General features: G+C 46.7%; 56 protein-coding genes (2 of these 56 cut by a window edge). 45 read left to right on the top strand and 11 right to left on the bottom strand.

All coding sequences use genetic code 11. From position 1 onward, the window contains the following. From ACP4IT_RS05525 to ACP4IT_RS05480, 10 genes are all read left to right on the top strand, one after another. Window positions 1-892 carry the 3' portion of a dihydrolipoyl dehydrogenase family protein gene (locus ACP4IT_RS05525; protein ID WP_172757591.1) on the top strand. 443 nt of this gene lie to the left of the window's left edge, so only the last 892 of its 1,335 coding nucleotides appear in the window; its start codon lies beyond the left edge, outside the window; the stop codon is at window positions 890-892. A gap of 240 nt (window positions 893-1,132) precedes the next feature. Next, window positions 1,133-1,414 (top strand): membrane protein, encoded by a 282-nt coding sequence (locus tag ACP4IT_RS05520; RefSeq protein WP_035464000.1) that lies wholly within the window; start codon window positions 1,133-1,135, stop codon window positions 1,412-1,414. Window positions 1,415-1,898: 484 nt separating this feature from the next. After that, window positions 1,899-3,080: a cation:proton antiporter gene (locus tag ACP4IT_RS05515; RefSeq protein WP_011667221.1), complete on the top strand. Its 1,182-nt coding sequence runs from the start codon at window positions 1,899-1,901 to the stop codon at window positions 3,078-3,080. Window positions 3,081-3,339: 259 nt separating this feature from the next. Further along, window positions 3,340-3,597, top strand: a complete 258-nt coding sequence (locus ACP4IT_RS05510) for a hypothetical protein (protein ID WP_021740885.1) — start codon at window positions 3,340-3,342, stop codon at window positions 3,595-3,597. Window positions 3,598-3,609: 12 nt separating this feature from the next. Beyond that, window positions 3,610-4,359: a sugar phosphate isomerase/epimerase family protein gene (locus ACP4IT_RS05505; protein ID WP_011667223.1), complete on the top strand. Its 750-nt coding sequence runs from the start codon at window positions 3,610-3,612 to the stop codon at window positions 4,357-4,359. Window position 4,360: 1 nt separating this feature from the next. Further along, window positions 4,361-5,650 (top strand): SLC13 family permease, encoded by a 1,290-nt coding sequence (locus ACP4IT_RS05500; RefSeq protein ID WP_041815151.1) that lies wholly within the window; start codon window positions 4,361-4,363, stop codon window positions 5,648-5,650. A 26-nt stretch (window positions 5,651-5,676) separates the two neighbouring features. Next, the gene (locus ACP4IT_RS05495; protein ID WP_041815154.1) at window positions 5,677-6,639 is read left to right on the top strand and encodes a sugar kinase; all 963 of its coding nucleotides are present in this window, start codon (window positions 5,677-5,679) and stop codon (window positions 6,637-6,639) included. Next, entirely contained in the window at window positions 6,639-7,262 is a 624-nt protein-coding gene (locus tag ACP4IT_RS05490; protein ID WP_015473291.1) for an orotidine 5'-phosphate decarboxylase / HUMPS family protein, read from the top strand. The genes ACP4IT_RS05495 and ACP4IT_RS05490 overlap by 1 nt, the downstream gene beginning before the upstream one ends. Beyond that, on the top strand, window positions 7,259-7,801 hold the full coding sequence (hxlB, locus tag ACP4IT_RS05485) for a 6-phospho-3-hexuloisomerase (RefSeq protein ID WP_015473292.1): 543 nt from the start codon (window positions 7,259-7,261) through the stop codon (window positions 7,799-7,801). Before ACP4IT_RS05490 ends, hxlB begins: the two co-directional genes overlap by 4 nt. Before the next feature lie 148 nt (window positions 7,802-7,949). Next, window positions 7,950-8,936, top strand: coding sequence for a LacI family DNA-binding transcriptional regulator (locus ACP4IT_RS05480; protein ID WP_015473293.1), 987 nt, complete (start codon window positions 7,950-7,952; stop codon window positions 8,934-8,936). Between the two features lie 54 nt (window positions 8,937-8,990). On the opposite strand, the gene ACP4IT_RS05475 is transcribed toward ACP4IT_RS05480, so the two are convergent. Then, window positions 8,991-9,314, bottom strand: a complete 324-nt coding sequence (locus tag ACP4IT_RS05475; RefSeq protein WP_011667229.1) for a hypothetical protein — start codon at window positions 9,312-9,314, stop codon at window positions 8,991-8,993. Between the two features lie 116 nt (window positions 9,315-9,430). Here ACP4IT_RS05475 and ACP4IT_RS05470 point away from each other — a divergent pair, with 116 nt between their 5' ends. Further along, window positions 9,431-9,892: a hypothetical protein gene (locus ACP4IT_RS05470; protein WP_011667230.1), complete on the top strand. Its 462-nt coding sequence runs from the start codon at window positions 9,431-9,433 to the stop codon at window positions 9,890-9,892. Between the two features lie 106 nt (window positions 9,893-9,998). Here the strand turns inward: ACP4IT_RS05470 and helD are convergent, their stop codons facing one another. After that, window positions 9,999-12,305, bottom strand: a complete 2,307-nt coding sequence (gene helD, locus ACP4IT_RS05465) for an RNA polymerase recycling motor HelD (protein WP_011667231.1) — start codon at window positions 12,303-12,305, stop codon at window positions 9,999-10,001. 820 nt (window positions 12,306-13,125) lie between these two features. Here helD and trpS point away from each other — a divergent pair. From trpS to ACP4IT_RS05395, 14 genes are all read left to right on the top strand, one after another. Continuing rightward, window positions 13,126-14,142, top strand: a complete 1,017-nt coding sequence (gene trpS / locus ACP4IT_RS05460; RefSeq protein WP_011667232.1) for a tryptophan--tRNA ligase — start codon at window positions 13,126-13,128, stop codon at window positions 14,140-14,142. A 20-nt stretch (window positions 14,143-14,162) separates the two neighbouring features. After that, window positions 14,163-15,083, top strand: coding sequence for a Ppx/GppA family phosphatase (locus ACP4IT_RS05455; RefSeq protein WP_011667233.1), 921 nt, complete (start codon window positions 14,163-14,165; stop codon window positions 15,081-15,083). Between the two features lie 11 nt (window positions 15,084-15,094). Further along, window positions 15,095-16,357, top strand: coding sequence for a hydroxymethylglutaryl-CoA reductase, degradative (locus ACP4IT_RS05450; protein ID WP_011667234.1), 1,263 nt, complete (start codon window positions 15,095-15,097; stop codon window positions 16,355-16,357). A gap of 14 nt (window positions 16,358-16,371) precedes the next feature. Continuing rightward, window positions 16,372-17,337: a hypothetical protein gene (locus tag ACP4IT_RS05445; protein WP_011667235.1), complete on the top strand. Its 966-nt coding sequence runs from the start codon at window positions 16,372-16,374 to the stop codon at window positions 17,335-17,337. Between the two features lie 27 nt (window positions 17,338-17,364). Next, window positions 17,365-18,063, top strand: a complete 699-nt coding sequence (locus ACP4IT_RS05440) for an NAD-dependent protein deacylase (RefSeq protein WP_172757589.1) — start codon at window positions 17,365-17,367, stop codon at window positions 18,061-18,063. Window positions 18,064-18,075: 12 nt separating this feature from the next. Then, window positions 18,076-18,402, top strand: a complete 327-nt coding sequence (locus ACP4IT_RS05435) for a hypothetical protein (protein ID WP_011667237.1) — start codon at window positions 18,076-18,078, stop codon at window positions 18,400-18,402. 11 nt (window positions 18,403-18,413) lie between these two features. Continuing rightward, window positions 18,414-19,259, top strand: a complete 846-nt coding sequence (locus tag ACP4IT_RS05430) for a DUF72 domain-containing protein (RefSeq protein WP_011667238.1) — start codon at window positions 18,414-18,416, stop codon at window positions 19,257-19,259. Window positions 19,260-19,537: 278 nt separating this feature from the next. After that, the gene (metG, locus tag ACP4IT_RS05425; RefSeq protein WP_015473299.1) at window positions 19,538-21,571 is read left to right on the top strand and encodes a methionine--tRNA ligase; all 2,034 of its coding nucleotides are present in this window, start codon (window positions 19,538-19,540) and stop codon (window positions 21,569-21,571) included. Window positions 21,572-21,690: 119 nt separating this feature from the next. Beyond that, window positions 21,691-22,467, top strand: a complete 777-nt coding sequence (locus ACP4IT_RS05420) for a TatD family hydrolase (RefSeq protein ID WP_011667240.1) — start codon at window positions 21,691-21,693, stop codon at window positions 22,465-22,467. Then, entirely contained in the window at window positions 22,454-23,026 is a 573-nt protein-coding gene (gene rnmV, locus ACP4IT_RS05415) for a ribonuclease M5 (RefSeq protein WP_011667241.1), read from the top strand. The genes ACP4IT_RS05420 and rnmV overlap by 14 nt, the downstream gene beginning before the upstream one ends. After that, window positions 23,016-23,906, top strand: a complete 891-nt coding sequence (gene rsmA, locus ACP4IT_RS05410; RefSeq protein ID WP_011667242.1) for a 16S rRNA (adenine(1518)-N(6)/adenine(1519)-N(6))-dimethyltransferase RsmA — start codon at window positions 23,016-23,018, stop codon at window positions 23,904-23,906. The genes rnmV and rsmA overlap by 11 nt, the downstream gene beginning before the upstream one ends. Before the next feature lie 99 nt (window positions 23,907-24,005). After that, on the top strand, window positions 24,006-24,242 hold the full coding sequence (locus ACP4IT_RS05405) for a Veg family protein (RefSeq protein WP_011667243.1): 237 nt from the start codon (window positions 24,006-24,008) through the stop codon (window positions 24,240-24,242). 114 nt (window positions 24,243-24,356) lie between these two features. Further along, window positions 24,357-25,211, top strand: coding sequence for a 4-(cytidine 5'-diphospho)-2-C-methyl-D-erythritol kinase (gene ispE, locus ACP4IT_RS05400; RefSeq protein WP_011667244.1), 855 nt, complete (start codon window positions 24,357-24,359; stop codon window positions 25,209-25,211). 14 nt (window positions 25,212-25,225) lie between these two features. After that, window positions 25,226-25,804 (top strand): uracil-DNA glycosylase family protein, encoded by a 579-nt coding sequence (locus tag ACP4IT_RS05395; protein ID WP_024855180.1) that lies wholly within the window; start codon window positions 25,226-25,228, stop codon window positions 25,802-25,804. An 88-nt stretch (window positions 25,805-25,892) separates the two neighbouring features. Here ACP4IT_RS05395 and yicI read toward each other — a convergent pair whose 3' ends face one another. Then, on the bottom strand, window positions 25,893-28,181 hold the full coding sequence (gene yicI / locus ACP4IT_RS05390; protein ID WP_024855179.1) for an alpha-xylosidase: 2,289 nt from the start codon (window positions 28,179-28,181) through the stop codon (window positions 25,893-25,895). 278 nt (window positions 28,182-28,459) lie between these two features. Here yicI and ACP4IT_RS05385 point away from each other — a divergent pair, with 278 nt between their 5' ends. The 6 genes from ACP4IT_RS05385 (at window position 28,460) to ACP4IT_RS05360 (ending at window position 34,563) form a co-directional block, all read left to right on the top strand. Beyond that, a complete protein-coding gene (locus tag ACP4IT_RS05385) occupies window positions 28,460-29,860 on the top strand; it encodes a glycoside-pentoside-hexuronide (GPH):cation symporter (protein WP_011667247.1) in 1,401 nt (466 codons plus the stop codon). A 22-nt stretch (window positions 29,861-29,882) separates the two neighbouring features. Next, on the top strand, window positions 29,883-31,043 hold the full coding sequence (locus ACP4IT_RS05380) for an ROK family transcriptional regulator (RefSeq protein WP_011667248.1): 1,161 nt from the start codon (window positions 29,883-29,885) through the stop codon (window positions 31,041-31,043). A 235-nt stretch (window positions 31,044-31,278) separates the two neighbouring features. Next, window positions 31,279-32,754 carry a 6-phospho-beta-glucosidase gene (locus ACP4IT_RS05375; protein WP_082265157.1) on the top strand — a complete coding sequence of 492 codons (1,476 nt, stop codon included), beginning with the start codon at window positions 31,279-31,281 and terminating at the stop codon, window positions 32,752-32,754. Next, window positions 32,738-33,652, top strand: coding sequence for an ROK family protein (locus ACP4IT_RS05370; protein WP_082265158.1), 915 nt, complete (start codon window positions 32,738-32,740; stop codon window positions 33,650-33,652). The genes ACP4IT_RS05375 and ACP4IT_RS05370 overlap by 17 nt, the downstream gene beginning before the upstream one ends. Window positions 33,653-33,825: 173 nt before the next feature. Beyond that, complete coding sequence (locus tag ACP4IT_RS05365) at window positions 33,826-34,314, top strand: hypothetical protein (RefSeq protein WP_225439541.1); 489 nt, start codon at window positions 33,826-33,828, stop codon at window positions 34,312-34,314. 18 nt (window positions 34,315-34,332) lie between these two features. Then, window positions 34,333-34,563 carry a hypothetical protein gene (locus ACP4IT_RS05360; RefSeq protein ID WP_172757586.1) on the top strand — a complete coding sequence of 77 codons (231 nt, stop codon included), beginning with the start codon at window positions 34,333-34,335 and terminating at the stop codon, window positions 34,561-34,563. Between the two features lie 152 nt (window positions 34,564-34,715). Here the strand turns inward: ACP4IT_RS05360 and ACP4IT_RS05355 are convergent, their stop codons facing one another. The 3 genes from ACP4IT_RS05355 to ACP4IT_RS05345 form a co-directional block, all read right to left on the bottom strand. Beyond that, a complete protein-coding gene (locus ACP4IT_RS05355) occupies window positions 34,716-35,462 on the bottom strand; it encodes an ABC transporter permease (protein WP_082265160.1) in 747 nt (248 codons plus the stop codon). Then, complete coding sequence (locus tag ACP4IT_RS05350) at window positions 35,459-36,310, bottom strand: ABC transporter ATP-binding protein (RefSeq protein ID WP_021740996.1); 852 nt, start codon at window positions 36,308-36,310, stop codon at window positions 35,459-35,461. The genes ACP4IT_RS05355 and ACP4IT_RS05350 overlap by 4 nt, the downstream gene beginning before the upstream one ends. A gap of 153 nt (window positions 36,311-36,463) precedes the next feature. After that, a complete protein-coding gene (locus ACP4IT_RS05345) occupies window positions 36,464-37,444 on the bottom strand; it encodes a LytTR family transcriptional regulator DNA-binding domain-containing protein (protein ID WP_082265161.1) in 981 nt (326 codons plus the stop codon). 137 nt (window positions 37,445-37,581) lie between these two features. On the opposite strand from ACP4IT_RS05345, the gene ACP4IT_RS05340 reads away from it, so the two are divergent. From ACP4IT_RS05340 to ACP4IT_RS05325, 4 genes are all read left to right on the top strand, one after another. Continuing rightward, the gene (locus ACP4IT_RS05340; protein ID WP_082265162.1) at window positions 37,582-38,514 is read left to right on the top strand and encodes an alpha/beta hydrolase; all 933 of its coding nucleotides are present in this window, start codon (window positions 37,582-37,584) and stop codon (window positions 38,512-38,514) included. Window positions 38,515-38,606: 92 nt separating this feature from the next. Next, window positions 38,607-39,533: a metal ABC transporter solute-binding protein, Zn/Mn family gene (locus ACP4IT_RS05335; RefSeq protein WP_141267937.1), complete on the top strand. Its 927-nt coding sequence runs from the start codon at window positions 38,607-38,609 to the stop codon at window positions 39,531-39,533. After that, the gene (locus tag ACP4IT_RS05330; RefSeq protein WP_043022357.1) at window positions 39,530-40,228 is read left to right on the top strand and encodes a metal ABC transporter ATP-binding protein; all 699 of its coding nucleotides are present in this window, start codon (window positions 39,530-39,532) and stop codon (window positions 40,226-40,228) included. The genes ACP4IT_RS05335 and ACP4IT_RS05330 overlap by 4 nt, the downstream gene beginning before the upstream one ends. Continuing rightward, a complete protein-coding gene (locus ACP4IT_RS05325; RefSeq protein ID WP_011667256.1) occupies window positions 40,221-41,018 on the top strand; it encodes a metal ABC transporter permease in 798 nt (265 codons plus the stop codon). The genes ACP4IT_RS05330 and ACP4IT_RS05325 overlap by 8 nt, the downstream gene beginning before the upstream one ends. A 426-nt stretch (window positions 41,019-41,444) precedes the next feature. On the opposite strand, the gene ACP4IT_RS05320 is transcribed toward ACP4IT_RS05325, so the two are convergent. Continuing rightward, window positions 41,445-41,600 carry a hypothetical protein gene (locus tag ACP4IT_RS05320; RefSeq protein WP_011667257.1) on the bottom strand — a complete coding sequence of 52 codons (156 nt, stop codon included), beginning with the start codon at window positions 41,598-41,600 and terminating at the stop codon, window positions 41,445-41,447. Between the two features lie 481 nt (window positions 41,601-42,081). Here ACP4IT_RS05320 and purR point away from each other — a divergent pair, with 481 nt between their 5' ends. The 4 genes from purR to ACP4IT_RS05300 all read left to right on the top strand — a co-directional run bounded on the left by purR (window position 42,082) and on the right by ACP4IT_RS05300 (window position 45,845). Continuing rightward, window positions 42,082-42,921 carry a pur operon repressor gene (purR, locus tag ACP4IT_RS05315; RefSeq protein WP_087609296.1) on the top strand — a complete coding sequence of 280 codons (840 nt, stop codon included), beginning with the start codon at window positions 42,082-42,084 and terminating at the stop codon, window positions 42,919-42,921. Between the two features lie 15 nt (window positions 42,922-42,936). Beyond that, entirely contained in the window at window positions 42,937-44,316 is a 1,380-nt protein-coding gene (gene glmU / locus ACP4IT_RS05310; RefSeq protein ID WP_015473317.1) for a bifunctional UDP-N-acetylglucosamine diphosphorylase/glucosamine-1-phosphate N-acetyltransferase GlmU, read from the top strand. Between the two features lie 82 nt (window positions 44,317-44,398). Continuing rightward, window positions 44,399-45,379 (top strand): ribose-phosphate diphosphokinase, encoded by a 981-nt coding sequence (locus ACP4IT_RS05305; RefSeq protein WP_011667260.1) that lies wholly within the window; start codon window positions 44,399-44,401, stop codon window positions 45,377-45,379. A 106-nt stretch (window positions 45,380-45,485) separates the two neighbouring features. Further along, complete coding sequence (locus tag ACP4IT_RS05300; protein ID WP_011667261.1) at window positions 45,486-45,845, top strand: DUF3899 domain-containing protein; 360 nt, start codon at window positions 45,486-45,488, stop codon at window positions 45,843-45,845. Between the two features lie 94 nt (window positions 45,846-45,939). On the opposite strand, the gene ACP4IT_RS05295 is transcribed toward ACP4IT_RS05300, so the two are convergent. Beyond that, complete coding sequence (locus ACP4IT_RS05295) at window positions 45,940-46,356, bottom strand: MerR family transcriptional regulator (protein ID WP_011667262.1); 417 nt, start codon at window positions 46,354-46,356, stop codon at window positions 45,940-45,942. Between the two features lie 267 nt (window positions 46,357-46,623). Between ACP4IT_RS05295 and ACP4IT_RS05290 the strand changes: the two genes are divergently transcribed. Together ACP4IT_RS05290 and ACP4IT_RS05285 are read left to right on the top strand one after the other, a co-directional pair. Beyond that, window positions 46,624-47,352 carry a GntR family transcriptional regulator gene (locus tag ACP4IT_RS05290; protein ID WP_015473320.1) on the top strand — a complete coding sequence of 243 codons (729 nt, stop codon included), beginning with the start codon at window positions 46,624-46,626 and terminating at the stop codon, window positions 47,350-47,352. A gap of 263 nt (window positions 47,353-47,615) precedes the next feature. Continuing rightward, window positions 47,616-50,075 carry a phosphoketolase family protein gene (locus ACP4IT_RS05285; protein ID WP_156646724.1) on the top strand — a complete coding sequence of 820 codons (2,460 nt, stop codon included), beginning with the start codon at window positions 47,616-47,618 and terminating at the stop codon, window positions 50,073-50,075. A gap of 324 nt (window positions 50,076-50,399) precedes the next feature. Here ACP4IT_RS05285 and yidA read toward each other — a convergent pair whose 3' ends face one another. From yidA to ACP4IT_RS05270, 3 genes are read right to left on the bottom strand one after another with little or no spacing between them, the layout of a single operon-like run. Further along, entirely contained in the window at window positions 50,400-51,215 is an 816-nt protein-coding gene (gene yidA, locus ACP4IT_RS05280; RefSeq protein WP_156646726.1) for a sugar-phosphatase, read from the bottom strand. Window positions 51,216-51,249: 34 nt separating this feature from the next. Next, on the bottom strand, window positions 51,250-52,608 hold the full coding sequence (locus tag ACP4IT_RS05275; RefSeq protein ID WP_172757583.1) for an HD domain-containing protein: 1,359 nt from the start codon (window positions 52,606-52,608) through the stop codon (window positions 51,250-51,252). After that, complete coding sequence (locus ACP4IT_RS05270) at window positions 52,605-53,444, bottom strand: lipoate--protein ligase family protein (protein ID WP_156646728.1); 840 nt, start codon at window positions 53,442-53,444, stop codon at window positions 52,605-52,607. The genes ACP4IT_RS05275 and ACP4IT_RS05270 overlap by 4 nt, the downstream gene beginning before the upstream one ends. 606 nt (window positions 53,445-54,050) lie before the next feature. On the opposite strand from ACP4IT_RS05270, the gene ACP4IT_RS05265 reads away from it, so the two are divergent. From ACP4IT_RS05265 to ACP4IT_RS05250, 4 genes are all read left to right on the top strand, one after another. Beyond that, complete coding sequence (locus tag ACP4IT_RS05265; protein WP_011667269.1) at window positions 54,051-54,491, top strand: DUF1934 domain-containing protein; 441 nt, start codon at window positions 54,051-54,053, stop codon at window positions 54,489-54,491. Window positions 54,492-54,535: 44 nt separating this feature from the next. Further along, window positions 54,536-55,204 (top strand): DNA-directed RNA polymerase subunit delta, encoded by a 669-nt coding sequence (rpoE, locus tag ACP4IT_RS05260; protein ID WP_021740979.1) that lies wholly within the window; start codon window positions 54,536-54,538, stop codon window positions 55,202-55,204. A gap of 177 nt (window positions 55,205-55,381) precedes the next feature. Beyond that, entirely contained in the window at window positions 55,382-56,989 is a 1,608-nt protein-coding gene (locus ACP4IT_RS05255) for a CTP synthase (protein WP_011667271.1), read from the top strand. A 190-nt stretch (window positions 56,990-57,179) separates the two neighbouring features. Beyond that, a protein-coding gene (locus ACP4IT_RS05250) for a hypothetical protein (protein ID WP_015473324.1) crosses the window boundary here: on the top strand, window positions 57,180-57,671 show its start. 1,632 nt of this gene lie beyond the right edge of the window; 492 of the gene's 2,124 nt are visible here — the first part of the coding sequence; it begins with the start codon at window positions 57,180-57,182; its stop codon lies beyond the right edge, outside the window.

Below are 57,671 nucleotides of genomic sequence, written 5' to 3'. Positions count from 1 at the left end.
GGAATGGTTGCGTACCAGTAATGATTTCTTGGACCTAGATACACTGCCCGCAGATATTACGTTGATGGGGGCCGGATACGTTGGTATTGAATTGGCAGCCATTGCCAATGCCGCTGGTAGTCAGGTCCATCTAATCCATCATAGTGATCGGCCATTACGGGGGTTCGATGGTGAATTAGTAACGGCTTTGTTGAAACGCTTAATGGTTGATGGCATAGATGTGCAATTGGACACGGATATCACGGCGGTAACGCCAGCTGATGATCAATATCAAGTGACCACCGCGAGTGGAAAGACCTGGACAACTGGACTTGTATTTGCCACAGCTGGACGGCTTCCCGTAACGGCGGGATTGCATTTGGAACGTGTGAATGTGACGACCACGGCTCATGGTATTCAGGTGAATGATCATCTACAGACGACTAATCCACGGGTCTTTGCCTTGGGGGATGTCGTGGATCGTCCCCAGCCTAAGCTCACCCCAGTGGCGGGTTTTGAAGGACGCTATTTGACGCAAACGCTGGCCAAAAAAGACCAACCAGCCATCATCTATCCTGTGATTCCAGCGGTCGTTTATGGTAAAACGCAATTGGCCCAACTGGGTGTCACACCAGCAACGGCGACTCAGCAGCCAGAGACTTATGCCGTTAGTGATTTGGATTTAACGTCATGGTATAGTTATCGGCGGATTCAAGACGCTGATGCGCGAATCAAGGTCGTGACAGAACGATCCACCCAACGGATTGTTGGGGCAACCATGTTGAGCAGTGAAGCAGAACAACTCATCAATTACTTAGATTTTGTGATTCAAAATCAACTCACACCAACGGATATTGATCAGGCTATTTTGGCTTACCCGACGTTGGCGTCTGACCTCACTTATTTTGGATAGTCATCATTAACTTTGAGCCTGGGACAAAAGTCTCAGGTTTTTTTACGATTCCAAATATTGGATGTCAAAAGGTACGCCAGCTAATCACCGGTTGGCCCACTTATAAGGGCTTTAGTGAGCAAAACCAAAATGATAGGTCTATAATTTTAGTTAACCAATGATTATCATCTGAATAACGGTAATGACTTTGAGAGGGGATGATATGTTATTCAATTTGATAACTTTAATTATGCTAAGAGCATTAGGCATGTTTCCGGATTACATAAGCGTGAGGTCCATCTATGGGGAGAATTAGCTGTGGTTCTGTGTATTTTGATGTATGTCGCGTACATTCCAGAAATCGTGGCGAATTTTATGGGTCATCCAGTATCACCGTTGCAGCCATTTACGGCCGCAATTTGTGCCTTTGCCTGGGTGGAATATGGCTGGCACCGTGCGCATAAGGATTGGCCAATTATTATTTCAAATATTCCCGGAGTTGTTTTGGGGATCATTACGGTGGTAACGGTCTACATACATTAGATTATTTCCGAGAAATTAAAAGCGGTATCGACAAGGTGTCCATCCATTGTCGATACCGTTTTTAATTTAGGTTGACTGCTGGCTGGTTGTCAGGGGCTTATTGCGTGAAAGCGCCTGAAAAATATAACAATATTAGTCCAGGAATTAATAAAATTATTCCCCAAATATATTGTTTAATCATGCTCGTATCACCAAAGAATAATCGAGTTTTTACAAAAAATTTAGCGAAAGTTATGCAGATAAGTGACAGTACCACAAATATTATACCTAATATTCTCATTTTATTTCCCCCTTATTAATAAAGGCAGTATACAGAAATTTGCTAGCGATGTATAACTCTTTTTGTGGAAAATATGGAAAATTACTTTTTAAAATAAGAAACATCGGTTTAGAAATTTTAGGCTGGTTAATTGTCATGTACTCTGTTGTCGGTGTCTGTTTTAGCGTATGATAGAACGTATCAATTTCAAAAGGAGGGGTCCGGATGACATTTCTGGGTGTGTTATGTTTAATTCTGGTGCTAACCACATTGGCAGGCCATTTGGCTAATCGATTGGGTGTGCCGGCGGTTATCGGCGAACTGGTTGTAGGGATCATCTTAGGTCCGGCCATGCTGAATTGGATTCAGCTAAATAGCCTAGTAAGTTTATTTGCCAATATTGGTGTTGTAATTTTAATGTTTCTGGGAGGGCTGGAGAGTAATCTACAGTTATTGATGAAGTATTTGCGCCCAGCAATCATCGTGGCGACCTCCGGTGTTATTTTTCCGGTTGTATTAATGGGAGCGGCCGCCTGGTGGTGGGGCTTTTCACCATTGGAGGCATTGTTCATCGGGGTGATTTTCTCGGCGACGTCCGTTTCGATCTCAGTGGCGGTACTCAAGGAATATCATGCATTGACCAGTCGAGAAGGAGCGACAATTTTAGGGGCCGCAGTGGCTGATGACATCATTGGCGTCGTTTTATTGTCACTGATGATTAGTCTACTGGCCAGTCAGGGTATCCAAACGGCCGGACATCATCCAGCCCTAGCCATTGTGTTGTTAGAGCAGGTGGCCTTTTTCGGTGGCACTTATATTCTCGTAAAATGGTTAGCTCCGTATCTGATGCATTTAAGCGAGCGACTGGTGATGGCGTCCAGTGTGACTATTATGTCGATGGTCATTTGTCTCGGGATGGCTTGGATTGCGGACTTAGTGGGACTAAGTGGCGCAATTGGTGCGTTTTTTGCCGGCATTGCGGTGGCCCACACCCCATATCGAGCGGTGTTGGCCGATCACGTTGAACCCTTGGGAAATGCTATTTTTATTCCAGTTTTTTTCGTCAGTGTAGGGTTGAACATGACCTTGGATCACTTTGCTGAAAATCTGGGACTGATTCTTATTTTGACTTTATTAGCGTGTCTTAGCAAGTTGGTTGGTTGCGGTTTGGGGGCCCGACTCAGCGGATTCACGGGAACGAGTAGTACGGTCATTGGTACGGGGATGATTGCCCGTGGTGAGATGGGGTTAATTACCGCTCAGATTGGTCATCAGGCGGGATTACTACAAGGCAGCGACTATTCCGCAATGATTTTAGTCATCATTTTGGCGACCGTGTTAGCACCGTTATTGTTAAAGCAAACGTTAAAACGATTACCACAGAAACCATTACAATCGATTAACTAATTAGTGATGTAGCTAGAGAGACTCCTATTGGAGGCTCTCTTTTTTTATAGCAAAGTTGTCGACTATTGAAAAAAATATTTTTAGGTTAACGTTTTCCCAAATGATACACCGCTGTCAATGGCTTTGTGGAACTTAGTTGCTTTTGTTTGCCTTAAAAACGTAATGAAAGCGTTTGACAATCGTTAGGAAAACGTTTACCATAACATCATGAAATCACCAGCTGGATTTTAGTGAATGACAGGATGATGGAGGCTTGAAAATGGCAGATAGAACCGTAATTGATGCAGCAGTTTTTGCCCAAGCATTTGCCAGTGCGGCAGCTCAGGCAGGGATTGAGACGAAACAGGTGACTCCCGCGGCTAAAAAATATTTATTAAGTTATCTAACCGCCTTTTACTTGGCTAATGATTTTAATCAAGCGGAAGCTCAAAATTTTGCGACGACTTCAGAGGTTAAATTTAAAGATATGAGTTTTGAACAGCTACTCGAGCGTATCAGTCAGCTTAATCAATATTAGGGGGAAGCTCACATGACAGTTATTTTAAACACATGGATTTTTGAGGCATTGGTTAAACAGGGAACCTCTCAGACAGCACTGATGCAACAGGTCGCTGACCTTGGCGCCGATGGCGTTGAGGTACGTCGTGAATATTTCCGGGATTTACCACATGAAACAGCGGCCATTGGTCGGCTAGCACAGCGGCTGGGATTAACGGTGAACTACAGTGTCCCCGATGATGTATTTACGGCTACTGGTGCATTCAATCCACAATTAGCCACTTACTTTGCTGAGGGTCAGACCATGGGAATTAGTAAAATCAAATTCAACACAGGACACTTCGACCGGTTTACTGGAGATTTAGCTGCTGAATTGTCAGCGCTTCCACTCGACCAAATTGAAATGAATGTGGAAAATGACCAGACAACGGTTTCTGGAACGGTACCAGCCATCACAGCTTTTCTCAAAGCAGCGCAGCAGGCAACACCGGCCAATATTGGCTATGTCTATGACTTGGGGAATTGGGCATTCACGCATGGTGATGCCGCAGCTAGCGCCCAGGCTCTAGCGCCATATACGAACTACATTCATTTGAAAAACACCGAGGATCAGGCTGGTCAGTTAGTAACGACGGCGGATTTGGATACGGGAATGTATGATTGGCGACAATTACTGACGCTTTTACCCCATGATGTGCCAGTTGCTTTGGAGTATCCAATGGAGACGGATGCGGCAATTACCCAACAACTCCAGCTACTACGTGCGGAAGTGGGTGATTAAGATGGCCTCCACGATGAGCGCGGTTTTGCTGTTATTGACCTTTGTTGGATTTATTTACTACATCGTCAAAGGGGGAAACCTGATGATTGGTTTCTTCGTGATGGCGATTCTCTGGGCCGTGATTGGTCAAATTCCGGCCGACCAAGTGATTCAAAAAGTTTTTGCCGAGCCAGCCTTAAATTATGGTCCCACGATTATTTACATTATCTTTGGTTCCTGGTTCGGTCGAGTCTTAGTTGATAGTGGCATTGCCCCAGCAATCTCTGAAGCAACGAATAGGGTAGGCAAAAAGCGGCCATTACTTGCCGTCTTATTGGTCTTAATCGTGACGGCTTTTATCTTTGTGAGTGCTTATGGTGTGGGGTCGGTGATTGCTATTGGTGTTATCTTACTGCCAATCATGTTGTCAGTGGGATTGCCACGAGACATTGCGCTATCGGCATTTTCGATGGCCATTGGGGCGCCAATGTATTTAAACGTGGTGCTGTATAACCAGATCAAGGCTTTCTTTCCTAAAGCACAATACGGCGGGACCTATTTGATCTTTGGTGTTTGTGCCATGTTAGTACAATTGGTTGCGGTGATGCTCTTTATTTTCTGGCATCGTAAAAAAATTGATCCATCAAAGGCCGATGAGAACTTGAGAGTCATTGGTGCTGAAACGCAGCAAACTGCTGATATTCAGGTACCTAAGCTCGCTTTTGTTGTGCCAATTATCCCCGTATTGATGAACATGCTATTCAAATGGGATGCGATTCCAGCCTTAACCTTAGCGACGCTACTAGCGATGTTATTAACCGGTAAGTTTAAGGGGTATCAGAAGTTTGTTACCTTTTTAAACGATACGATTAAACAAGCAATCAGTGATATTGCCGGATTGATTATGTTTTTGATGGCGTTAATCATGTTCAGCGGTGCTGCATCAATGGATGCGGTGCGTTTTCGCCCCTTATTTGAGGCCGTCCTACCACATAATATGCTGATTTTGGCGTTAGCCTTTGGTGTTTTGGCGCCGTTGGCCTTATTCCGGGGACCATTTCATGTGTGGGGTGCCGGAGCAGCGACTGCAGCCGTTCTATCTGGAATTGGCTTGTTCTCAGATGCGTTCTTGTTACCGCTACTTTATGTACCGACACTATTAGCGGTCTCAACGGATATTACACAATCTTGGAATGTCTGGGGACTGGATTACATGAAAGTTCAAACCCGGGATTTCTTAAAACACGGGGTACCCATCATGTGGGGCGTGTCGATTATTAATGAACTACTAGTTTATTGCTTCTTTGGTTAAACATGGCAGAAAAGGAGAACACAACGATGAGTGAAATATTAACGATTGGCGAACCGATTGTCACGTTCGCTTCTAAAGAACCGGATGTTTCTTTACGCGATGCTTTAGAATTCCACAAAATTTTGGGCGGAGCCGAATTAAACGTTGCTATTGGGGCACAACGATTAGGCCACTCCGTCGATTACATTTCTCAAGTGGGTGAAGAACCCCTTGGCGATTACGTCATTAAGACGATTAAGGAGCATCACGTGGGAACGCGCTACATTACTCGGGATGCGGATTACTGGACGGCGTTTCAATTGAAAGATCGAGTGACGCAAGGTAATCCTACGACGCAGAATTATCGACGGGGGTCAGCGGCTGCGCATTTAACGCCAGCGGTGGTCGATCAAATTGATTTGACCGATGTACGGGCAGCCCATATGTCCGGGATTTTCCCAGCTATTTCGGCAACTGCTGAAGCGGCGTTTCGCACTTTACTTAAGCGATTAGAGGCGGCTAATATCTTAACCACCTTCGACCCCAATCTCCGACCAACGCTGTGGCCTAGTCGTGACAAGATGGTGACAACGCTAAATGAATTGGCTGGACATGCCGAGATTGTTTTGCCAGGGGTTGAAGAGGGGGAAATCTTGATGGGATCGACCGATCCAGAAAAGATTGCCGACTTTTACCTGCGGGGGGCGCGAACTAAAGTGGTTATTGTCAAGGTGGGCCCAGCCGGAGCCTACGTCAAGCAGCAATCGGGTGAAAGCTATACGGTCACTGGATTTAAGGTTGCTCAGGTTGCTGACACCGTTGGGGCTGGTGATGGGTTTGCCATGGGCGTCTTGACGGCGCTTCTAGAACATAAATCATTACGTTCGGCAGTGATGCGGGGAAACGCAGTAGGTGCCTTACAGGTTCAAACGTATGGTGATAACGATGGCTACCCAACGCCAGCTGGCTTACAAGCATTTTATCAACAAGAAGGAGTTGTCGAAGACTAATGGATTTACAAGTTGCAATTGATCGGGTCACGTTGGATAAGGCGATTGACTTAGCTAAACAGTTAGACACACAGGTTGATGTGATTGAGTTTGGCACATCATTGATTAAAGATTATGGTTTGGAACAGATTCACGCGCAGCTCCCTAAGCTCCAGCATGCCAAACTATTACTCGACCTAAAGACCATTGATGAAGGTGAGTATGAATTTGACAAGGGATTTGCAACGGGAGATATTCTCACGGCGATGGGCGCTGCTTCAGCCGATACGCTGACAAAAGTATACGCATTGTCCCAGTCACGAGGAAAGCAATTGTTTATTGATATGATGGAGATTACGGCCAATAAGACGGCTCAGATCGTGGATCATCCGGCGGCAATTTATGGCATTCATCATGCCAAGGATTCTAAAGCGGGGTTTGATGCGGCTGCTACCGTTGCGGCCTTTCATGAAGACTATCCGATGGTTCAGCACATCTCTGTAGCCGGTGGAATTGATTTAGCCATGGCCCAGAAGTTAGCGACTCAAGGAATTGCTGAATCGGTTATTGTGGGAAGCGCGATTGTTAAGACGGCCGATCCAGTGGCTGCTGCACAAAAATTTATGGAGGTTATGCACAAATGACATTGATTGATCAGGTCACCCAAGAAGTGAATGAAGTTATGGGCATGATTGACGAAAGTCAGTTAGATCAAGCGGAAAAATTGATTCAAAAGGATCGACGAATCTTTGTGCTGGGGGCCGGTCGCTCTGGCTTAATGGCAAAAGGGTTTGCGATGCGGCTGATGCATATTGGCTATACGGTGTTTGTAATTGGTGAAACGATTACGCCGTCAATTCAAGCTGAGGATGTATTATTGGCAGTTTCCGGTTCCGGGAAGACAGCCAGCATTTTGGAACTGGCTGAAAAGGCTGCCGCGAGTGGCGTGACGGTGATTGCGGTTACCAGCCATGCAGATTCGCCGTTAGGAAAGGTGGGCCAAGCGGTGATTGTGGTTCCCGGTGCAACCAAGACTGGGGACGGTGTTAAATCGATTCAGCTATTGAGCACGTTATTTGATCAGAGTGTTCACTTAACGTTAGATGTTTTATGTTTGAAGTTAAGTCGGCGTGATAAGGTATCTAATGACGCGGCGGCCGCCACACATAGTAATATGGAATAATATCTGACTAACAGGCAACGCATACGGGGGCGTTGCCTGTTTTTTGTCGTTAAGAAACTTTTCCAGCGGCACCTTTTTCTGGTAGACTAAAACAATAAGCTGATGAACGGTTCAGCTATAAATCCGGGTTAATGGGGCGAATGAAACGATGGCACGTAAAGCGAATAAAAATGCAAATATTAAAGATGTTGCGGCGTTGGCCGGCGTTTCGATTGCGACCGTCTCACGGTTTTTGAACGGCAATCTTGGTCGAATGTCGGCAGCGACAGCCACTAAAGTGCAAGAGGCCATTACGAAGCTCAACTACGTGCCCAACTCAGTGGCGCGACAGATGATTACCCAATCCAGCAAACTGATTGCGGTCATTGTTGCTAACATTGATGATTACTTTTCTACAGAGTTGTTTAAGGGAATTAGTTCTATCTTGGAAAGTAGAGGGTATATTGGGGTATTGTTCGATGCCAATGCCGATATTGAACGGGAAAAGACACTTCTACGGGCGATTGGGTCGCGGAGGTTTGATGGGTTAATCTTACAATCGTTTAGTAATCCCCAGACGGTTCAAGAAATTTTGCATCAGCAGATGCCGGTTGTGAGTGTCGACCGGGAAATGGATGCTTGTCCTTGGCCGCAAGTGGTGACGGATAATTTTGAAGCGGCTAAGGCGGCGACAACGGCCTTTCGACAGCAAGGCTATCAGCACGTGGTCGTGTTGACTTCTGAATTGGAACTTAGCCGCACCCGACAGGAACGGTATCGGGGCATTCTGGCGGCGGCCCAGGATGTGGATGTCTTGGAAGTCTCGGAATCCTCGTACAACCATAGTGAGGTGCATCAGCGGTTAACCCAGTTGATTACTCAAAATGATCAGAAAACAGTGGCATTTGCGCTGAAGGAACGCTGGTTATTGGAATTTTTCCCGAATTTAATTATTTCCGGACTGATTGATAATCAAACTGTGACAGCCACGGGTTTTGCCGATACGGACTTTATTCGGCGAATGGAACCGAAGCTGACGCTGATTACGCAGAATCCCTTTCTCATGGGTGCCAGCTCGGCTGAAATAATGTTGCGACAATTGGCGGGCGAAAAAGTAGCACCAGAAAAAATGGTGATCCCAGCAAAATTACAGTAAAAAAGTTGGCCCTTTCAGCAACAGGAAAAGGCCAACTTTTTTTAAAATAATTTGTTATTTTATTGGGATGATGCCCAGAGAAACTAGCCAGGTAAGGCTGCCAATGACGAGCCAAATAAGATAAAAGATAGCGAGTCCCTGTTGATAGTGAGGAAGCCCCCGCCAGCCATGGGCACGTAAACGGCTGATTGTCAGCCCAGTCATTATGAGGCTGAGCACGCCCATCATTAACAGACCGAAAAGAATAAATACATCTGGATGAAAGGGGTCATTCTGAGCTAATGCCACACTGCCATCGATGATTAAGAACAACGGGAATCCGAGACATAATCCGTTAATTCCCAGTTCCAACCACATCCGTCGCTTAGTTATATGCATCTTGACATCTCCCTCTACAGTCAGTATACCATGGACTCTTTTCGGTAAATAGGACTTGCTTTCGCACTAATAGACGCGTAAATTAAAGCGCAGGGAAGTTATATAGGAGGAAAATCATGCATAAATCTGCTTTTTTGATTGGTCTGGGAGCTTTGGCTTTGGCGTTAGGGGTCACCGATCTGACATCTGCTCAGGCGGCAACGTGGCATGCGGGAACACCTAAGGTCATGCGCCATACGTGGTTTTATAATGGTAAAGGGGATAATAAGGCCTATATCACATACACCAAGACTAAAAGTACCGGAAATCTCTTTGGGTTAGACGCAACAACTGACCGGTATTATCGGTTACCCGGGTATGGGCTGAAGAAGCTGAAATATCAGTCTTTAGGGCATCACGTCTACCAACTGTCTGGCATTCAGTATTCTCCAGCTGGACAAACGGTTCAGTTTGATGGTCAGCGAATGACGTATAAAGTTAAGGTGACAGCTAAGCAATTACATTTTTACAAGGGTTATCACAATTATATTCGTCAGGTAAAGTTTACTACGACGAAGACACCGGCAGCTTTGAAATAAAGTCGGCTTACAATAAAACCCGTCCACTATAACCAATCGAGGTTATAGTGGACGGGTTTAGTGTTGTCCGGGGTCAGAATTATTTCCCGGAAAACGTTCGTAGCAACTAATTCTGAAATTCATGTTCAATCTGTAAGTCTGCTTGCGGAATCTTACCAGAGGCAATCAGAGGGGATGCAGCACCGATGCATAGTAGTGTCAGGTGATGCATGGCTCGTGATGCGATGGTATACAGCGTCCCGGTTAATTGCTCATCTGGGTAATTTTCGGCGGAGACATTGTAGGCGATAACGCTATCGAACTCTAAGCCCTTGGCCAGGTAGATAGGTAAGACCACAACACCCTTAGGCAGTGATCGGTCGGTATCCGTTAACCGGGTTAGATCAAAGTCGGCATGGAGCTTTTGGTACACGAGCTTGGCTTCAGCCGTGCTTTTTGTCAGAATAGCGACCGTTCCATTGGTTGCTAATTCTAATTTAAGTTCGTGAGCCAAGGCTTTGAACGCCACTGCTTCATCGTAGCGAATGACCACTTTGGGCAGGTCGCCCGGCCGGTTAAAGGCTTCAATCTGATCACCATCGGGGAGTAAAGCCTTCGCGAAGGTTGTGATGGGTAACGTTGAGCGGTAGGAGCGTCGCAAGGTGATCAGACGCGAGCGCTTGATATTTAGTGCGGCATTGAGTTTTTTGAGAATACTTTCCGGCGATTCAACGGCTTTGAATAAGGCCTGTTCGCTGTCACCCAATAAGGTGAGCTTGGCTCGTGGAAAGGCGTGTTGTAAATAAATGAGTTGCGCCATGGAGTAATCTTGCATTTCATCAACAAATAAATGCTGCATGCGGTGATTAGCACCACCGCCAATTAAAATATCACGAAGGTACAATAGTGGGGCAGCATCCGTTAAGGCGAGATGGTGAAATTCGATATCATGTTGGTAACTCGCGATGGCGGTTTGCCAGTCAGTAGAGGTGACATCTTCTGGTAACGGACACTGTTTCAAAAAGGCAGTGTATTGGCTATACGCGTCTAAAAAGTACCCATTATAAATAGCGTCATCGACTTGTCGCAAGCGTCGGCGAACGATTTGCCGAGCGATGTAGTCGATCTCATCGTCGAGCTGTTCAAATTTACCCAAGTGTTTTTCGCCTAAGAGGTTGTGATAGTCCTCGTCACTGAGTTGGTCGATGGTGTCGTGGACCCAGTCGGCCTTGGCTTCTTCAGCGATCCGCTGCTTCAAGCGCTTTTCCAGTTCATTTTTGGTACGCAAGAAGCGATCAGCTGGTGCTGCCGCAGTTGGAAATTGGCGATAGATATCACGAATTTCTTCTTTTGAAAAGAACACCCGACCATGAAACCGGATATCCGTAAACAGTAAATCATCAGCCGTACATTGATGACAGTACTCGTTGATAGCTGTCATCAAGGCGGCACTTTCTTGGAAGTTTCGTAAGGAGAGGTTTACGGGATGTTGCTGATCAGTTTCGTAACGGTCGAATTGCGTTTGCACCGTTAAGCCTTGGAACCGTTGCGTTAGGAACTCGGCTAGGGTGACTTGGCGCATGTTGCGCTCACCGAGGCTGGGCAGAACGTCACTAATGTAGTGGCTGAACAACCGATTAGGTGAGAATAAGACGATCTGATCAGCCTCAAGATCGCGCCGACTGTGATATAGCAGGAAAGCAATCCGCTGTAAAATGGCCGATGTCTTACCGGAACCGGCAACCCCTTGAACCACTAATAGGTCACTGCGGGTGTCACGAATAATATCATTTTGTTCCCGTTGGATGGTTGCCACAATATTTTGCATGGTGGCGTCGTTTTGCTCACCCAAAGCGTGCTGCAGCATTTCATCTCCAACGGTTTCGTTGGTGTCAAACATACTTTCAATTTGACCATCTTGAATCAGAAACTGTCGCTTCTTGAGTAGCTTGGTCTGCTGGTCACCAGCTGGGGTGTGATAGGCGACCTGTCCTAAGACCCCATTGTAATAAATACTAGAAATAGGGGCCCGCCAGTCATAAACTAAGAAATTTTGATCGTCATCAACGAACGAGGCAGTGCCAATGTAAAGTGACTCGCTGTCGGTTTCACCGGGATCTTGGATATCGATGCGACCAAAGTACGGAGATTTTTGTAAGTTTTTAAACGTATCTAATTGATCTTGAATGATATTTTGATTTTCAGTTAAACGAGAAACTAATGCCCGTTGTTGTTGGAGTTCGGCACTGGTTTCGATTCGGTCATCGACTTCGAACCAGTTAACCGAGGTGTTTTCGCTGTAATTTTGCAACACGTTACGTAGTTCTTGATGGGCCGCTTGGTAGTCCGCATCGGTTTTGGCGATGCGTTGACCAATGGCGTGAGCAACCTGATCAACACGCTGTTGTTCTTGTGCTTCTTCGCTGGTGGTCAAACTGACCGCCTCCTTTGGATAGGCTAAAGTGCCTAACAAGTTTAGTCATATTTGGGGAGTGTGTCAAACGATTGCGCCTAGTTTATTTTAATAAGTTTTTTGGCATAGGATTACCTGACTTGGGACTTACGATAAATGGGTTCATTTGTCGAGATTGCCCGCCCTCTGGTCGTAGCAAATGAGCTGGAACGTACCGGACACGACTTTAAGCCAAGAAGATCACTTGTCTCAAAGCTCGGTCTTATCCTAAGCGCGCTAAACCCGCGCACTAAGGATAACGACGGTACTGAGCCCATTTGCCACTTCCCGTCGGGCTACTGTGGCGTGGTGTGGTCACGTTGGTTAAACCTTAAGTCCGATTAGAACAATTATATTTAGCTGTTTTGGAAGTATTAACCTAATTATTTGTGATCGTTGGTATTGTTGTATTGGCAACTACTTGTGGCTGTTATTGATTCCTACTAGTTCTTAGCCTGGAAGTCACGTGGCGGTTGTAACCTACAAAAGTCTCTATGCTTACCGCCCACTGAAATTCGCCAGATTTTGCGACATTATAGTTTACATCCACCCCTAAAACCTCTAAAATGAACCTATGTAAGACTAACGATAAAAGTAGTCCGAATTCAGAGAGGAAATGGCTTGGTGCAACGTTTCCAGTGACGAAGTGGGTCGTTAGATCACTTTAAAATTCGATGATTAGTGTCGCGGGGTCGCCGTTATCGACAAGAGGCAGTCATGAACTGCAAATTAGGTGGTACCGCGCGTTAGCGTCCTTTTAGCAAGTAGCTAAGAGGGCGCTTTTTTGGAAAGGATGAAGATAATGAGTAAACACGTCATTTTAACGGGGGATCGTCCCACCGGTAAGCTACATATTGGTCATTACGTTGGTTCATTGAAAAACCGCGTTGCGTTACAAAACACTGGCGATTATGAGACCTACATCATGATTGCTGACATGCAAGCCCTGACTGATAATGCACGAGATCCGGAAAAAATTCGGCACAGTTTGTTACAAGTTGCCTTAGATTATTTAGCAGTGGGGATTGATCCGGCTAAATCAACGATTTTGGTTCAATCACAAATTCCAGCGCTTAATGAATTAACGATGGCTTATTTGAATTTGGTCTCCGTTTCTCGGTTAAATCGCAACCCAACGGTGAAGACTGAAATTAAGCAAAAGGCGTTTGGTGAAAGTGTGCCCGCTGGTTTCTTTATCTACCCCGTGAGCCAGGCTGCTGATATTACTGCTTTTAAAGCCGACACGGTGCCCGTAGGTGAAGACCAAGAACCCATGTTGGAGCAGACTCGTGAAATTGTGCGGAGTTTCAACAATATTTATGGTCAACAAATTTTAGTTGAACCAGAAGGGTATTTCCCACCTAAAGGCCAAGGCCGAATTCCTGGACTAGATGGTAACGCTAAAATGAGTAAGTCTTTGGATAATGCCATCTACTTGGGCGATAGTGCCGACACGATTCAAAAGAAGATCATGTCAATGTACACCGATCCCGAACATATCCACGTGGAAGATCCCGGTCATGTCGAGGGCAATACGGTTTTCACGTATCTGGATATTTTTGCCGACGATACAGCCAAAGTTGCTGATTTAAAGGCCCAATATCAACATGGTGGTCTGGGTGACGTGAAGATCAAACGGTACCTCAATGAGGTCTTGCAGGCAAAGCTAGAACCTATTCGGCAGCGGCGCGAACAATTTGCCGCTGATGAAACCGGTGTTTATGATATTTTGAAGCAAGGTAGTGAACGGGCCAACCAAGTGGCTGCTCAGACCTTACATGAAGTGCGTCACGCGATTGGAATTGACTACTTCGGGTAACCGGGAATGGGGGATGTGCGATGCAAAATTTAGCCATAGTTGATCTAGGTTCTAATTCCGTGCGGATGGCCGTTAATGAGCTTCACGACGATGGCACCTATCGTGAAGTGAACCGTATCAAAGCCGATAGCCGGCTATCCGAGGGGATGGGCCCGGAAAAGATCTTGCAACCCAAGGCCATGGATCGCACGATTGCGGCACTAAAATCGTTTCGACCGTATTACGAGCAATTGCCGCACCTCATTGTTCGGGGCATTGCCACAGCGGCAGTTCGCCAGGCACGCAACCGCGAAGAATTTTTAAAACGGGTCGCGGCCGCTACAGACATTGAGTTAGAAGTGTTGTCCGGTGATCAGGAAGCCTATTATGATTATTTAGGCGCTGTTAATCGGTTGAAGATTAAGGATTGCTTGCTACTAGATACTGGTGGGGCCAGTTGTGAGTTAGTTCACGTCAAAGACGGTAAAGCAGCCAGCTTAATCAGTGTGCCATTTGGGGCAGTTAATCTCTCAGAACAATTCCGATTAGATGATCGGGTAACAGCCGTCGATTTATTCTCCGCGCAGGTCTTTTTGCGGGAACGACTACAAGATATTTGGTGGCTAAACGATGCCAAGCACTTACCCTTGGTTCTACTGGGGGGTGCCAATCGCACATTGGCCCGGATGAACCGTCAGCAACAAAAGATTTTACACGTTGAAAACATTCACGGCTACCGGTTAACCACTGGTCAAGTCATGAAAACCTTTGAACGCCTGTTACGGGTACCACTGGCCGAGCGTAAACGTATCTCGGGGTTGGAACCTGAACGGGCCGATATTATTATTGGTGGGATGCTCCCATTAGTCACACTACTGCAAATGTTAGATTCTGACCGGGTGATTTTCTCGGAAAGTGGCGTGCGTGAGGGGATTATCTCTGAGTACCTGAGCCAACGATAGGAGGTCCGATTGTGACGTTAATGCCATTTTATCGATTATCATATGCGGCTAGGCGGGATCATTTAGCACAACACGCTCACTTAACCGTGGCGCAGTTAGCCTTGATTGCCGCACGACGGCAAGCGACTGATGATCAACTCATTGAAAACTATTTGACGACTTATGGGATACCCGAGGGTGTGGCAGTGAATCTGCGCGTTGATGGGCATGACGTGATGGTTCCCATGGTAACTGAAGAACCATCCGTCATCGCTGCCGCTAGTAATGGTGGTCGCTTATTGATGAGTGAGGTGGGCATTACCACCACAGTCAAACAACGTGAATTGATGGGCCAGATTGTTTTTAGTCACGTAACCAATCAGGCACATTTACGTGAGTGGCTAATGGCTCATGAGTCCCGACTCTTGGAAGTGGCGAATGCCGCTCATCCGAGCCTGTTATCCCATGGCGGTGGCGCACGATCGATTCGTGTGCGGTGTCTACCACCAGATTGGGTGTCACTTGACTTATTCATTGATGTTGGTGAGGCGATGGGGGCTAACTTGGTAAACACGTTAGCTGAGGCAGTTGCTACCGAGATTCGAACACAACTCGACGTTGATATTTTAATGAGCATTTTAAGCAATTATGCGACCCATAGTTTAGCCACCGCTACGTGTGCAGTGCCAGTGGCCCAATTAGCCACCAGAACACTCACGGGCCAGCAGGTGGCCGAACGAATCTACCAGGCCAGCGCGTTAGCCCAAGTTGATCCTTATCGTGCTGTGACACACAATAAAGGCATTATGAATGGGATTGATGCGGTTGTTCTCGCGATGGGGAACGACTGGCGATCGGTTGAAAGTGGTGCGCACGCTTATGCGAGTCGCAGTGGTCAGTATCAGGGACTCAGTCGCTGGTGGTTAGCAGATGGGCAACTTCATGGTGAATTGACGTTGCCGTTGGCCTTGGGGGTTGTTGGCGGTGCCACACGGGTTTTACCACTCGTACGGGTCAATCAACAACTCGCTCAGATCACGACAGCCCGGCAGTTAATGGGACTTACGGCCGCCGTTGGCCTTGCACAAAATGTTGCGGCACTGCGCGCTTTAGTGAGCGATGGCATTCAACGGGGGCACATGGCACTACAGCGCAAATCCCTGGCCTTATCGGTGGGCGCGACACCAGCCGAATTACCAGCGGTGCTCGATCGGTTGAAAACCATTACCCAGCCGACCACAACACAGGCACAAGCAGCTTTGGCTGCCATTCGACAAGAAAATTTAAAGAAATAGGTGAATAGACAAACATGCAAGCAAAAGATGTGCAACTCAATACGGAGGTGCAAGGCCTGTTAGACCAAGTTAACGCCTTGTATCCGGGTAAGGTGTCGGTATCTTTTATTAGTGATCAACAAGTGGGGTTTGTGCGCCACGATCAGGCTCAGCAAGTTAAAGTGGGCGATGATATTGTCATTCAGGTTGCTGATCTGACCGCGCCAAACTACACAGCAGCTCATGAGCTGGTTCATTTACTCATGGTACTGTCTGGCTTTCCCCAAGTTTTCTTCTCCTTAACTACGGGACAACCGCAGTTGGATGAACAACTTATGATTATGGGGACGGAACTATATGACATCGTTAGCCATGTGGTAGTCGTTAAAGAGCAGCAAAAACATCAGCTGATCACTGACGAGATTAAACAGCTTTACTTAAACGGAGTCACGGCAACTTTGAAGCCAGAACCAACACCAGTTGATGACGAAATGACGTTACGAACGCTGACACTATTGGATGCGTTGGTCTTTTTCGGGACGGGCGATCAAGCGGTTATGGACCAGTTTGAACGAGACTATCCGATTAGTTTAGCGGCTGCAAAAAAGCTTTACGCAATTATTACCGAAAAACCAGTGACGTCACCATTCTCTTTACGTCGCAATGTCGTCAAACTCTTCAAGGCATTTGATGAACAGTTGGAGGCTTGGCACTTGCCAGCCCTGCACAATACAGAGTTCACGACGCTATCGAGTGTATTATCTCAGCGTCAATTGGGCCTAGAAGTGAAGCAAGTCTTTGAATTTTATCACTCAGATATGCACGAAAAGACAACTCAACGCCGGGCTTATGTTGGAATCAATCGAACGGATCAACAAAATGCGTTTGTTCTGCCAGCACCGGCGCCTAAAGAAGACTCACCAGAGTACTTTACTAAGTATTATAATTTGACAGTTGAGGAGCTCTTTAAGCAATTGAAGATGCCATATATTTTACGGTAACCATAACGTTATGAAGGGATGATGGGGATGGCAGCAACTTTACAACAGGCATTCGATGCAGCTAAACACATTGTTTTCTTAACGGGTGCTGGGGTATCAACACCGTCAGGGATTCCGGATTACCGCTCGAAAAATGGCTTGTATACCGGTCATCGCAACGCGGAATACTATTTGAGCCACACGTGTTTGGCTCAGGAACCCGAGACGTTCTACGATTATGTCAAACAAAATTTATATTATCCGCAGGCGCAACCCAATGTCATTCATACCAAGCAGGCGGCGCTAACCCAACAAGGACGGGCGACAGTCATCACGCAAAATATTGACAACCTGTATCGACTGGCGAAAACGCAACATCTGATTGAGTTTCATGGGAATCTATATCGGGTATATTGCCAGATCTGTGGGCAAGAGGTTGCTTGGCAAGACTATTTGCAGTCACCTTATCATGAGAGTGATGGCGATTGGCTACGGCCAGATGTCGTCCTTTACGAAGAGGGACTGAATCAAGTCAATGTTCAGCGAGCGGTTGCTGCTATGCAGACGGCCGATCTCGTTGTAATTGTCGGCACGTCAATGCGTGTTTATCCGTTTGCTGGTTTATTAGATTATCGGGCGCCACAGGCCCAAGTTGTGGCGATTAATCAAGAGTCGCTGAATTTGGGAATTGATTATCAAATGATTCAGACAGATGCAACGAGTTTCTTTGAAACGTTAATCGTATAGGGGGGTCTAGCAATGAGCCATCAGGAGATTATCCAAGAGCTGCGCCAACTGGTGCGCCGATTGCGTTGGCTAAATGTGCTGCAATTGATTCCCGATACGTTGATTATCTATGGCATTTTACAATTGGCTTTTGGCGGGCAGATTGTGACGTTGTTCAATCAGAGTTTTGCGCGGCAACAGGCGGTTTTAATAACGGTTCTGTTTGCCTTAATTGATTTATGCGTGACGGGCATTCGGTATAACGACCGTTTAGCTGGTAAACGCCTGATTAGTCAGTTAAATGGGCGTTTGACAACACCGGAGGCTGAACTAATTAAGCAATTTGAACGGTTTAAGTGAGGGGGGATTGGATGATTACCATTGGATTGACCACTTGGAAAGAACATCCCGCTTTGATTGGCGGTGAGGAGCGCCCTGTAACCCTGACTGAATACGCAGGACGTTTACCTGTCGTTGAGTTAGATACGCCCTTTTACGGTATCCCTCGCCAAAGTACGGTGGCGAATTGGCAAGCGGCAGTACCTGATGGGTTTCAATACATTTTGAAAGCCAATCAGGTCATGACGCGCCATGATCGGCAACACCCTCTGGAGGAAGCAGGGATTACAGCGGCTTTTGACCAGTTCATTATGGCCATTCAGCCCATGGTAACGGCCGGAAAACTCATGACGGTGCTGTTCCAGTTTCCACCGTTCTTCAATCGGACAACGGCGAATATTCAATATTTACGCGATGTTCGGCTGAAAATGGGAAAACTGCCGGTAGCCGTCGAGTTCCGGAGTCCCAGTTGGTTTGAGACACCGGGCATGACTGCGGATGTCATGGCCTATCTCCAGTCGTTGAAGTTAACCAATGTGACGACTGATGAGCCCCACAACTTAAATGATGGGATTCCGTTAGTCGAAACGGTCACGACACCGGAGTTAGCAGTGGTGCGGCTTCATGGTCGCAATGCACAAGGCTGGTTCAACCAGGGCACTGATTGGCGGAAGACCCGTACGCTTTATCGTTATAGTGAAGCCGAATTGCAAGACATTGCTGCATTGGTGAAACGGGTCGCACAGCATGCCCAACAGGTGTGTGTGATTTTTAACAACAATTCAGCTAAGGACGCGGCACCTAATGCGTTACGGCTACAGAAAATTTTAGGCTTACATTGGCAGAATCTGGCGCCACAACAGCTAGACTTGTTTTGAAGTAGTAGCGGTTAGTTCTATGGCTCACTGGTGGTTTAAATTACCGCCCTCTGGTCGCGTCAAATGGGCTGGAATAACCACTAATATGAGATGTTTGTGACGGCCAAGAAAAATCAGCGTCTACAGTTGCCTGCAAAAGACACTAGCAGATTTATCCATAAAACCCCGGTTGTCTGCTATGGCTCAACCGGGGTTTATGCTATACTTGATTAGAATTTACATTAGAATCTAACCTAAAAATTACGAAATAATTTAGAGCGAGGGAAGGCTTTTATTTTATGGCAGACAAACCAAGTTTTTACATTACCACGCCGATTTACTACCCATCTGGACGGTTACATATCGGTAATTCTTATACGACAATTGCGTGTGACACGGTTGCTCGTTACAAGCGGAGCAATGGGTATGATGTGTTCTTCTTAACCGGGACAGATGAACATGGCCTGAAGATTGAAGATAAGGCCAAGGCCCAAAACCAAACGCCTCAAGAATATGTGGACGGCATGGCGACGGGCATTAAGCAGCTGTGGAAGACGTTAGAGATTTCCAATGACAAGTTCATTCGGACAACAGACCATGAACACGTGGCCGCTGTTCAGGCGATCTTTGACCGGTTACTCAAACAGGGTGATATTTACCTGGGTGAATATGAAGGCTGGTACTCCGAAGATGATGAAGAATACTTTACGGAAACCCAATTGGCCAAAGTCTATCGGGATGCCGATGGCAAAATGATCGGTGGGCAAGCGCCTTCTGGTCATGACGTCTCTCTAGTAAAGGAACAATCCTACTTCTTCAAAATGAGTAAGTATGCTGACTGGTTGTTGGATTTCTACCACAGCCATCCGCACTTTATCCAACCAGAATCACGAATGACAGAAATGATTAATAACTTCATCAAGCCTGGATTGGAAGACCTCGCTGTTTCGCGGACAACTTTCAGCTGGGGGGTACCAGTCAAGAGTGATCCTAAGCACGTTGTTTACGTGTGGATTGACGCTCTTTTAAACTATATCACCGCGTTGGGTTACACTAGTGATGATGATGGCCTCTTTAAGAAGTTCTGGCCCGCTGATGTGCAAATGGTGGGTAAAGAAATTGTTCGTTTCCATTCCATCTACTGGCCAATTGTGCTCCATGCCTTAGGGCTAGAAATGCCCAAGGAATTATTTGCCCACGGTTGGTTATTGATGAAAGACGGCAAGATGTCTAAATCTAAGGGTAACGTGATTTATCCAGAAACCTTGGTTGATCGGTATGGGTTGGATGCGTTGCGGTACTATCTGATGCGAGCAATGCCTTACGGTAATGATGGGGTCTTTTCACCAGAAGACTTTGTTGATCGGCTAAACTATGATTTGGCTAATGATTTGGGGAATCTATTGAACCGAACCGTTGCAATGATTAACAAATATGAGGGTGGTCAATTACCACAATATCAAGCTGGAGTTACCGAGTTTGATGCTGATTTGGAAGCCACAGCAGCCGCAGTCATCACGAACTATCATGACTTGATGAACCAAATGCATTTTGCTGATGCTTTGGCAGAAATTTGGAAGTTAGTGGCGCGGAGTAACAAGTATATCGATGAAACGGAACCTTGGAAGTTAGCCAAAGATGATAGCAAGGCTACAGAGTTGGCTGCTGTTATGGCTCATTTGGCTGCTAGCTTGCGGGTTATTGCCACGCTTATCAGTCCAGTTATGACGCATGCCCCTAAGGAAATCTTTGACCAATTGGGCTTAGACGTTGCCACCTTAACGATGACGGACTTGGCGTTAGCTGATCTACCAGCAGGTAAGCAAGTCGTCGCTAAGGGAACCCCTATTTTCCCACGGATTGATGTGCAAGAAGAAGTCGACTTTATTCAGGGTAAGATGACCAAGTCAGAAAAGACGAAGGGACGGGCAGCCATGGCCGCTAAAGCAGAAGCCCAACAGGCCGCTAATGAACCAGCGGCTGAGGACTTAACCTTAACCAAGCCGGAAATTCGGTTTGATAAGTTCGAAAAAATTGAATTACGAGTCGCTGAAATCAAAGCCGTTGACCATGTTGACGGGGCTGATAAATTACTGAAGTTCCAATTAGATGCTGGCGATCAGGGGACCCGGCAAATTCTTTCCGGAATTGCTGAGTGGTATCCAGAACCACAAGAACTAGTGGGCAAGAAGGTCGTCATTGTGGCAAACTTGAAGCCACGAAAGATGAGAGGACAAGTTAGTCAAGGGATGTTATTGTCTGCCGAAAACGATGGACAAGTGACCTTGCTGACCTTACCTGACAGTCTGGTTAACGGTTCTGACGTTAGCTAGAATGGTGTCGGGCACACATGTCTGACCGGTGATTGTTGTATGTCTAACATAAAACGTGGACGGTAGAGGCGTTAAGCCGTCCGTCCACGTTTTTTAACTTAAGGAAAAGGAGACCCATGATGAAAATCTTTGATTCGCATACCCATCTCAATAGCGAAGAATTTCTGGATGACGTGCCGGGGTATCTCAAACGCGCGGCTGAGCTGGGCGTGGTTAAGATGACCAATATTGGCTCCAACACGCAGTTGAATGCGGATGCCATTAAGCTGGCTCACCAATATGACCAGTTATTCGCCGCAGTTGGTTGGCATCCCGAGGACTCAAAGAATTATGATGCCGCGGCTGAAAAATTACTTGAAGAACAATTGACAGATAGTCGCGTAGTCGCATTGGGTGAAATTGGCCTGGATTATCACTGGGATACGTCACCCCAAGACGTGCAACGGCGGGTATTTGCTCGGCAAATTGCGATTGCTAAAGAAGTTGGTAAACCGATAGTGGTTCATAATCGGGATGCTTTTGCCGACACGTACCGTATCATTAAAGAAGCTGATATTCGCGATATCGGCGGTGTTATGCATAGCTTTAATGGTGACCCCGAGTGGCTAAAGAAGTTTCTTGATTTGGGGATGCACATTTCTTATTCAGGTGTCGCTAGTTTTAAGAATGCCCACGAGGTCCACGATGCCGTTCGCGCGACACCATTAGATGTGATGATGGTCGAGACGGATGCGCCGTATTTGACACCTGAACCGCATCGTGGCGAGCAAAATGAACCGGGCTTTACGCGTTACACGGTGGAAGCGATCGCTAAAGAACGTGAGACGACACCGGAAGTAATTGCGGCTGCCACGTTTAAAAACGCAGAGGAGTTTTATAAGATTGAAGAAGATTAAAGAAGTCCTAGTGGTTGAAGGCAAGGACGATACGAAGCAAATTAATCGCGCGGTGAATGCTGATACGATTGAAACACGGGGGTCCGCTATTGACGATGATACGTTGACGTTAATTCAAAAATTGGCGGATCAGCGTGGCGTGATCATTTTTACAGATCCTGACTTCTCAGGTGAAAAAATTCGCAAGATTGTGGCTGAAGCCGTTCCGAATGCCAAGCACGCGTTTTTACCTAAAGCGGCGGGACGTCCGGAAAAAGCGGGTGGTTCACTGGGCGTCGAACATGCCAGTCCAGACGCTATTCGCGCGGCTCTCGATCACGTTTATACAGAGACAACGGCAGCCCCTACCTTGATTACGCATGATGATTTGCTGGCGGCAGGGTTAATTGGTGGTGCTGGCGCTAAAGCACGACGTGAACAATTGGGAGAGATTCTCCAGATTGGCTACGTTAATGGCAAACAACTTGAAAAACGACTACGGATGTTTGGTATTCAGCCAGCCGATTTTGCCGCTGCCTTACAGCAGGTCCGTGAAAAGGAGCAATCACATGACAAATGAACTTCCTGAAATTGGATCACCAGCCCGTACCAAGGCGATTTTGAACCGCTATCGCCTGGTAGCTAAAAAGAGTCTCGGGCAAAACTTCCTGTCTGACCTCAATATTTTACGTAATATTGTGGCTGCGGGTGATGTGAATGATCACGATAATGTGATTGAAATTGGGCCCGGGATTGGGGCGTTGACCGAGCAAATTGCCAAACGGGCCCACAAGGTGGTGGCGTTTGAGATTGATGAGAACCTCTTGCCGGTCTTAGATGAAACCTTGATGGATTATAAAAATGTTAAAATCATCAATGAAGACATCTTAAAGGCCAATTTACCAGCAGTGGTAGCAGATGAATTCGAAGCAGATCGGCCTTTGAAGTTAGTGGCCAACTTGCCGTATTACATTACGACACCAATCTTGATGGGCGTTTTGCAGAGTACGGTTAGGTTTGAGGCAATTGTGGTTATGATGCAGGCTGAAGTGGCCGAACGACTAGTCGCCGAGCCAGGAACGAAAGCCTATGGCTCTTTATCAGTGATTATGCAGTACCGGGCGCACGTGGAGATTGCTTTCAATGTTCCTCGAACAGCGTTCATTCCCCAACCTAACGTGGATTCAGCCATTATTCGCTTGACGCCACGCGAAGCACTACCAGTGAATCCGTACGAAGACAAGGCTTTATTTAGTTTTGTTAAGGGGTGCTTTGCACATCGTCGAAAATCGTTGTGGAACAATCTTCAGGGGATTTTTGGTAAACAGCCAGAGGTTCGTGAACGAATTGAAACAGTTTTGAATCAAACGGGTATTTCGCGTCAGCTGCGGCCAGAACGCTTAACGCTGCTTAATTTTATCGAATTAACGAACGCTTTCCACAATGAGGGATTGATGTAACCCTTACCAACTATGGATTCTTGCGGTTTTGAGGGTGTTGTGGTATAATTTGCAATTTTTGTGAAACGATGATATAATTGTTTCACAGAGGTGAAGTGCATGCCAACAAGTTTAGCGAACATTAAGAACAAACTGGACGATCGCATTGGCGAAAAGCTCATGGTGATTGCTCAGGCCGGTCGTAAAAAAACGACAGAGCGGCATGGAATTCTTCGGGAAACTTACCCAGCAGTTTTTGTGGTTGATTTAGACCAAGATGAAAACTCGTTCGAACGGGTTTCCTACAGTTATACCGATATTTTAACCAAGAACATCGAAGTTGACTTTGATGAATAAATAATTGGGCCGGATAAGGCCTTTTTATTTTGCCGTCAACCATAGTATAATGGGCTTAATCAGATTCACGAGAACAGTAGACGATGCGTCTACTTGAGAAGTAAGGTGGAGCTCATGCAACTGATCGAAAAGGCGCCAGCCAAGATAAACCTCGGGCTCGACACGCCTTACCATCACCAAGATGGGGCGGAAGAGTGGAATATGGTTATGACGTCCGTTGACTTGGCTGACTATGTGGAAATTCAAACGTTGACGAAGCATAAGCGGATTCGTGTGGCTTCGGATAGCGGCTTTTTGCCGAATGATCAACGGAACCTCGCTTTTCAGGCGGCCCATTTATTACAGACAAACTATGGTATTGACGAAGGGGTCAATATTCGCATTAAAAAAAATATTCCCGTAGCGGCTGGCTTGGGTGGCGGTTCTTCCGATGCTGCGGCTGTCTTACGGGGACTAAACCAATTGTGGTCGTTGGGACTTAGCTGGCAAGAGTTGGCGGAGTTGGGGTTGCAAATTGACTCCGATGTACCTTATTGTGTGTATGGTCGGACAGCACATGTACGAGGTCGAGGCGAACGGATCACACCACTATCAAAGCTTCCGGCAGCGTGGGTAGTTTTAGCTAAACCCAAGGTGAGTGTGTCGACGCCCAGCATCTTACAGCAGATTCAGTATGATCATTTGGAACACCCGGACATTGACGGCTTGTTACGCGCGATCCGCGAGCAAGATATTCAAGGAATGTGTGCGGTGATGGGCAATGCGCTGGAACCCTTGACGGCTCACCGCTATCCGGAGATCACCCAAATTAAACAGCAAATGATGAAATTTGGTGCGGATGCAGCGCAAATGAGTGGCACGGGGCCCACAGTCTTTGGGCTATGTAGTAAGCAGTCTCGAGCACAACGGGTGTTTAATGGAATGAAGGGGTTCTGTCGCGAGGTGTATTTGGTGCGGCCATTGCCTTAGAGGAGAGCTGACAAATGACGGCAGATGAAGTTTTTCAAGCGATTCAGGCAGATCCAGAAAACCAAGCTTTCACGGCGCAAGGTATTTTGCCGTTGTATCATATAGAGGAAAATGCCGAGATCCTGCTGATTAGTCAAGCGCCCAGTCGACAGGCGCAGGCATCAATGACGTTTTGGGATGATCCCAGTGGAGATCGATTGCGTAGCTGGATGGGCGTGACGAAAGACCAATTTTATCATTCCAGCAAGATTGGCGTGTTGCCGTTAGACTTTTACTATCCGGGCAAACACGCTCACGGTGGTGATTTACCACCACGGAAGGGCTTTGCGGAAAAATGGCATGCGCCGTTATTAGCGTTGATGCCTAAAGTGAAGTTGACCTTATTAATTGGTCAATATGCGCAAAAAGCTTACTTACCTAATCGGCAAAAGACGTTGACCGCCACGGTGGCCCATTTTCAAGACTACCTACCGGCGTATTTTCCGTTAGTTCACCCGTCACCGTTGAATTATGGGTGGCAAAATCAACACCCGTGGTTTATGACGGATGTGGTTCCCGTGTTGCAACAGCGAATTCAATCAATTATAAAATGAAAATCCCCCTGTAGCGGGGGATTGATCAAAAAAACAGTTCTCCCAACGACTCACCGGTCGTTAGGGGAACTGTTTTTAGTTTGTCAGATTACAGCTTGATCGTTGTAGCTGCACCATCCAGGGTGACCTGAGTGGTCTTGCCGTTTTCATGAACGTAGATGGTAGCATTACCGCTTAAACCAGTGGTTGTGACCTTGAGTTCGTTACCAGTTCGGTCAACCGTGACCTTACCAGCATCTTTGCCTTTTTGATCCACAACCGCAACACTGGTGGTACCTTCATGCATGTCGTATAAGTGAATATCCAAGTCCTTGGTGAAATCATAGTCGGCATGAACGGCCTTAGGATTCCGCAAGAGAATGGTATTTTCACGGGCGAGAACAGGGAGGTCTAACTCACTGTAGTTTTGACTGAGCCACTTACCATCTTTGACATCGTAGAATTCGTTGTCATCGATAATGCTGGTCCATTTGCCAGCTGGCAGATAGAGGTTGACATGACCTTCATGATTGAAGACCGGTGCCACCAGAATTTGACTTCCCAACATATATTGGTTATCCAACGTGTGCGCCGTGAGGTCTTGGGTAAAGTCAAACCACATTGGCCGCATTAGTGGGTTACCATAAGCGGCGTTATGAGCTGCTTGGGTGTACAGGTAGGGCATTAAGGATAGTTTCAAATTGACATACTTGCGCGTATTTTCCACGGCTTCGTCATCGAAGTTCCATGGGACCCGGTAAACGTTACTACCGTGATAACGACTGTGAGAAGATAGCAAACCAAATTGCGTCCACCGCTTGTACAGATCAGCCGTTGGTGTATCGGGGCCATCCTCGAAACCACCAATGTCATGACTCCAAAAGGCAAAGCCAGAACTCAAGAATGACAGCCCACCATGTAAGGTGTCGGCCATGTTCTTGAAGGTGGACAAGGCATCGCCACCCCAGTGAACCGGGTACTTTTGAGAACCGACTGTTGCGGAACGGGCAAAGACGACAGCTTCACCTTTCCCCTTGGCTTCTTCAATGGTTTCAAAGACCGCTTGGTTGTATTGTAGGGTGTAGTAATTGTGTTCTCGTTTCGGGTCGGAGCCATCAAAGAAGACGGCATCGTCGACTGGAATCCGTTCACCAAAGTCGGTCTTAAAGCAATCAACCCCCATATCAAGTAGGGCTTGAAGCTTGCTCTTGTACCACTTCACGGCGTCAGGGTTGGTAAAGTCCACGAAGGCGTTACCGGCCTGCCAGAGATCCCATTGCCAAATGGTGCCATTTTCACGCTTGACGAAGTAGCCTTTTTCTTTACCTTCTTCAAACATCTTCCCTTTTTGGGCGATGTACGGGTTGATCCAAACACAGACCTTAATACCGCGGTCGTGAATCTTCTTAATTAGGCTAGCGGGATCTGGGAACTCGTCACGATCCCATTCCATGTTGCTCCATTCGAAGCCCTTTTGCCAGAAGCAGTCAAAGTGGAAGACATCTAGTGGAATATTGCGTTCCTTCATGCCATCGATGAATTTCATGACTGTTTTTTCACTGTAGTCTGTGGTAAATGAGGTGGTCAACCACAAGCCGAAAGACCATGCTGGTGGTAATTGCATTTGACCGGTCAGTTGGGTGTATCGGTGCAAGATTTCTTGTGGCGTTGGCCCATAGATGACATAGTATTGCAGTGATTGACCTTCAGTACTGAATTGTACCCGGTCAACATTTTCAGAGGTAATCTCGAAATCGACCGTTTGTGGTTGGTCAACGAAGACACCGTAGCCAGCATCCGTTAAATAGAAGGGGATGTTCTTGTAAGATTGTTCAGAAGCTGTCCCACCATCTTGATTGGTGATTTTGACCTCTTGACCATTCTTAATGAAGTTACCAAACCGTTCACCGAGACCATAAACCTTGTCGTCTACGCCCACGTTCAGTTGTTCGCGCATGTAATCCTTATTAGTTGAGGAATCATGGATGACCCCTTGGGCCTTGTCTAAGGATTGGGTCAACAAATGATCCCCATTTAAGAAGTCTAATTGGAACGCCTGCTTAAAGGGAATCCGGGCCGTTAGTCCGCCAGAGGTAAAGGTCAATTCATCATTGCCCGTGGTAATGGCAACATCTGGGTTTTGATTGTTGATATGGTAGGCGGGGCCTTTTTCGCTTTGATCGAAGTGCGTCAGCTTAACACCAATCACCCCTTCAACGGGTGAGGTTAGGTCGATCGTACTCATTCCTAGGTTAAGTTCGTCGCCGCGTTCATTGATAAACTTGAATGGCGCGTACAGCGTTAATTTGTTATCAGTTTGCTTGTAGTCAAAGACTTCTCGTGGGGATTCAATTTGGTATTGTGGTCGGGTTAACCAGTAGCCGTTCGTAAACTTCATGGAAGAACACCTCTCAAAATTTTTAGAAAATTGAATTTCTTAATCGACAAACTCAGTGTACTTGTGGTTTTTGCAAATGTCAACGCTTTCATTTAGCCAAAAGCATGAAATAGTGACGACTCATGTAGTAAATTGGTTTACTAAACCAACTGGGTATTGACAAGTGTAAGCGGTTCCAGTATGCTTAGTTTCGAAAATTGAATTTTCTTGAATGTCGACGATTCAGCATTAATTTTCAGTATCACATAATGGATTCATAAACTATAGAGGTGTTTAATATGAGTGAAAATGCTGCTAAAGCCGAGCCAGCCATGAAAAATATGGTTCCTTGGAACGAGCGAATTGCCTATAGCTTTAGTGACTTCGCCTGCAACTTGTCCTTCCAAATGGTGGGAACATACTTAATGATTTTCTATACCGATACCTTTGGCCTAAGTGCTGCGGCTGTCGGAACGTTATTCTTAGCTGCTCGGATTGTGGATGCCTTTGATGGGCCTTTCTGGGGGATCATGATTGACCATACCCACACCAAATGGGGGAAGAGTCGACCGTACTGGTTATGGTTCTCAATTCCATTTGCAGTCTTCTGTGTGTTAGTCTTTACGACACCCAATATGAGTTTAACCGGTAAATTAGTCTGGGCTTACGTCACTTATATTGGGGTCGATGTGCTTTACTCGGCAGTTAACATTCCTATTACCTCAATTTTGCCATCATTAACGAGTAACCCACAAGAACGGGTCACATTATCCACTATTCGACAATTCATGGGAACTGCTGGTGCTACGTTAATCACCGGGATTACGTTGACAATGGTTGCTTTCTTTGGTCACGGATCAACCACTAGTGCTCGCGGTTGGTTTATCTGGGCCTTGATTGTCGCTGTAATTGTGGTGGTCATCTTTGGCTTTGTCTTCAAGTACACCACTGAACGGGTTCAAACCAAGAGTTCTCGTAAGTCAATTCCAATTAAAGAATCTCTGAAAGCCTTGAAGCGTAACTGGCCATGGGCTATCATTATCTTCATCAACTTTATTTACTGGATGGGAATGCAAACCCGGTCACAAGTGACGGTTTACTTCTTCAAGTACAACATGCATGATGCCACGTTAGCTTCGCTTGTCTTGAGTTTACAGTTGGTGGCCTTGGTGGCCGTGGTGTTGACACCATGGACGGCTAGCCGAATTGGTAAGCGAAACACCATGCTCGGTGGGATGATCTTGGCCGTGATTGGTCAATTACTCTTGAGCTTGGGCGCTAACAATCTGAGTGTACCAATGATTATCTTTGCGACAATTATTGGTTACTTAGGAACGGGTTATGTGTCTGGTTTAATTGCCGTTATGTTGGCCGACGCCGTGGATTATGGCGAATGGATCAACGGTGTCCGGGCCGAAGGAATTGTAACGTCATTTTCTAGCTTCAGTGCCAAACTGGGGATGGGAATTGGTGGTGTGATCACTGGTTGGATTTTGACTGGGACTGGTTACGTTGCCAACAAGACCCAAACGGCTGGTGCCTTACACGGGATCGAATTAAACTACATTTGGGTACCACTCTTGGGCTTTGCCTTATCCGGAATTGCGTTGATGTTCTACCATGTTGATGGCATCGAAAAGAAGATGCAAAGCGACTTGGCTGAAAAGCATGCTCGTGAAAACGCCGAAGACGGTGAATAAATCAAAAAGTGAGTGACCCAAGATGATTATCAATAAGGATGTCATGCGGGACCATAACGAACGGTCCGTTCTCCAAACAATTGTGAACCACGGCCCCATTTCAAGAACCGAAGTTTCTAAGCTCTTAGGACTCAATAAAGTCACGGTTTCTGACATTATTGGGTCGTTGACTGAACGCAAGCTGGTTACGAGTCAGGGCGAGGCCCGAGCTGCCGCTTCCGGCAGTGGTCGCCGGCCGGAATTAGTGGCTTACAATGTGACGTACGGCTACGTGATTAATTTCAGCATTTCCGGCTTAACGTTAGAAATGTTGGTCACGCAACTGGATGGACGGGCACTTGAATATAGTCAAAGTCCGATTGATAATCTAACGGTGCACCAAGTTGTTGCCAAAATGGAAGAAATGGTTCGGCAGCTACCTAAATTCAAAGTGGACAATGGTTTACAGGCGATTTCCATTGCGATTTTTGGGGTGGTTTATCAAAATGAAATTATCAGTTCACCGTTCGTGGACTTTGAAGATGTTGATTTGGTGGGCCATTTTGAGCAGCGCTATCATGTTCCAGTGATTATGGAAAATGAAGCGAACTTGTCAGCGATCTTTGAACAGGATTACAGCAAGCAAGAATTACAAAGCTTGGTGTCAATTAGCATTCACGAAGGCGTTGGTGCCGGAATCTTGCTAAATAAACAATTGTATACCGGAAACTACGGTCGAGCTGGTGAAGTTGGGCAAATGCTACTCACTGAACCGGACAAGCCACGGCAGCGACTGGCTAAGTTGACGAATTTCGATCAGGAATGGTCACAATCGGCTTTGCTAGCTAAAGCTGCCCGTCTGAAAGGGCGACCGACATACACGCTAGCAGACTTGGTGCGGGCTAATGAACAAGGGGATGCGCAAATCACACATCTAATTGAGGACTTTTGCTATCAACTGGCGGTGGTGACGAGCAATTTGATTATTGCGTACGATCCACAACTGGTGTTCTTCAATTCCCCATTGATTGACCAGTTACCGGAAATTTTGAAAAATGTTCAAATGAAATTGAGTTTTATGCCACTAGTGCCACCACTGGTTATGTCTAAGGACGTTAAGTATGCCACGCTGTTAGGTGGGGCCTCCTTAGCCATTCACAAGGTGTTGGACATGACTGGCACGCGGTTAATTCTGCACCATTAGTGCCACCGAAAAAATACGATACGGCCAGCTCGCGGTGAGCAGGGCAGTATCGTATTTTTTTCAAAATGGATTGTTGTGGTATGACAACGCAGTTGGATTCAGCTATGACAATTACTTTTGGTTGGACTTGCCCGCCCTCTGGTCGCGGTAAATGGGCTGGAATGTACTGGACAAGGCTAGAGGGTGTCACAGCGACTGAAAAATAAGTAAGGATAAACCCTAAGGAGGATGTATTGTGACTAAAAAAACATTACCAGCAGATTTTTTATGGGGAGGTGCTGTAGCAGCACACCAAGTTGAAGGCGCTTACGACGTTGGCGGTAAGGGGTTAAGCGTGGCCGATGTTATGACGGCCGCCGGGACACACGATGAACGGCGGATTACCGTCGGCGTTCAACCCAATGAGTTCTATCCTAACCATGAGGCTGTGGATTTTTATCATCAGTATCCCACAGATGTCAAACTCTTTGCCGAAATGGGCTTCAAGTGTTTTCGAACGTCGATTGCGTGGTCCCGAATTTTTCCACAAGGTGATGAGGTCGAACCCAATGAAGCTGGACTTGCCTTCTATGATCGCCTGTTTGATGAGTGTCATAAATATCATATTGAACCGGTCGTGACGTTGTCTCATTTTGAGATGCCCTATCACTTAGTGACCAAATACGGTGGTTTCCGAAGTCGGCAGACGATTAAATTCTTTACCCGCTTTGCTCAAACGGTCTTTGAACGTTACCGCGACAAGGCGACCTACTGGCTGACCTTTAACGAGATTAATAATCAAATTAACTACGATCGGGCCTTCACGCTCTTTACCAATTCAGGTATTCAAGTACAGCCGGGAGAAAACGCTGAAGCAGTGATGTATCAAGCCAGCCATTACGAGGTTGTTGCTAGTGCGATTGCGGTTCAAATCGCCCACACAATTAATCCGGACTTTCAGGTTGGGGCGATGGTCGCATTTTCACCAGTTTATCCCGCCACGGATAAGCCCCGTGATGTCTTCAAAGCACAACGGGCGATGCAGGCGCGCTTCTGGTATTCCGATGTGCAAGTTGAAGGTCAGTATCCGACTTGGCTGACCAACTACTTTGAAACCAAGGGGTTTGATCTGGACATCACCGCAGCTGACTTAGTTAATTTGCGGCAAGGCACGGTCGATTATTTGGGCTTTAGCTACTACATGTCTTTTGCCACCGCGGCGACTGACGATGAGGATGACCAATTCTCTTATAACGAAACTGATGATTTAGTGACCAACCAATTTGTTCCGCAATCCGCTTGGGGGTGGCAAGTTGATCCACAAGGACTGCGGTATGGCTTGAACTGGATGAACGACCGCTACCACTTGCCTTTGTTCATTGTGGAAAATGGCATTGGCGCGATTGACCAGTTGACGGCAACTCATGAGGTCCATGATCAATACCGGATTGACTATCTGCATGACCATATCGAGCAAATGGAGTTGGCAATGACCGAAGATGGCGTGCCAGTAATGGGATACACTCCGTGGAGTGCCATTGACATTGTTTCTGCCAGCACGGGGCAATTATCCAAACGATATGGGTTCATCTATGTCGATCGGAACGATGATGGCAGTGGGAGCCTCGCTCGCTACCGTAAGGACTCATTTTATTGGTATCAACGGGTAATTGCCTCGAATGGGGCTGACTTAACGCCGACTGGTGGTGAACATGATGGCAGTGAAGCGTGATCCTTTATTAGTGATTGATATCGGCGGTACTACGGTTAAATATGGTGTGTGGCAGGCAGAACAGCTCACCGATAAAGGAAAATTCATGACCCCCGCTACGTGGCCGGAGTTATTAGCAGCGTTGACACAGTTAAAGGTGAGACAGACCAGCGCTATTACGGGGGTCGCCATCAGCTTACCTGGAAGTGTTGATCCAATGGCTGGTAAAATTTCAGGGACGAGTGCCGTGAGTTATTTGAATAATTTTCCGATTAAGGCCGTCTTGACCCGTGCCTTAGGTGTTCCGGTAAGTATTCAAAATGATGCGAATTGTGCGGCATTAGCGGAGTTATGGCAAGGAAATGCTCAAGGGCTCGACAGTGCGGTCTTCATGATTATCGGAACCGGGATTGGGGGTGCGGTAGTGATGAACGGACAGCTCATGACCGGCCCGCAGCAGTTTTCCGGTGAGTTTGGTTACATGGTGATGAACGAGCAGGGAGCAACGCTGAGCGAAATTGGGAGTCCGGTAAAAATGGCCGCCCGGTTTACCCAATTGGAACACTTGGCGACGTCGGTATCTGCCCAGACAGTCTTTCGGGCGGCCCAAGCTGGTGATCCCGTTGCCCAGACTTGTGTGACCGAGATGACCCATTGGTTGAGTTGTGGGGCCTTCAATCTGTCTGTTGGGTTGAATCCCCAACGGGTATTAATTGGCGGAGGAATCTCGGCACGGCCGGGTTTCGTCGCTGACTTACAGGATCAGGTTCAACAGTTAATGGTGGCGCACCACGCACCATTAACCGTTGATCTACAGCCCTGCCGTTTCTTAAATGATGCCAACTTGATTGGCGCAGCGGCTCAGTTTTATGCGGAACATCCGGCCAGTGCCGCATTAAGCGCTAATGGAAACGAGTAATGACATGTGATAAATGGAGCCTGGGAAAAAATCTCAGGCTCTTTTTTGTGTTAGGTTGGTGAAAAATTTATCATGAGAGAACATAGCAATTTGTTGACGTTTTCTCATTTAATTTTAATATTATAAGTAACGGTTGAGAGTTAGACGAGGGGATAAATGGAGGTGGGACAATGATGAGCATGCAAGTTCGGACGGTGGGAGCGTATCTTTGGTCATTAGCCCAAGGCACCCTGGTCCTAGGAGCTTTGCTGGCAATTGCTGGTGAAGGTGGTGGCGGTCACTGGTCATTTCAAGTCACTCCGTTTGTTAGCTGGGTGATGCTAAGCTGGCTGGTCTGTTACCCGATATTACGAAAAACTTATCGCCGACTGTATCAGCAGAATAATCAGGAAATGGCGTCCTATAAGAAGCGATCATTAGATTTACACCATCAGGATATGGCCAATAGCCATCAGGGATATCGGTGGTCACCTAATGGGGTGTCAACCAATCCCTGGGAATATAACTTGGCAAATACGCAAAGTACTGATGAAATTTTGAATCCGATTTATATTTTTTGTGTCCATCAGTGGATCACTTTTTTATTGTTGATGTTTGGCCCATTGTTAGTGTTAGGTGTCTGGCTGGTTAAAGGCATTAAGTGGGTCGTCAAGCCAAAGTAGGGGTAAGGGGATGACGACATGGCACAGGTCATTGGGGAATACGGATTACTTGGATTCATATCAATAGTGGGTATTGTAACAATTGTGAATGGGTCCAGCTATCGAAAAGAAAGTCTGTGGTTGCAGCTTTCAGGCTGGCTGAACGTGGGATGCCTATTGATAGGGCGGCTGAGCTTTTTTCTACTCCGGCCGTTGTTTAGCGATATTATCGCCGTGTTGGCCGGTATCATTTGGTTGGCGGCGTTGTAACATGGTTGGGGAATGGGGCGGATTCACTGGCAACATCATGTGGCTCGGTTAGCAGTGTTACTGATTCTAGTTAGCCTAGCAATTGATTAATTTATAAAAGGGAGAACGTGGTCATTGGCGACCAGGTTCTCCCTTTTGAAAGTAGTTTAAGATTAATCGCTATCCAGACCATTACGGCGATAAGCGTAAAGAAACAGGCCCACGCCGATAACTAGCCAAATAAGTAGCACGGCAATATCTTGGAAATCCCAGTGATAGCCCTGACCCAAGGTTTGATCGACCAATCGAGTGAGGATCCCCGAATAGGTTAGGTTGGCAAGCATCTCAAACGTGTGGTTGAGAACGCGGAAGAAGGGCAGCATGGTGAAGATAAATAGCAACGGCATGCTGACGATCCCAGCCTGTGTTTGATTTTTTGACAAGATTCCCGTCATGTAACCCAGTAACATGCTGATGAGCGCACAGATGGTAGATATTAACAGAAAGCTGCCCCAGGGAATGACGGACCACGCCACCCCAGCAATAGGGATCATTAGAACGTTAACTACTTCAATAATTACCAGTACTGGTAAAGCACTGCCAATGAAGAAATCTAATCCGCTGACAGAAGCAGTCATCAAGACGCGTAGGGTGTGTTTTTCCTTTTCTTCGGCCAATGGACCACTGCACATCATAATACCACCCATAACGGTGTTGAATAGCAGGCCGAAACTAAGCAAGTAGGCGCCACCCATGGCACTCGCAGCGTCGGCGGCAGTTGATTGGTCGTGAATAATTAGACGTAATAGATAGACCATTAACATCGAAAAGGCGGGGATAAATGAAATGGATAAGTTATGAATAATCATGTGAAGCTTGAGTTGTGCAATTGCCTGAATTTTTTGCCAGTGGCGGTTCATTCTAAATTCCTCCCGGTAACTTCTAAGAAAACGTCTTCTAGTGTGGGCTCTCCTGAGTGAATGGTCACAATATGACCAGCGGTTATTTCCCGGGCAATAATCGTCTGCCCAGCTGGACCACTGAGGGTTTGTGCGGCAGTCTCTCCCTGAAATAAGACACGATAATTTTGATGCCGGTTATATTTTAACCGTAAGGCTTGTGGTGTACCCAACTCAACGATTTGACCGTCGTTAAGTAAAGCGACTTGGTCACAAAGTTTAGTGGCTTCGGTCATGTTGTGCGTGGTGAGAAAGATAGCAGTTCCTTGATCTCGAAGATCTCGGATTAAGTGATGAATCGCCAGTGCCGTGCTGGGATCTAAACCACTAGTTGGTTCGTCTAGAAATAGGACTGCTGGGGCATGCAACACGGCGCGTGCTAAGATTAATCGTTGTCGCTGTCCTTGTGACAGCTTTCCTGCCAATTGCTGCTGTTGTTCGCTGAGGCCGACGCGGGCTAGTAGCGGGGTAACCTTCGTCGTAGCAACGCCCAATAATTTGGCAAAGAAACGAAGGTTGGCGGTAACCGATAATCGGTCGTACAGGCCACTATTGTGGGTAACGATCCCCACATGTTCATAAATGGCGGGTGTTAATTGGGTGACGTCGTGTCCTAAGACAGTGGCCGTCCCGGCACTGGGAGCGAGTTGCCCAGTTAAAATTTTAAGGGTCGTTGTTTTACCAGCACCCGAGGGGCCGAGAAAACCGAAGATCTCTCCTTGATGAACGGTAAAGGAAAGATCACGTAGCGCACTAGTGGTTTTAAAATGTTTCGCTAGATGCTGAACCTGAATGGCAGTGGTTGTCATGTGTCGTTGCTCCTTTGAGGTTTAAAATAGATTAGGTCACAGGACTTAATCGCTGCCTCTAATTTAGCAACATCGGGACGATATGTCGTTAAAATCGGGTCAATTGTGCTGAATGATTGGCGAGTAGTGACCACAGTAAGGTGGGTGGTACCACTAAAAAGAGATCAAAGTGCGTAATTCTTCCAGCCGGGTGCGTGATAAAGGAAGTTTAGGCGCTGGATGGCCCTTGAGAATAAGGGTATAGCTGTTGCGTGAATAGCTAATCAGTTCGGCGATTCGCTGTAAATTAACTAAGTAGGAACGGTGACACCGAAAGAAACCAAAGCGTTGAAGTTTGGCTTCCAGTTCTGTCAGCGTCAAGGTAGAGGAAAAGGTATCATTGCCAACGTGGACCGTACTGATGGAATTGATGCTTTCGATGAAGTCAATTTCGTCAGGACTAAAGAAGATGGTTTTATCGTCTTGTTTGCAGGCAATCTTAAAGACTTGTGTGGGTTGAATAGCGGGACCGGTCGTGTCAGGCGTATCTGGTTTTAAATCGACGCTTTCTAATCCCGTTGGGCTGTATCGATAAATGGTGTCACTGACTAGGAGGAGTTCTTCCAAGTAAGGAGCGGTGCAGATAACGGTCACACCCGATTGTCGTAGGTATGTGAGTCCTTGAAGGTACAGCTGAATCCCGTCATCGCTGAGTTCATTTAGGGGATTTTCTAAGAAGGCTAAATCAGGATGTAAAACAACCAGGCGTAAAAGGACAACGCGCTGTTGTTGGTCTTGACTCAGCCGTTTTAGTGGTAGATGCCAGACCTCATGAAGGGCTAGTGCTTCTTGGGCAGCCGCAAGGTCGATTGGATGAGCACTAAGCTTCAGAAATAGGTGGGCGTATTGACTTACGGTAAGCTGGGGGTACCCCGCATCCGTTGTTAAATTAGCCATGATTGTGGTATCGTTTCGGACAAGTTGACCACTGGTGGGTCGGGTTTTTCCAGTCAATAAATTAAAAAAGCAACGACTTTCTTGGTGCGTGACTTTAAGCCCAACTTGGCTGCCTGTGGGGATGGTCAAGGTAATATTTTTGAGCAGCGTCCCTTGCGACGTTTGTTTTAAGACTTTTTCGAAGATAATGGGTGTCACATTATTCACGCTCCTAGTCAGTTTTCTTCATTATCTCTAACCGATTAAACCTTGTCAAAATGGTCAGGGAATTAGTGGCACGATTAGCAGTTTTTCGGTACAGTGAAGGTAATACAAAAAGAAATGGGGTAATCGTGATGAAGACTTGGCAAAAAGTAGTGAGTGGGGCTGCTGCACTTTTTGCGGTGGGTGCTGTTAGCGTACTGGGTGCCGCGGCCGGATTGTATTTAGCGGCGACAAAGTCTTATGCTCGCAGTCGCCAACAATCCAAAGAACGGGCGATTAGTGAGAATACAGCTGCTGATAATGCCTGGTATTTGCGCCATCATCCGGTTGAATGGACACAGATGACGGCGGATGGGTTATGCTTACGCGCAAGCTGGTTAGCTGCTAAGCAACCAACAACGAAAGTGGTCATCTTAGCCCATGGCCTAGGTCATGCTCGCGAGCAAATGATTCCATGGGCCCGGGTTTTTCATGAGTGGGGCTATGCCGTATTGATGCCCGATGCTCGCGCTCACGGTGAAAGCGATGGTCATACGATTGGCTATGGGTGGCCAGATAGGCACGATTACCAGGGCTGGATTACGCAGGTTATTGACCAAAACGGTGCGGACAGCCAGATTGTGCTGCTAGGAATTTCCATGGGTGCCGCGACTGTGATGGCGACGGCTGGTGAGGACTTACCAACGAATGTTAAAGCAATTATTGCCGATTCAGGATATGCTAGTGTCTTGGGTGAGGCGCGCTATCGCATGTGGCATAATTTTCATGTTCCAGCCCGGCCAACCTTAACGATTGCTGACCAATACTCACGGTGGGGCGATTACCGTTTGGCGGATGGTGACATTGCGGGACAATTGAAGAAAAGCCAGATCCCACTATTACTGATTCACGGGGCCAAGGATACGACGGTTCCGGTGGAAAACTTAGATATTTTGTACCAAGCGGCGGCCGGACCGAAACAAAAATATTGTGATCCTAACGCCGAACATATTGCTACGCGGGATGCGGACCCCGTCAAATATGATCAACTTGTCGCGGATTTTTTGTCAACGGTCATTGCGTAATCGAGTGAAACGCTGGTTGACAAGTTTTCAATATCTGGTAAACTACTAAACGGTAATCATTACTGTTTACATTTAATTTTTGAAGGATTGGGATGACGGACGTGCAGCGAAAGAAGTGGCTAAATGGGCATCAGATAGGGTTATTAGGTGTGATGGTCATGGTATTGGTCACACTAACAGGGTGTCAGCCGACTTCGACAGCTAAGCAGTCCCGACAAATTAATGTGGTTGCTACATTGGGATTTTATGGTGAAGCGGCGCAGGCAATTCTCGGCCATAGTGGCCACGTGACAACTGTGATTAATAGCCCCAGCATTGATGCTGAAAGTTATGAACCGGATATCAAAACGGCCAAACAAGTTGCCCACGCTGATGTGGTAGTTGAAAATGGCCTGGGATATGACAGCTGGATGGATCGGGTGGTTGCCGCTAATCAAGATGCCGATACCAAAACATTAACGATTGGTAAGTTGATGGGAAAAAAGACCGGTGACAATCCGCATTTATGGTCCGATCCCACCGTGATGATGACGGTAACTCAGCGACTAGTGACCCAATTCAGCCGACTGAATCCCAGTCAAGCAGCAACCTATCGTCGCCGCGGTGCCGCCTATGAGCGTCAGCTAGCAGTATTACCTAAGTTGGCGCGGCAGATCAAGCGACAGGCGAAAGGCCAGCAAGTGGCGGTTAGTGAACCTGTTTTCGATCTTGCCTTGACGGCCATGGGGTATCGTGTGAGTGACGGGCACTTTGCCCAGGCCATCGAAGAGGACAGCGATCCGACTCCGGCCGATATTACCCACCTTCAAGCGCAAATCAAACATCATCGCATCGCATTTTTTGTAGAAAATACCCAAAATTCCAGCAAGAATGTGACGGCCATGGTGCAACTCGCACGACGGTATCATGTGCCGGTAGTCAAGGTCACAGAGACTATGCCGGCCCATCAAAGCTATCGTACGTGGATGCTTAGTCAGTACCAGCAAGTCAAACGGATTCAGGAGGACAGTCACTCATGACGACAACGCCAATTTTAAAATTAGATCATTTAGGCGTGACCTTCCCCAATCACCCCGTTTTCACCGATCTGAACTTAACGATCCATCAAGGAGAATTTTGGAGTATCGTTGGTAAAAATGGGGTGGGAAAGACCACGTTAATGCGCACGATCCTACACCAACTGCGGCCAACACACGGACAGGTGCAATACTTACCGCATACCGCGGATGTCAAGATCGGGTATGTTCCCCAATTTCGTAACATCGATGCCGATTATCCGCTGACCATTCAAGATTTTATCGGCTTAAACCTCACGGGGTGGAAATGGCCCTGGTTATCGCGGTCAGAGCGGAAAAAAATTGAGCGAATTTTGACGGAAACTGGGCTAACCACGCTGGCTAAGCGGCCGATTGGTCAAGCCTCCGGTGGAGAACGACAAAAGGCCTATCTCGCCCAAGCCTTAGTGGAGGCGCCTAACTTGTTGATTCTCGATGAATCGACGGCGAGCTTAGACCCAGTAACCAAGACCGAATTACTGGATTTAGTCGTTGAGTTAAATCAACGCCTGAAGTTAACGGTGCTATTTGTCACCCATGATATTCCGATGGCCCGTAAGTACAGTTCACGTTACCTCATGTTGACCCCCCAAGGTACCGAGCAAGGACCGATTGCGGGGCTAACGCAAGAGAAGGTGTGGGAGGGTGAACATGTTTAATTATGAATTTATGCGTAACGCCTTTGCGGCGGGAACCATTATTGCGATTATCTGTGGCATTATGGGGGTCTTCGTGATTGCCCGGAATATGTCATTTTTGACCCATACCTTGTCGGAAATTGGGTTTTCCGGGGCCGCTTTCGGGGTCTTCGCTGGCTGGGCGCCGCTGAACGGGATGCTCCTGTTTACCGTTGTTAGTTCGGTCATTGTTGGTCAGTTGAGTGCGCGGAGTGAACGGCGGGAGGCTGCCACTAGTGCGATCTCGGCATTATTTATTGGGTTGGGAATTTTATTCTTGTCATTAGCCAATAAGAATGCCAGTTACGCAACCAGTATTTTATTTGGTAGCGTCATTGGCATCAGTGCCAGTGATGTGCGCCAGATGTTGTGGCTATCCATCTTAGTTCTAATCGTGGTCTTTGTGATCTATCGATTCTTAAAATTCGATTCTTTTGACCATACAGGTGCCCGGGTTAAGGGGTTATGGACCAATACCTTATCCATCACCTTCCTGGTTTTAGTCGCCTTGAGTGTGAGTGTGGCGGCCCAAATTGTGGGGTCGTTACTGATCTTCATTTTATTAACGCTTCCTGCAGCCACAGCCAAATACTTTGCCCATACCGTGAGTGGCATGATGGTCCTGGCGATTGGGTTGGCGCTAATTGGAGTCTGGGCCGGCTTAACGCTAAGCTATGTCACTAATTATCCCGTGTCGTTTTTCATCGCGGCAATTGAGGCAATTTTCTACTTTATTGCGTTGGGATGGCAACGACTTCAAACAGCAGAATAGATAATAGTAAACGGGACGTAGGCCAGTGATGGTCTGCGTCCCGTTTACTAGTTCTTGCAAAGTCTGATATATTTGAAACAGAAATATTCGGAAAAAATAAACCTAAAGATAATCTTAACGCAACTATTGCATATTGCTTTTTCATGCGTTTTTTCTCCTAAAGTATAGTGAAAATGTCAGAACTGGCAGAATGATTGGCATAGCGATCATTTCTATGAACAGCGTGGCTACTCGGATATCTAAGAATTCTTTTTCTCTATCATAAATAGGAAGTTGCAAAACACTTGAGAAAAATATGGGGTCTTTTCTTGAGAAATTAAAATGATCATGTGTTGTTAATCTGAATGTTAGTTCGCGCTTGGCAATGAGAATTTGGGCAATTGGTAATAGGCTATAGCAAAGAGTGAAGTACCAAGAGGTAGCATCTCAATTGAAAATAAAGTAACCAGGGATAAACCGGCAGTTTACGAGAATGAGTAATACGAAGATTGGCAGACCTTGCAAATAGGAAACAACGTAGTTCAGTGGCCGACTAAAATCAGCAGTCACTTGCATGCGAAGTGCCAGTATATTGTGGTGCATACGATCCCCTCCCCATTGTTATAATTATTATACGTGATGACAAAGAAAGTACAGTTATGAGGTGGGATTGTTTTTAAATTGGTCAAACTTTGGTTAGTAGTGACGAGATGAGATTTATTCCTTCAATACGGTGGTGAATGTGCAAACTGGGGGCCTAGAACGTTTACTTAATTTGATGAATTAATAGCACCGAGTCATGATGCTGGCACATTAGAAATTACTCGTGGTTGTCTCCTTTACCACAAAGCCTAGCCCAATATTCACAGCGACTCACATGAGACGCGTGTCTGGAAGGCGGATCAGCAAGGGAGAGCATGCGGAACTGACTGATTTTTACAGCGAATAAGCTGTGAGTAATGGTTGGTTTTCTTAAAATTCCGCAAGTTTTCAGATTTTTCACGGAAATATAGCGAAAAACCCGAACAATTATGCTAAAATTGGCCTTACATATCATTGATAGAAAATAGTTGAGGTGAAGTAGTTGAAAGTCAGAAGAAGTGACCGATTGGTCGATATGACCCGGTATTTACTAGAACGGCCCCATCAATTGGTCTCATTGACCTTTTTTGCGGCCCGTTACGAATCAGCCAAGTCCTCGATTAGTGAAGACTTAACGATTCTGAAACGGACATTTCAGAACCGCGGTACCGGCTTGTTAGAAACGGTTCCCGGGGCGGCTGGCGGGGCACGGTTTATTCCTTATATTCTCCGTGAAGAAGCCGAACATTTTGTGGAAGACATGATTGATGAGTTGTCTGCAGCCGACCGGTATTTGCCCGGTGGTTACGTCTACATGTCAGATATCCTCGGCCGGCCAGCAGCATTACGGCAGATTGGGCGGATTTTAGCCACCCAGTATTTGAACCAAAACGTGGACGTCGTCGTCACTGTCGCCACCAAGGGGATTCCATTGGCCCAGAGTGTGGCTAATTATCTGAATGTCCCATTTGTGATTGTCCGGCACGATTCACAGATTACAGAAGGCTCGACGGTCAGTGTGAACTATGTTTCTGGCTCGACTAAACGTATTGAACGGATGGCACTCTCTAAGCGAAGTGTGAAACCCGGTTCACGTGTATTAATTGTGGATGATTATATGAAGGGTGGCGGGACAGTCGGTGGTCTGCGCTCCCTCGTTGATGAGTTTGATTCCCAGTTGGCAGGTGTCGCCGTCTTTGCTGAAGGGGATTTTGCTGGGCAACGAACGGTTAGCAAATATACGTCTCTGGTCAAGATTCAAACGCAAGATGAACAGATCAAGGTTGCGCCCGGAAACTATTTAACGCAAATTTTTGGTGACAAAACTACTCAATTAAATTAGCTAGGAGATCGTTAAATGACAACGAGAAATACTATTATCCTTGCTGCTGGTAAGGGCACTCGGATGAAGTCAAAACTGTATAAGGTACTACACAAAGTTTGTGGCAAAGCGATGGTTGACCACGTATTAACGCAAGTGGAAAAGACAGATATGTCCAAGATTGTCACGGTTGTGGGCTACGGAGCTGATGAGGTCAAGTCAACGTTAGGCGACCGGACGCAATACGCGTTACAAGCCGAACAACTGGGGACGGGGCATGCGGTCCTACAGACCGAACCCATGCTAAAGGATGAAGCCGGCACAACATTAATTGTGAGTGGTGATACGCCATTATTTCGGGCAGAGACGTTTGAAGATTTATTTGCTTATCATGAAGCCAAACATGCCGCTGCCACGATTTTAACGTCAATGGCGCCAGACCCCACCGGTTACGGTCGGATTGTTCGGAATAATATTGGTATCGTGGAAAAGATTGTTGAACAAAAGGATGCCAATTCTGAAGAACAAGAAATCCACGAAATTAACACCGGCGTGTACGTGTTTGATAATCAAAAGTTATTTAAAGCGCTCCATGAGACGTCAAATGATAACGCCCAAGGGGAATATTACCTGACAGACGTCATCGAAATTTTGAAGCATCAAGGAGACATTGTGGCTGCTTATCAAATGGCTAATTTTGATGAGTCGATGGGAGTTAATGATCGGGTCGCCCTGTCTGCGGCAACCAAAATCATGCGTGACCGCATTAACGAAGCCCACATGCGTGATGGTGTGACGTTAATCGATCCCGCGACAACCTACATTGATGCAGGTGTCAAGATTGGTGCAGATACTATCATTGAACCTGGTGTTTTACTGAAGGGAAACACAGTAATTGGGGAGGACTGTTACATTGGTGCCCACTCTGAATTACGGAATGCGGTACTGGCTGACCACGTCACAGTAACCTCGTCCTTATTGGAAGATTCCGATATGGCCAGTGGGTCGAACATTGGACCCAATAGTCATTTACGGCCAGAATCTCACATTGGACCTAAAGTTCATTTGGGGAACTTTGTTGAAGTTAAGAAGGCGACGATTGGTGAAGGCACCAAAGTGGGGCATTTGACTTATGTGGGTAACGCTAAATTAGGCCGGAACATCAACGTGGGGTGTGGCGTAGTCTTCGTCAACTATGACGGTAAGAACAAGCATGAAACTGTCGTGGGGGATGATGCCTTTATCGGCTCAAACTCTAATTTGGTTGCGCCACTAGACGTTGCCGACCATAGTTTTATTGCAGCCGGCTCTACAATTACCGATGCCGTAAACCGCTACGATATGGCAATTGCTCGTCAGCGCCAAACGAATAAACCCAATTATTATCAGAAACTACCTTATCGCGGTGAAGATTAAGCGGAAGGTCTTGTGTTTCCCGACGCGATAGCATAAAATTGTTGTAGGAAATTCAGGCAGACTAATGCTATTGGAGGAAATTATGGCTACGCAATATTTTGACCCTAAATTAAAGATTTTTGCGTTGAACTCCAACAAACCGTTGGCACAAAAGATTGCTGACGAGGTTGGTGTTGAGTTAGGGAAAACGTCGGTGGACCGTTTCAGTGATGGTGAAATTCGGATCAACATTGAACAAAGTGTCCGGGGATGTCATGTGTACGTGATTCAATCAACGTCAGCTCCCGTTAACGATAACTTAATGGAACTGTTGATTATGATTGATGCGTTACGGCGGGCCAGTGCGGCAACCATTAACGTGGTCATTCCGTACTACGGGTACGCGCGTCAAGACCGGAAGGCCCGGTCACGAGAACCAATTACGGCTAAATTGGTCGCAAATATGTTGCAAACGGCCGGGGTTACCCGGGTCTTGGCACTTGATTTGCATGCAGCTCAAATTCAAGGGTTCTTCGATGTACCAGTGGATCATTTGATGGGTGCGCCGCTCCTGGCCGACTACTTCATTAACAGTGGTTTGGCTGAAAATGCGGTCGTGGTTTCACCTGACCATGGTGGTGTGACGCGGGCCCGGGCGTTAGCCGAATTCTTGAAGGCGCCAATTGCGATTATCGATAAGCGGCGGCCTAAGGCTAATGTGGCTGAAATCATGAATATTATTGGAGACGTCAAAGGTAAGCGGTGTATCATGATTGATGACATGATTGATACAGCCGGAACGATTACATTAGGGTCACAAGCTCTAATGGATGCCGGTGCCTTGGAAGTGTATGCTAGTTGTACTCATCCGGTCTTATCTGGGCCAGCTATTGAACGGATTAAGAAGTCGCCAATCAAGAAGTTAGTGGTGACGGACTCGATTCAGTTAACTGCTGACAAGATGATTGATAAGGTTGAACAGATTTCTGTGGGTCCACTGATGGGTCAAGCTATCAAGCGGATTAATGAGAATCGCCCAGTCAGTCCATTGTTCAAGAATCGGTTTCACAGTCAAGAACAATAAAGTCATCTAAAAACTTGAGCGGCGCGGTGCGTTGGCTCAAGTTTTTTCATTAAGTGATGGACAATAGATGGGATTAGGTTTGGCTGCGAGAGTGAGGAATGACAATATGAAGAAATGGCAACGAGCAGCGACCGGAACGGTTGGTGCAGGCTTATTGGTGGCCTTAGTGATGAAGATTTTAGGCCAGTCATTGTTAACCATTGGTAATTTATTATTCATGGTTGGTCTAGCCTTAATTGTTTTTGGTGCTATCTGTGTGTTGCTACGCGGGCATCTATTGACGGGGACTCGGCGATTGTTCCGCCGCGCCTTTAGACAAAAGGTGGAGCCATTGCCAGATGAGAAAGTACCCGTGCGCCACGTGGCAAGCGTAAAAAACAGCCCCATTGTCATCAATGCCCCTGCCCGTTTTGGGTTAGTCGCAGGTGTCTGCTACGTGATTTTGGGAATCGTTTTTACCATTTAAATTTGACTTAAAGACAGTCGTTGACGACTGCCTTTTTTATACTCAAAAAGGCTGGGGGTCCCCCCAGCCATAATTTCCAGCGTAACAGGTTATCTTAGATGACTTGATCGTCCAGTTCACCGATTGCTTCAATCATCCGTTCTACTTCGCTACGAGAGACGGTCGAACGGGTGAGGGCGGCTGAGAGTTGGTCAGTGAGTCCGGATAACGCCGTGTAAAAGTGCTGATCGGCAATAAATTGGCTGTGTTTGCCCATGATAAACCGCAGTGTATCCGCCGAACACGTGGCATTAACATCTGCCGATCGGAGTTGAAGAATATGGTGAATATCACTTAATGGTAAGCCCGCCCGCCGTAGGCTATGAATAATGTGATAGGTTGCTAAGTCGGCTATTGTATAGTTGCGGTGATTCGTAGCAGTTCGTTTGGGAATCAACAAATCCGCCCGTTCATAAGTCCGCAGGGTGCTACAATTACAGCCGACCTTACCAGCGAAATCTCTGGTGTTCATCGCACGTCACCTCCTCTCGATTGCGAATAGGTTACCACGTTAAGGAACTGAGGGGGGTCAAGGACTACTGAAAATAATCAAAATTCAGGGTGGTTAGGCCAGTTATTTAAAAAATCGGGTAAATTGCTAAAGGGTGAAGTTACGTTTGCCCATGATAGTTAGCCAAGATGCTTCTGGGGAAGAACCGCTGCGACTACTCAGAAAAATCTGGTATACTGAACGCAAATGATGTGAACGTGTGAGTTAGTTTTTAGGAGAGTTATTTGTATGGTAGATAGCGTATCAAAACGGGTCATTCATGATCTGAAACAGCGAATTCTGGCTGGAGATTTTGCCACTAAAAGACTGCCAGATGAACAGCAATTAAGCGAATGGTATCAAGTCAGTCGTAGTACAGTAAAGCGGGCTGTGAATCGATTGGCTGAGCAGGGCATTGTTTTTAGAAAACGTGGGGCGGGGACCTTTATTAATCCCTTCTTTTTGAAGAATAAATCGGCCTTTCACTATGAAGGGAAAAATTTGGGTGTGACGGATAGCTTTCAGGTCGGGGATAGCCAACCGAAGAGTGAATTACTAGACTACCAAGTGATTGCAGCCACCCCGGAGTTGCAACAAGATCTATTTTTAGAAAGTACTGATTTTGTTTATCAGATTAAACGCTTGCGGTTGTTTGATCAGCGACCCATTATTATTGAAACAGGGTATATTCCGATTAAGATTTTGCCGGCATTAACGCCGACAGTTGCCCAGCACTCAATCTTTAATTATTTACAAGAGATTAAGGGACAGTCTGTCAGTCGTTCTTTTTTGTCAATTTCGGCTGAGCCATCAACCAGAGAAGATCAGCAGTTATTAAATCTTTCTAAAACTGAACCGGTTGGCGTCATGGCGGGCATTTTCTTCTTAGATGACGGTACCCCCTTTGAAGTTTCCAATATGCGCTTGCATTATCAGTATCTGAAATATAATACGTTTGTGAATCTGGATCAGGACTAGAACACTTGTCAGACTAGCGGTTGGCTCTTACACAAGCAAGCACCCCTTGAAGAAAATTGCCTAAAGTTGAGCAGTTTACTTGAAGGGGTGTTTGTGAAATGGCATAATGAGAACCGAATTATTTGGAATTGGACCGTATCAATTTCAGATAATGTTGACTTTTTGAAAAAAGTCAGTATCATAGGTAGTGTAAATTGACCTCTTGTGATTTACGTTGATGGTTTTTTGACGTTATGTTACTTGAAGAAGGAGTGTAAAAATTCATGGCAGTAGATTACGATTCCAAGTCTTACTTGGAAAAAGTTGACGCTTGGTGGCGTGCCACGACTTACCTTTCCGGTGGTATGATTTTTCTGAAGAGCAACCCATTGTTCTCAGTTACAAACACACCCATCCAAAAGGATGATGTTAAGGTTAAGCCTATTGGACACTGGGGAACTATCTCCGGCCAAACTTTCCTGTACGCACATGCTAACCGTTTGATCAACAAGTACGGCTTGAACATGTTCTACATTGGTGGTCCTGGTCACGGTGGCCAAGTAATGGTAACCAACTCTTACTTGGATGGCACCTACACGGATGCTTACCCTGAAATTACCCAAGACCTCGAAGGGATGTCCCGTTTATACAAGCGGTTCTCATTCCCAGGTGGGATTGGTTCTCACATGACTGCTCAAACTCCAGGTTCTCTCCACGAAGGTGGCGAACTTGGTTACTCACTTTCCCACGCAACTGGTGCTGTCTTAGACAACCCAGACCAAATTGCCTTCACGGTTGTTGGTGATGGGGAAGTTGAAACGGGCCCTGCAATGACTGCATGGAACTCCATCAAGTTCTTGAACCCTAAGAACGACGGTGCTGTGTTGCCAATTCTTGACCTTAACGGGTTCAAGATTTCTAACCCAACGATCTTCTCACGGATGAGCGATGACAAGATCGCTAAGTTCTTTGAAGGTTTGGGTTGGTCACCTCGTTTCCTCGAAAACGATGACATTCATGATTACATGACTTACCACGAAAAAGCGGCTAAGTTATTTGATCAAGCAATTGCTGATATCAAGCAAATCCAAAAAGACGCTCGTGAAAACGGCAAGTACGAAGATGGGACTATCCCAGCTTGGCCAGTTGTTATTGCGCGCTTACCAAAGGGTTGGGGCGGTCCTAAGAAGAACTTGGACGGCGATCCAATCGAAGGTTCATTCCGTGCTCACCAAGTTCCACTTGGTCTGAGCCAAAACAACTTCAAGGAACTCCCTGAATTTGAAGAATGGATGAACTCATACAAGCCAGCTGAATTGTTCAATACTGACGGTTCATTGAAGGCAGAAGTCGCTGACTTTGCACCTAAGGGTGACAAGCGGATGGCTGCTAACCCAGTTGCTAATGGTGGCCGTGCTCGTGGCGAAAAGCCAGAAACACTCGACTTACCAAACTGGAAAGACTACGCTAACGACATCAACGAATCTAACCGTGGGACTTTGTTACCAGATGGCAACAAGAACATGGATATGAACGTTCTGTCAACCTTCTTTGCTGGCGTTGCCACAAAGAACCCATCATCATTCCGGATCTTCGGACCTGATGAAACGATGTCTAACCGTCTTTGGGAAATGTTCAAGATTACGAACCGTCAATGGATGAGTAAGGTCAAGGAACCAAATGACCAATATGAAGCTCCAGAAGGCCGTATTTTGGATGCCCAATTATCAGAACACCAAGCTGAAGGTTGGCTTGAAGGTTACACCTTAACTGGTCGTACCGGTGTGTTCACTTCTTATGAATCATTCTTGCGGGTTGTTGACTCAATGACCACGCAACACTTCAAGTGGATTCGTCAAGCCGCTGCAGAACCATGGCGGAATGATTACCCATCCCTGAACTTGGTTTCAACATCCACTGTGTTCCAACAAGACCACAATGGTTACACTCACCAAGATCCAGGTATGTTAACCCACTTGGCTGAAAAGAAGTCTGACTTTATCCGTCAATACCTTCCAGCTGATGGGAACACATTGTTAGCTGTCTTTGACCGGGCCTTCAAGGACCGTCAAAAGGTTAACCACATTGTTGCTTCTAAGCAACCTCGTCAACAATGGTTCTCAATCGACGAAGCCGAAGAATTGGCTACGAAGGGTCTTAAGACCATCGACTGGGCTTCTACTGTTGCTGAAGGTGAAGATGCTGATATCGTCTTTGCTTCTGCTGGTGTTGAACCAACCATCGAAACGTTGGCAGCTGTTGACTTGATCAACGATGCTTTCCCAGCTGTTAAGATGCGTTACGTGAACGTTGTTGAACTAGAACGTCTGCAAAAGAAGAACGGCCCATTGAACGATGACCGTGCACTTAGCGACAGCGAATTCAGTTCATTCTTCGGCGAATCTGGTACACCAGTTGTCTTTGGCTTCCATGGTTACGAAGACTTGATCGAATCCTTCTTCTACGAACGTCAACACCTTGGTTTACATGTTCATGGTTACCGTGAAGATGGTGATATCACGACTGCTTACGACATGCGTGTATACTCCGAATTGGATCGGTTCCACCAAGCTAAGGATGCTGTTAACACCTTGATTGCCAAGGGCGTTATCGACGAAGCTGCCGGCAAGGCCTTCGACAAGAAGATGGACGACATCTTAGCTAAGCACTTTAAGATTACCCGTGACGAAGGTCGCGATATTGAAGAATTCACTAAGTGGCAATGGACGCCATTGAAGAAGTAATTCTTTGATTAACTAAAATTGAAACGCCACAAGTTGGTGTGAACATTTTGAACCGTTACTCAAGCGTGAAAACGCCTGGGTAACGGTTTTTTTGTGTATAAAAATAGCCGCTGAGAATACCGAATGTTTAGGATTCTCAGCGGCTATTTTTAAAGTATTAGGGGTAGCGTTAATAAATATTTGATAATTAAATCAATGAGAACAGATTGGGGGCATTGGCTGTGTGCTGATTGGGATCAAAATAAAAACGGTCAACGCCGGATTGTCCAAGCGTTGACCGAAGTTATATAGGCGGGAGTTTTTGAAAACTAGGCTAAAAGCAGGCTAGTTTTCGTTCAAAGCATACTTATGAATTGCGGCGGCCACACCATTTTCCGCGTTGGTTAAGGTGACAGCCTGTGCGGCTTCTTTCACTTCGTCAATCGCGTTTCCCATTGCGACACCCAAGCCAGCGTATTTAATCATGGTTAAATCATTGCCTTGGTCACCGAGGGTCATCACGTCATCCGCAGTCAAACCAAGTTGATCGACCAGTTCGCTCAGAGTGCCCCCTTTGCTAGCCCGCCGATTCATGACTTCGATGAAGTAGGGTGCACTTTGGACGACACTGAATCGGTCCTTGAAGTCTTGTGGCATATTAGCTTTAACCTGTTCGATAACTTGGGGATAGTCGACAAACATGGCCTTTGAAATCGTTAAGTCACGAGGTGTTTCGCTGACTTCGCGGTACCGAATGAGCATCCGGACCAGATAACTTTCGGCAATGGTATACGCACTGATATCTTTATTGGCCGTGTAGATGTAATCGGGCGTCTCAATTTGGAAATGTGCGCGTACCTTGCGGGCCCAAGCTTCCAGATCAATATAGTCCTCGTAAGTTAGTGAGTGATTGGTGAGGACTTTACCAGAGATCGTTTGGGCAACGGACCCATTAAAGGTGATGGCATATTGGTCATCGCCACTGATACCCATAGCATCAAGGTACGGTTGCACGCCAGTTAAAGGTCGGCCGGTGCAGAGTACCACCTTGATATCTTGGGCCTTAGCTGCTTGTACGGCGTCAATGGTTTCTTGAGCCAGTTCGTTTTTTTCATTGAGTAGGGTGCCGTCGATGTCAATTGCGATGAGTTTGATGGTCATAGAAGATTCTCCTTTTAATGTGAAATGAAAGTGGTTATTTGGGTTGAATCAGTTGGTTATTTTGAATATAGCTGCTGAACTCGTCATAGATTGGTTGGAAGATTTCTGGGGCGTCATCGCCGGGATTGAGTAATTCCTTGGGGAAGAAGAAGCGTTGATCGCCAGTGAACTTACCCCGAATGGCGTTGACCAAATCTGAGACCGTCGATAATTCCAACAAGGTGCCATCGGGTTCTTGAAGTTCGATTTGGGTCAGCGGGTGCGTGATCCGGGGATCATAGGCATCGTCATAAGGCAAATCATAGCTATTGTCCGTGGCCGTATAGTAGTCGGTATTGAAGCCAACCGAGTGAATTAGTTGCCGCAGTTGCGGTAATAGAGCTTGCGTTGCCTCATCATATTCGACACTCTTGAGTGGTTTGCGGTCTAAGAAGCGATGGGCGAGGTCAGCCAAGATCTTATCTGGCGACTGCCGCCAGTGGGTGAAGTAAGTGGTTAACACTCCGTCGTCTAAATTCAAATAATCTTGTAAGTCAAACTGCCGATTAAAGAATGGTAACAGTAAGTGGGGAATAAAACTTTCATCCGTTTGATCCGCTTGATACAGTTCATTGGCGCGGCCCAGTAAGTGATCCAAGATGACTTCCATTGCCCGAGAAACGGGGTGAAAATAAACTTGTTGATACATCTGGAAGCGACTGACAATATAGTCTTCGACGGCATGCATGCCGTTCATGGCAAACGCAATGCCCCCTTGGTAGGGACGCATCACCCGCAAAATCCGGGTTAAGTCAAAGGTCCCGTATTGAGTGGCGGTGAAGTAGGCGTCCCGTAACAAGTAGTCCATGCGGTCCGCGTCAATTTGACTCGAGATCATTTGGACCACTTGGGGGTTAGGGTACGTTTTTTGAATAACACTGGCCACTGCTTCGGGAAAGTTGGGACTGACCCGACGGAGAACTTGGTTAACCTCGGTTTCCGGTGAAGTCAAGATTTCAACTGTAATGGCTTCATGATTGGTATGGAAGATGTGTTCAAATGTATGAGAATACGGCCCATGCCCGATGTCATGTAAGAGTGCCGCACATAATGCTGTTAAGCGTTCACGATCATCCCAGCCACCGTCACCGGGGGTCTTCATAGGATAGTTCCGTTGGAAATTATCGCAAATCTGGCGGGTAATTTCGTAGACACCCAATGAATGACCAAAACGGGAATGTTCGGCACCATGGAAAATTAACGAGGCGGTTCCGAGTTGTTTAATCCGCCGGAGTCGTTGAAATTCACGGGTATTGATGAGATCTAAAATCACTTGATGTTGGACGTAAATATAATTGTGAACCGGGTCCCGGAGAACTTTTTCTCGGGGAAGTCGTTGTTGTGCGTAAGTCACAGAGAGTCCTCCTTATTAAGCTGTGGTTGGCGGCGTGCCATTTGGGCGGTAGCGTGGTCCAGGTGGGCGCCAAATTCGGGAGTTGCCATCGCCTGTGCGAGTAGTGTTCGCCCAACTTTTAGGCCCGCCTGTTCAGCAGCAGTGATAAACCGCTGTTGCGCATCAGCTACCATTAAGTTTTGTCCAATTAACGCGGCCGTAGTGGTCATGGTAGCGGGGTCGACATCGGGAAAGTCCCACGTGTTTTCCTGTCCAGCCAGACCGGCTGTGTAAAAATCACGAATCATTTGGCCCCGAGCCAATTGGTCACCATTAACGCTGAGGTAAAGCATCGTGACCAGCGCGTGGGGACTACGCCGCTGGGCGATTCCGGCAATTTTTAGACCATTAACACTCAGGTCATAATCGCCAGGACAATAGGAATGGGTGATTTCATAATGTTGAATTGCCAATTCCGGCCAGGCGGCATCAACCAGGGTAGTCATTTGCGCATAGGCAGCATCGACACTCATTGGAGGTGTCGTTAATGGGGCAAACAGAGAGATGTTTAAGATACCGGCATCACTAACCACGGCCAGCCCCCCAGAATTTCTGAGGACGTAATCGTAACCATGTCGTTGAATGGCCTTAATGGCCGCTGTAAGGTCTGGCAAGCGTTTGTCCTTCAATCCCATGATAACGGTGGGCTGCATGGTCCAGAAGTGAAGAATTGGCTGTTTAAGCTCGGCTACGAGGTCGAGGAGGGCGTTGGTATAGCCAAACGCTTGATTTTTTTGTGTGGTCGCAATTGGAGTGGTCACAGTTTGAATGGTATTCGTGGGGAGGTCGAGAAACATGGTACCTACCTTCTTTCATTCAGTCCACGGTTGGCAAGGTCCCGACCGTGTGAAACCTATTTTCTATTATACTAGAAGTGGCGCTAAAAGTAAGCTTGGCTCATCATTGATTCAGTGGTGGTGAAAAAAGTACGCGCTCTGGGCCGCTGGTTTCTTAATTGAGGTGGTGACTATCCGCCCTCTGGTCGCGGTAAATGGGCTGGAACGTACCGGACACGACTTGAAGCCAGGCAGGTCACTTGTCTTAAAGCTCGGTCTTATCCTAAGCGAGCTAAAACGCGCACCAAGGATAACGACGGTACTGAGCCCATTTGCCGCTTCCCGCCGGACTACGGTGGTATGGCAATGTTAGTATTGATGTGCTGGTCACTATCTGCGGCTGTAACTGTTTCAACCAGTCTTGGCCCGGAAGTCACGTGTCTGGAAGGCGGCCCTATAAGGTACCACAGCGATGTTCATGAAGTACATGACGAGGACCGTCCAGCAAGGCACCACTTAAAGTGGGGGTATCGGTATGATTCACTAGATTCCGTGATAATTGGTGGGCTTTCGGCGACAAATGTCTTATAATTAGTCCAGACAATTCAATGGAAAGGAAGGGTGTAAATGGATCAATTATCAACGGGGGTTCCCGTGATGATTCACTTGGAAACACACATCAAACAAGACGATAATGTTTCAGACTACCAATTGGATGTAGATGGGCAACTGGTGCAGATGGGCCAAAACCTTTATCTGCGTTATTTGGAACCCAATGACGAAACAGGTGAGAAGACCCCAGTGACCATGAAATTCACCTCTGAAGGTGAGGTCCACTTGACCCGTAATGCGGAGGCTGAATTACGCCTACATTTTGTCAGTGGTAAACGGGTGACCGCCCGGTATAAAACACCGTATGGTATCATGCCAATTGAGACGGTAACGCCTTATTTGGAAACGAGTTTCAAGGAACGCCCCTTCAGTGGCAACGTCAAGATTGATTACCTCTTGTATGCCGGTGAGGAATTAGTTGGGAACTACAAGATTCGATTGCAATTTACGGCATAAACGCGTATTATGTTTAGTAGACTGTGGAAAGGACGTGCACCAGTTTGGAATTAAAAGTCTTTGAGGGCCAGAATAAAAAGGAATTATCAATGATTGAAGTCGCTCATGCTATTTTGTCGCAGCACGGCGACGTGATGGGGTTTGCTGACTTAGCTAACGCCGTCCAATCATACTTGGGCGACAGCGACGAAGAGATTCGTGACCGGCTGTCCCAATTTTATACGGATTTAAATGTCGATGGTAGTTTCATTTCTCTGGGTGATAACCTTTGGGGACTGCGAACTTGGTATCCGTTTGAATCCATCGATGAAGCGACGGTTCATGCTGAGGAAGATGAAGATCAACCTAAGCGTAAGAAGCGGAAGAAGGTTAATGCCTTCTTAGCTGACACCACCGATGATGATGACGTGATCGACTACGACGATGACGATCCAGAAGATGATGACAACAGCACCTACGTTGACGACAACGACGATGATGATGTTACTTCCGGAACCGGTTCGACCCCTGATTTGGGTAAATTACAGACCGGCTTAGGCATCGACGACGATGACGAAGAAGATGACACGGAAGATATTCCAGATGGCATCGAAGATCAGCTCTCACAAATGGATGCACCAGATGACGATGATGAAAATCTCGACTTCTCGGCTGACGATGATGAGGCTGATGACGAAGACGAAGAAGAAAACGACGACGAAAATCAAAAATAATTTTCGTGGTTCGCTTGACCTCTTTGCCAAAAGCAGGTATTATATTTTTTGGGCTCCTTGCTACTTGTAGTGAGGACAACTGAACGGTGAGCTCCCTATTCGCAATGGATAGGGAGCTTTTTTATAGTTTTAAATGGCTACCGGACGACCCTAAATAATCTTACAAGGAGTTAGCACATGACCAAATATATTTTTGTGACTGGCGGCGTGGTTTCATCACTAGGTAAGGGGATTGTGGCCGCTTCCCTAGGACGGCTGTTAAAAAACCGTGGTTTAAACGTAACCATTCAGAAATTCGATCCGTACATTAACGTGGATCCCGGCACGATGAACCCTTATCAACATGGGGAAGTCTTCGTCACCGATGATGGGACTGAAACGGATCTTGACTTGGGTCATTACGAGCGTTTTATCGATAACAATTTGAACAAATACTCCAATGTGACAACTGGTAAGATTTACTCGGAAGTTCTAGAAAAGGAACGGCATGGTGATTACTTGGGCGCAACGGTTCAAGTCATCCCACATATCACGGGGATGATCAAAGAAAAGATCATGCGTGCGGGTAAAACCTTAGGCGCCGACTTTGTGATTACCGAAATTGGTGGGACCGTTGGGGATATTGAATCCCAACCTTTCTTGGAAGCTATTCGGCAAATGAAGGCCGAGGTTGGTGACGAAAACGTGGTTTATATTCACACAACGTTAGTCCCATACTTGCATGCGGCTCATGAAATGAAGACCAAACCAACACAACACTCCGTTCGCGAATTGCGAAGTATTGGAATTCAACCCAATATCTTAGTGGTACGGACGGAAGCACCAATCACGGATGATATGCGTAAGAAAATTGCGTTGTTCTGTGACGTGGACCCATCGGCCGTGGTTGAATCCATGGATGTACCAACTATCTACTCAATCCCATTGCGTCTACAAGACCAAGGGCTAGACCAGATTGTGTTGGATCACTTTGGTGTGCAGGCACCCAAAGCTGATATGACCGCTTGGGCCCAAATGGTTGACCACATGCAGCACCTGTCCCGGACGATCAAGATTGCTTTGGTCGGGAAGTATGTCGCTTTGCATGATGCCTACATTTCTGTGGCGGAAGCCTTACAACATGCCGGTTACCCAGTGGATGCCAATATTGATTTGCAGATGATTGATGCCGAAAAGATTACGGATGATAATGTCCAAGATGTTTTAGGATCTGCGGACGGAATCATCGTTCCGGGTGGCTTTGGTGATCGCGGTATCGAAGGGATGATTACGGCAATCAAGTACGCACGGGAACAAGACGTGCCATTCCTAGGGATTTGTTTGGGGATGCAAGTTGCCAGCATCGAATTTGCCCGTGATGTCTTGGGTTATGCAGATGCCAACTCCACTGAAATGAATCCAGATACGAGTCACAAGATTATTGACTTGATGGCTGACCAAGCTGACGTTCATGAAATGGGCGGCACGCAGCGGCTGGGGCTGTACCCTTGCAAATTGAAAGCGGGGAGCCGGGCCGCCGCAGCCTATGATAACCAAGAGATGATTCAAGAACGTCACCGTCACCGGTATGAATTCAATAACCAATATCGTGACGAAATGACGGCCAAGGGATTGGTCTTTTCTGGAACGTCACCTGACGATCATTTGGTCGAAGTGATTGAGTTGCCAGAAAAGAAGTTCTTTGTGGCTGCGCAATATCATCCGGAATTCTTGTCACGGCCAAATCGCCCAGAAGGTCTTTTCCGCGACTTTGTGGCAGCGGCCAGTCGAGAGGTTAAGGACTAAAGTTTAAAATCCAAGAAGAGCATCACCGCTTAAAGTCGGTGGTGCTTTTTTGCGATATTTAGTTGGTAATGGCACCTTTTTATCGGCGACATGGTAGTACGTGAAAATTAGTTCACCATGTTATGCTTAGCCCGACAGGTGAGTCAGGATTATCCGCGCATGACTACGTGGTTGTGAGGAGGGGGACAAGATGCGAAAACTTTGGGGGTGGCTAGTCGTCGGTATTCTGAGCAGTCTAGGATTCGGGGGGATCACGGCCCAAGCGACAGATACAGCAGTAACCACGACGCTGCCACCTAGTATGGCGATTACGGGAATATTTAATACGACCAGCTCAATTGCCAACGTTACTAATACGGCGACACTGGTTGCGAACAATCATGGGTTACAAATAACCGAGGGGAACAATCACGCTGGTTCGGCGTGGGCTACCAATAACTATAAGGTTGATTTGAGCAAGGATGCGACCTTTTCTCTCTGGCTGTACCTAGGGAAAGGGGGGGCGGGGAGTGCCGGACAGGGAATGACCTTTGTTTTGCAGAATGCCGGTGCAACTGGGTTTACGACTATTCCGGCTGGACGCATGGCGGGCCAGTCGCTGGGAACGTGGGGCCTGGACTTCAATAGTACAGCAGCGGATGCAACGGCCGTAGCGGCGGCTGCCATACCGAAAAGTTGGGCG

The sequence above is a fragment of the Levilactobacillus sp. LN180102 genome, from assembly GCF_050106635.1.
Classification (GTDB): domain Bacteria; phylum Bacillota; class Bacilli; order Lactobacillales; family Lactobacillaceae; genus Levilactobacillus; species Levilactobacillus brevis.
Note: the sequence above shows the minus strand (reverse complement) of the source record. Positions and strands in the feature narration are given on the sequence as shown.

Bases quoted from the DNA above. Each gene is read 5' to 3' on its own strand.
- ACP4IT_RS05515 (WP_011667221.1), top strand. From the start codon at position 1,899: ATGACATTTCTGGGTGTGTTATGTTTAATTCTGGTGCTAACCACATTG.
- ACP4IT_RS05510 (WP_021740885.1), top strand. From the start codon at position 3,340: ATGGCAGATAGAACCGTAATTGATGCAGCAGTTTTTGCCCAAGCATTT.
- ACP4IT_RS05505 (WP_011667223.1), top strand. From the start codon at position 3,610: ATGACAGTTATTTTAAACACATGGATTTTTGAGGCATTGGTTAAACAG.
- ACP4IT_RS05500 (WP_041815151.1), top strand. From the start codon at position 4,361: ATGGCCTCCACGATGAGCGCGGTTTTGCTGTTATTGACCTTTGTTGGA.
- ACP4IT_RS05495 (WP_041815154.1), top strand. From the start codon at position 5,677: ATGAGTGAAATATTAACGATTGGCGAACCGATTGTCACGTTCGCTTCT.
- ACP4IT_RS05490 (WP_015473291.1), top strand. From the start codon at position 6,639: ATGGATTTACAAGTTGCAATTGATCGGGTCACGTTGGATAAGGCGATT.
- hxlB (WP_015473292.1), top strand. From the start codon at position 7,259: ATGACATTGATTGATCAGGTCACCCAAGAAGTGAATGAAGTTATGGGC.
- ACP4IT_RS05480 (WP_015473293.1), top strand. From the start codon at position 7,950: ATGGCACGTAAAGCGAATAAAAATGCAAATATTAAAGATGTTGCGGCG.
- ACP4IT_RS05475 (WP_011667229.1), bottom strand. From the start codon at position 9,314: ATGCATATAACTAAGCGACGGATGTGGTTGGAACTGGGAATTAACGGA.
- ACP4IT_RS05470 (WP_011667230.1), top strand. From the start codon at position 9,431: ATGCATAAATCTGCTTTTTTGATTGGTCTGGGAGCTTTGGCTTTGGCG.
- trpS (WP_011667232.1), top strand. From the start codon at position 13,126: ATGAGTAAACACGTCATTTTAACGGGGGATCGTCCCACCGGTAAGCTA.
- ACP4IT_RS05455 (WP_011667233.1), top strand. From the start codon at position 14,163: ATGCAAAATTTAGCCATAGTTGATCTAGGTTCTAATTCCGTGCGGATG.
- ACP4IT_RS05445 (WP_011667235.1), top strand. From the start codon at position 16,372: ATGCAAGCAAAAGATGTGCAACTCAATACGGAGGTGCAAGGCCTGTTA.
- ACP4IT_RS05440 (WP_172757589.1), top strand. From the start codon at position 17,365: ATGGCAGCAACTTTACAACAGGCATTCGATGCAGCTAAACACATTGTT.
- ACP4IT_RS05435 (WP_011667237.1), top strand. From the start codon at position 18,076: ATGAGCCATCAGGAGATTATCCAAGAGCTGCGCCAACTGGTGCGCCGA.
- ACP4IT_RS05430 (WP_011667238.1), top strand. From the start codon at position 18,414: ATGATTACCATTGGATTGACCACTTGGAAAGAACATCCCGCTTTGATT.
- metG (WP_015473299.1), top strand. From the start codon at position 19,538: ATGGCAGACAAACCAAGTTTTTACATTACCACGCCGATTTACTACCCA.
- ACP4IT_RS05420 (WP_011667240.1), top strand. From the start codon at position 21,691: ATGAAAATCTTTGATTCGCATACCCATCTCAATAGCGAAGAATTTCTG.
- rsmA (WP_011667242.1), top strand. From the start codon at position 23,016: ATGACAAATGAACTTCCTGAAATTGGATCACCAGCCCGTACCAAGGCG.
- ACP4IT_RS05405 (WP_011667243.1), top strand. From the start codon at position 24,006: ATGCCAACAAGTTTAGCGAACATTAAGAACAAACTGGACGATCGCATT.
- ispE (WP_011667244.1), top strand. From the start codon at position 24,357: ATGCAACTGATCGAAAAGGCGCCAGCCAAGATAAACCTCGGGCTCGAC.
- ACP4IT_RS05395 (WP_024855180.1), top strand. From the start codon at position 25,226: ATGACGGCAGATGAAGTTTTTCAAGCGATTCAGGCAGATCCAGAAAAC.
- yicI (WP_024855179.1), bottom strand. From the start codon at position 28,181: ATGAAGTTTACGAACGGCTACTGGTTAACCCGACCACAATACCAAATT.
- ACP4IT_RS05385 (WP_011667247.1), top strand. From the start codon at position 28,460: ATGAGTGAAAATGCTGCTAAAGCCGAGCCAGCCATGAAAAATATGGTT.
- ACP4IT_RS05380 (WP_011667248.1), top strand. From the start codon at position 29,883: ATGATTATCAATAAGGATGTCATGCGGGACCATAACGAACGGTCCGTT.
- ACP4IT_RS05370 (WP_082265158.1), top strand. From the start codon at position 32,738: ATGGCAGTGAAGCGTGATCCTTTATTAGTGATTGATATCGGCGGTACT.
- ACP4IT_RS05365 (WP_225439541.1), top strand. From the start codon at position 33,826: ATGAGCATGCAAGTTCGGACGGTGGGAGCGTATCTTTGGTCATTAGCC.
- ACP4IT_RS05360 (WP_172757586.1), top strand. From the start codon at position 34,333: ATGGCACAGGTCATTGGGGAATACGGATTACTTGGATTCATATCAATA.
- ACP4IT_RS05355 (WP_082265160.1), bottom strand. From the start codon at position 35,462: ATGAACCGCCACTGGCAAAAAATTCAGGCAATTGCACAACTCAAGCTT.
- ACP4IT_RS05350 (WP_021740996.1), bottom strand. From the start codon at position 36,310: ATGACAACCACTGCCATTCAGGTTCAGCATCTAGCGAAACATTTTAAA.
- ACP4IT_RS05340 (WP_082265162.1), top strand. From the start codon at position 37,582: ATGAAGACTTGGCAAAAAGTAGTGAGTGGGGCTGCTGCACTTTTTGCG.
- ACP4IT_RS05335 (WP_141267937.1), top strand. From the start codon at position 38,607: ATGACGGACGTGCAGCGAAAGAAGTGGCTAAATGGGCATCAGATAGGG.
- ACP4IT_RS05330 (WP_043022357.1), top strand. From the start codon at position 39,530: ATGACGACAACGCCAATTTTAAAATTAGATCATTTAGGCGTGACCTTC.
- ACP4IT_RS05325 (WP_011667256.1), top strand. From the start codon at position 40,221: ATGTTTAATTATGAATTTATGCGTAACGCCTTTGCGGCGGGAACCATT.
- ACP4IT_RS05320 (WP_011667257.1), bottom strand. From the start codon at position 41,600: ATGCACCACAATATACTGGCACTTCGCATGCAAGTGACTGCTGATTTT.
- glmU (WP_015473317.1), top strand. From the start codon at position 42,937: ATGACAACGAGAAATACTATTATCCTTGCTGCTGGTAAGGGCACTCGG.
- ACP4IT_RS05305 (WP_011667260.1), top strand. From the start codon at position 44,399: ATGGCTACGCAATATTTTGACCCTAAATTAAAGATTTTTGCGTTGAAC.
- ACP4IT_RS05300 (WP_011667261.1), top strand. From the start codon at position 45,486: ATGAAGAAATGGCAACGAGCAGCGACCGGAACGGTTGGTGCAGGCTTA.
- ACP4IT_RS05295 (WP_011667262.1), bottom strand. From the start codon at position 46,356: ATGAACACCAGAGATTTCGCTGGTAAGGTCGGCTGTAATTGTAGCACC.
- ACP4IT_RS05290 (WP_015473320.1), top strand. From the start codon at position 46,624: ATGGTAGATAGCGTATCAAAACGGGTCATTCATGATCTGAAACAGCGA.
- ACP4IT_RS05285 (WP_156646724.1), top strand. From the start codon at position 47,616: ATGGCAGTAGATTACGATTCCAAGTCTTACTTGGAAAAAGTTGACGCT.
- yidA (WP_156646726.1), bottom strand. From the start codon at position 51,215: ATGACCATCAAACTCATCGCAATTGACATCGACGGCACCCTACTCAAT.
- ACP4IT_RS05270 (WP_156646728.1), bottom strand. From the start codon at position 53,444: ATGTTTCTCGACCTCCCCACGAATACCATTCAAACTGTGACCACTCCA.
- ACP4IT_RS05265 (WP_011667269.1), top strand. From the start codon at position 54,051: ATGGATCAATTATCAACGGGGGTTCCCGTGATGATTCACTTGGAAACA.
- ACP4IT_RS05255 (WP_011667271.1), top strand. From the start codon at position 55,382: ATGACCAAATATATTTTTGTGACTGGCGGCGTGGTTTCATCACTAGGT.